The sequence below is a fragment of the Sphingomicrobium lutaoense genome (genome assembly GCF_014195685.1).
In the GTDB taxonomy this organism is placed as follows: Bacteria; Pseudomonadota; Alphaproteobacteria; order Sphingomonadales; family Sphingomonadaceae; genus Sphingomicrobium; species Sphingomicrobium lutaoense.
In genome coordinates this window covers 32,992-88,435 of sequence record NZ_JACICF010000001.1, presented here as the reverse complement: position 1 = coordinate 88,435, position 55,444 = coordinate 32,992, and the positions used below count along the sequence as shown (strand labels likewise).

The following is a 55,444-nucleotide window of genomic DNA, read 5'->3' as shown; positions in this document are numbered from 1 at the left end:
TCATGTCCCATTCGCCGGTCATCATGTGCAGGCCGTGGATCCCGCTGCTGGCATCGACCATATTGTCGGCCTTGAGGAAATAGTCGCGGATGATTTCCTCGGCCCGCTGCCCGGTACCGGGCTTGAGCTTGATATATTCGACCATCGCCCAGCCATGGCTGTCGATCCGCTCCGGCTGGACGGCCTGCTGGCCCTGCGCGGCGATCGGAAGGGCGGGAACGCACAAGGCCGCGCAAGCGGCCGCGAGAACATAGGCTTTCATCATGCTTCTCCCCGTTTCGACGGGGCGATCATTAGCATTTTTCCGCGCTTTCCGGGAGTCAGCGCGCCTGCGAATCTTCCGGCATCGGCAAGCCTTCCGGATGGGCATGCCGGATTTCCTCGATACGGAGCCTGGTCAGCCTTTCAAGGCACATGCCGGTGACCATCGATTCCGCCGAGCCGCCTTCCCAGATACTTGCTTCCAGCCCGCATTGGGCATCGCGATAAGCGAGCCAGGCCCGCTGCGCAGGCCGCATCCGGTCGCGCCAATCGTCTCCCAAGGCACTCCACAAGCGATTGAGTTCGGCATCGGCGGCCTGGTAATCATGCCAGGCGCACCAGTTGAGCTCCGCTTGCGAAAAAGCCCCGGTGTCGCTGCAATCGGGTTCATCGCCCGACTGTGCCAGCAACAAGAGGAGCGGCAGGATCACTCTGCGGCCTCATCCCTCGAGGGCTTGTTGTGACCGAGCAATCGCAGCACTTCATCCGCCGCATCGGCAAGATTGGTGCCCGGCCCGAAGATCGCCTGAACACCGCGCTCGCGAAGGAATGCATAGTCCTGCGGCGGGATGACCCCGCCCGCGATCACCTTGATGTCGCTGCGGCCCATGTCCTTCAGATGGCCGATCAGCTCGGGGATGAGCGTCTTGTGCCCTGCCGCCAGGGACGATGCCCCGACCACGTCCACGCCTTCGTCGACCGCCATCTTCGCGGCTTCCTCGGGCGTCTGGAACAGCGGTCCGGCGACGATGTCGAAGCCAAGGTCGCCAAAGGCCGAACTCACGAGATTGGCGCCCCGGTCATGCCCGTCCTGGCCCATTTTGGCGACCAGCATTCTGGGCGCGCGCCCGAGCCGCTCGGTGACTTTCTGCGTGCCGTCGCGCGCGGCTTCCCAGGCTTCGTCGGCGCGCTGGCCATAGATGCCCGAGACCGGCTGCGGCACGGTATCATAGCGCCCGAACGCCCGTTCGAGCGCGTAGGAAATCTCGCCCAGCGTCGCCCGCGCCCGCGCGGCGCGTACCGACAGGCGCAGGAGATTTTCCTTGCCCCGCGCGCCCTCTTCCAGCGCCGCCAGCGCGGCCTTGACCTCGGCATCGTCGCGCGCGGCCTTGACCCGTTCGATGCGCGCGATCTGGGCGCTGCGCACCTTGGCATTGTCGACTTCGAGAATGTCGATCTCCGGCTCGTCCTTGAGGCGATACTTGTTCACCCCGACGATGACGGTTTCGCCGGTGTCGACCTTGGCCGCGCGCTCGGCGGCCGCTTCCTCGATCCGGCGCTTCGGCAGCCCTTCGGCCACCGCCTTGGTCATCCCGCCAAGCTTTTCCACCTCGTCGATCAGTTCGCGCCCGCGCTCAACCAGTTCGTTGGTAAGCGCCTCGACATAATAGGAGCCGCCCAGAGGGTCGGCGACCGCGGTGATCCCGCTTTCCTCGGCGAGGATAAGCTGGGTGTTGCGGGCGATCCGAGCCGAAAAATCGGTCGGCAGCGCGATTGCCTCGTCGAAGCTGTTGGTGTGCAGCGACTGGGTCCCGCCCAGTGTCGCGGCCATCGCCTCGATCGTGGTGCGCACGATATTGTTATAGGGATCCTGCTCGGTCAGCGAGACCCCCGAGGTCTGGCAATGGGTACGCAGCAGCTTCGATTTTTCCGACTTGGCGCCCAACTTGTCCATCAGTTCGGCCCACAGCGTGCGCGCGGCGCGCAGCTTGGCGATTTCCATGAAGAAATTCATGCCGATGCCGAAGAAGAAGCTGAGGCGCGGAGCGAATTTGTCGAGTTCCATGCCCGCCGCCATCGCGGTGCGCGCATATTCGACGCCGTCGGCCAGCGTATAGGCCAGTTCCTGCACCGCCGTCGCCCCGGCTTCGTGCATATGATAGCCGCTGATGGAAATGCTGTTGAAGCGCGGCATTTCCTCCGAAGTATAGGCGATGATGTCGGACACGATCCGCATCGATGGCGCGGGCGGATAGATATAGGTGTTCCGCACCATGAATTCCTTGAGGATGTCGTTCTGGATCGTGCCGGTCAGCTGAGCATGATCGACGCCCTGTTCCTCGGCGGCGACGATGTAGAAGGCCATCACCGGAAGCACCGCGCCATTCATCGTCATCGACACGCTCATCTGGTCGAGCGGGATGCCGTCGAACAAGAGCTTCATGTCCTCGACGGTATCGATTGCGACACCGGCCTTGCCGACATCGCCCGCGACCCGTTCATGGTCGCTGTCATAGCCGCGGTGAGTTGCCAAATCGAAGGCGACCGAAAGGCCCTTCTGACCCGCCTCGAGATTGCGGCGGTAGAAAGCGTTCGATTCCTCGGCAGTCGAAAACCCCGCATATTGACGAATGGTCCAGGGCCGGCCTGCATACATGGTTGCATAGGGCCCACGCGTATAGGGCGGGAGGCCGGGATAGCCGGGGTCGCGGCCCTCGACATCCTCGGGACCATAGACATTCTTTAGGCTGATATGTTCGGGCGTGGTGACGCGAAGATCGCGTCCCTTCGCTTCCTTTTCGGCCTTCGATTCCCAGTCGGAACGGCTTGCTTTGTCTGTCATGGCGCCTCCCTAGCGGGAACGCATGACAGGAGCAATCAGCCCATGAGTCTGAGATCAAGGAGCATGTCGAAACCCGCCACGAGAAGAAGCAGCAGCACCGCGAGATTGACGAGTAGGAGCGCGTTGAATTTCGTTTCGCCCATCTCGGCGCGTGTGGTCCGCTTGCGCCACAGAGGGATTTCCCCCGTGCGCCGCGCCTCGCGCACTCGCACTCCGACCAGCACGGCCAGCACCAGCGCGACGATGCCGACAAAGATTTCCTCGGGGCGACCCGATCCCAGTTCGTTCATGCAATTTGTCTTGGCCGGAAGCGCAGCGTCCAGCAAGTGCCCTCATCCCCGCTCTTGCAGTCGAGGCGGCCGTGCAATTGTCGCGCGAACACGCCCGACAGCCGCCTCCCCGATCCCTGCCGCGCATCCTCGGGGATGCCCGAGCCATCATCAAGCACGTCGATGCGCACCCCTCCGTCCTTCACCTGCATCGTCACGCGGATGCATCCCCCGTCCCGGTCACGGAAGGCGTGCTTGAGCGAATTGGTCATCAGCTCGTTGATCAGGATGGCGACCGGCACCGCTTCGCGCATATGGAGGCGCAAGGGATCTAGCGAAGTTTCGATCCGGACATGCTCGGGCGCGAGCGACTTGTCGATCTGGCGGCAGAGGCTGACGATCAGTTCGTCGGCGTCGAGCCAATCCACCTCGCCGCTCTGATCGAGCAAATCATGTACCGAGGCGATCGCGATGATGCGCTCGCGCACCGAAGTCAGCGCGTCGATCACCTCGGGACTGTCATCGGTTCCGCGAAGCTGGACCATCGAGACGAGGAGCGCGAGATTGTTCTTCACTCGGTGCACCAGTTCGGACCGCATATGCTGTTCGCGATCAAGGGCTTCCTGCAGCTGGATTTGCAAGCGCGAGCGCCGTTCCGCCTCCTCGTTGAGTTCATCGACCAATTGCTTGAGGCGTGAAAAACCCTGGTCGCGCCGCTGGTCTCCGACCAGCAGGAGATGGACCTCGTCGGTCAGGATGTCGCGAAGGCCGCGTCCGCGCATCTTGAGCGTCCGGCCATTGGCGAGCCAAAGATTGATCGGAACGAAGACACTGCCTCCGATTGCCCGCGTCATCAGGGCGCTAGCTCTTTGCGTATCGGCAAAGTCGCCAAGCGGCCTCCCCGGCTCTCCGCCGCCGAGGGTCTTGCGCGCCGCCACGTTGAGATCGACGATGGTCGCGTCCTCGGAAAGCAGGACGACTTCATGATCGAGCGCCTGTATCAACCGGTCCGAAATCGTCCGGCCAGGCGCGACAGGGCCCATCAGGCTGCCGGGCCCTTCACGCGGAAGAATTCGTGGCCCTCGATGTCCTCCGTGGGCTCGGGCCGCAGATGCACGACGACATGGCAGCCGGGCGCTCCCATCGCGATCGTCTCCTGGATATCGACCTTCGAATAGCCGGCCTGGTTGGCCGAAATGCGTCCGAAGACATTGTTGGTCATCTGGCAGAGCGATGGCCGCCCCTTCACCAGGTCACCGAACGGACATTTCCGGTTGCCGAGGACGATCTTGTCGTCATCGACCGATTCGATGAAGAATTCGCCCCCGATGCGTCGCTTGAGATCGACCAGCACCTCGGCCACTTCCTGCGGCGTCAGCTTGTCGCGCCCCAGTGCCTCGCAATATTTTTCCTCGATCCAGTTGCCGATCTCGCTACCCACGATCGACACATAGCCTTCGGCCTCCTCGGGACCGACGGTTTCCTCGAGCGATCCGGCGAGCGTGCGGATGATCGACCGAAAGAACAGATCTCTTTCGAGCGGAAGCTGCAGCTCTTCCATCGCCATCATCATCCCCTTTCCCCGGCGAGTCGGGAAACCGACATGGTGCGCCGCTTTGCGCGCGACGGCAAGGGATCAGGGTTAACGCAAAATCAATGGGCCTGTCTGGGGCTCTCCATGATCTCGGTCAGCACCCCTTCCATGTCCTTGGGATGGAGAAAGAAAATGGGCGTGCCATGCGCCCCGATCCGCGTCGGTCCGAGGATGCGCTTGCCCTTGCCTTCAAAATAGGCGCGAGCCTCGTCGATGTCGGGCACTTCGAAGCACAGATGATGCTGCCCGCCGAGCGGGTTCTTGGCGAGGAAATTGGTCAGCGGCGAATCCTCGCCCAGCGGCTCGATCAGCTCGATCTGGCTGTTGGGCGTGTCGACAAAGCAGACCTTCACCTTTTGCTCGGGCAGGTCGAAAGGCTCGCGGATCACCTCCGCCCGCATCGTCTCGCGATAATGGGCGATTGAGCTTTCGATCGACGGCGTCGCAACGCCGACATGGTTGAGCCTACCGAGTTTCATCGCGCTCTCCGTCAATTTCCGATGCCCCGCCCGGGTTGTTCCGGTGTCGCCGTGGCAGACTTACAGGGGAATATTGTCGTGCTTCTTCCACGGGTTTTCGAGCTGCTTGTCGCGCAGCTTGCGTAGGCCGAGCGCGACCCGCTTGCGCGTCGAGTGGGGCATGATCACTTCGTCGATGAAGCCCTTCGACGCCGCCACGAAGGGATTGGCGAAGCGGTCTTCATATTCCCGGGTCTTGGCCGCGATCTTTTCGGGATCGTCGGCATCCTTGCGGAAGATGATCTCAACCGCGCCTTTGGCGCCCATCACCGCGATTTCGGCAGTCGGCCAGGCATAGTTCAAGTCACCGCGAAGATGCTTGGACGCCATCACGTCATAGGCGCCGCCATAGGCCTTGCGGGTGATCACCGTGATCTTGGGCACCGTCGCCTCCGCATAAGCGAACAACAGCTTCGCGCCATGCTTGATGATGCCATTATGCTCCTGCCCGACGCCCGGCAGGAAGCCCGGCACATCGACGAAGGTCAGAATCGGAATTTCGAAGGCATCGCAGAAGCGAACGAAACGCGCCGCCTTCTTCGAGGAATTGATGTCGAGAACGCCTGCCAGCACCATCGGCTGGTTCGCGACCACGCCGACCGTCTTGCCTTCGATGCGGCAGAAACCCACGATGATGTTCGCGGCATGCTTGGGCTGCAGTTCGAAGAAACGTCCCTCGTCGGCCACCTTCCGGATGACTTCGTGCATGTCATAGGGCTGGTTGGCATTGGGCGGAATGACGCTGTCGAGACTGTCTTCCAGACGATCCCACGGGTCGTCGGTCGGCACTTCGGGAACTTCGTGCCGGTTCGACGAAGGCAGGTAGGAAAAGAATTCGCGGGTCGCGAGCAGCGCATCGATGTCATTTTCGAATGCCGCGTCGGCAACGCCCGATTTCTGGGTATGCGTGATCGCTCCGCCCAGTTCCTCCTGCGTCACTTCCTCGTTGGTCACCGTCTTCACCACGTCGGGGCCGGTGACGAACATGTAGCTCGTATCCTCGACCATGAAGATGAAGTCGGTCATCGCGGGCGAATAGACCGCGCCGCCCGCGCACGGACCCATGATGAGGCTGAGCTGCGGCACGACGCCCGAAGCGAGCACATTGCGCTGGAAAACCTCGGCATAGCCGCCGAGGCTGGCCACGCCTTCCTGGATGCGCGCGCCACCCGAATCATTGAGGCCGATCACGGGCGCACCGACCTTCATCGCCGCGTCCATGATCTTGCAGATCTTCTCGGCATGCCGTTCGGACAATGAACCGCCGAAGACGGTGAAGTCCTGCGCGAAGACATAGGTGAGGCGACCATTGATCGTGCCCGAGCCGGTCACCACGCCGTCGCCCGGCACCTTGTTGTCGGCCATGCCGAAGTCGGTGCAATTATGCTCGACGAACATGTCGAGTTCTTCGAAGCTGCCCTCGTCGAGGAGCACCGTCAGCCGTTCGCGCGCGGTCAGGCGACCTTTCTTGTGCTGGGCGTCGATCCTCTTTTGACCGCCACCCATGCGCGCCTGTTCGCGTTTGGCTTCAAGCTCGTCGATCGTCTTCTGCATGAACCTCTCCTGTTGGACCGGCGCGGTGGCACATGAAAAGGCTGGGCGTCAATCGCTCAGCGCCCCGTCGAGGTCGAGCTTGCGCTGGTAGATGTCGAGCTCGTCCCCGGTCAGTTTCACGACATGGATGACATTGGTCGAACCCGACGTGCCGAAGGGAACGCCCGCCATGATCACCAGCCGGTCGTCCTTGCCCGCGATATGGTGACGAAGCGCCATGCGCCGCGCCTTGCCCACCATTTCCTCGAAGTTGGTGACATCGCGCGTATGCACCGCATGGCTGCCCCAGAGAATGCCGAGGCGGCGCGCCACCTGGCGGCTCGCGGTCATCACCAGCGTGGTCACCGGCGGGCGTTCGCGAACGATCCGCCGCGCGGTTGAACCCGACGAGGTGTAGCAGCACATCGCCGTCGCGCTGATTGTTCGCGCGATGCCACGCGCGCTTTCGGCCAGCGCATCGGCGGTCGTCGCCTCGGGGCTGGTTTCGGTGAAATGGACCCGGTCGCCAAAACGCTCGTCCTCCTCGACCGCCCGGCCGATACGGTCCATCATCTTGACCGCCTTCACCGGATATTTGCCCGCCGCGCTTTCTGCCGACAGCATCACCGCGTCGGCGCCGTCATAGATGGCGTCGGCGACATCGTTCACTTCCGCGCGCGTGGGCGTGGGCGAATTGATCATCGATTCGAGCATCTGCGTCGCGACGACCACGGGCTTGCCATAATGGCGCGCGGTAGCGACGATCCGGTTCTGCACCGGCGGCACCTTCTCGGGCGGCAGTTCGACGCCCAGATCGCCGCGGGCGACCATCACCGCATCGGCGAGCGTCAGGATATCCTCGAGACATTCGACCGCCTGCGGCTTTTCGATCTTGGCCATGATACCCGCGCGATCGCCGATCAGTTCGCGCGCCTCTGCGACATCCTCGGGCCGCTGCACAAAGGACAAGGCGATCCAGTCGGCGCCCTGTTCAAGCGCGAATTCGAGGTCGCTGCGATCCTTTTCGGTGAGCGCGGGAATGGGGATGAGAACGTCCGGCACGTTAACGCCCTTGCGGTCGCGGATCGTCCCCGACACCTCGACCTCGGTGACGATCGCATCGGCGCCCGCTTCGAGCACGCGCAGGCGCATTTTGCCATCGTCGATGAGCAGGCGGCTGCCTTCGCGGATCGCGTCGAACAGTTCGGGATGAGGCAGCTGGACCCGTTCGCTGTTGCCTGGCGCATCGCTGCGATCGAGCGTGAAGCGGTCGCCTTTCTTCAGCTTCGCCTTGCCCTCGGCAAAGGTGCCGACGCGCAACTTCGGCCCCTGGAGATCGAAGAGAATGGTGGTCGGCCGACCCAGCACGTCCTCAAGCCCGCGGATATGCTGGACGAGCGCTGCCTTGTCGGCCTGCTCGCCATGGCTCATGTTGATGCGGAAGGCATCGGCGCCCGCGCGCATCAGCTTCTCGATCATCTCGGGCGTGTCCGACGCCGGTCCCAGCGTCGCGAGGATTTTCACTTTGCGGCCGCGCGGTTTGAGCGTCCTTGCCATCATCTCATTCCTTCATCGGGTCGCGCCCGCCATAACGCCCCTGAATATCATCGCAAGCGGGTTGAGCCTCGCGCATCGCTCGCTTAAGCCCGCCGGCACCCAATTCACGACCCAGGAAGATTCGGAGACATTTATGAGCGACGGTTCCATCGCGGCTGACCAGCTACGCCTTCTCATCGAGCGCATCGAGCGGCTCGAGGAAGAGAAGAAGGGCATCGCCGACGATATCAAGGACGTCTATGCAGAGGCCAAGGCCAATGGCTATGACACCAAGATCATGCGCAAGATCATTTCGCTGCGGAAGATGGAAAGCCATGAACTGCAGGAACAGGACGCGCTGATCGAGACCTACCGCGCCGCGCTCGGAATGGCCTGAGCCACATCATACGAAAAAGGGAGCCGCCGATGATCGTCACCACCACCCCTTCGGTCGAAGGCCATAAGATCGTCGACTATCTGGGCATCGCCACCGGCGAGGTCATCGTCGGCGCCAACATGTTCCGCGACATCTTCGCTTCGATCACCGATCTCGTCGGCGGGCGCTCGGGCTCCTACGAGCGCGTGCTCGAACGGGCCCGCCGCGAAGCGATCACCGAGATGGTCGAGAAAGCGCGTGCATTGGGCGGCGATGCGATCGTCGGCTGCGACCTCGATTATGAAGTGCTCGGCAAGGCCGGTTCGATGCTGATGATCTCGATCACCGGCACCGCGGTCAAACTGGCCTAAACAAATCCGTTTTCTGCCTGTATTGGGCAGCGGGAAAGAACCACACACATTCGGGATGACCCATGGCAGGCCATAGTAAATTCGCCAACATCAAGCATCGCAAGGGCGCGCAGGACAAGAAGCGCTCGGCGCTCTTTTCCAAGCTTTCGCGCGAAATCACCGTCGCGGCCAAGATGGGCCTGCCCGACCCCGACATGAATCCGCGCCTGCGGCTCGCGGTCAACACCGCGCTCAAGCAGTCGATGCCCAAGGACAATATCAAGAAGGCGATCGACAAGGCGAGCGCGTCCGAGGGCGAGGATTATGAAGAAATCCGCTACGAGGGCTATGGCCCCAACGGCGTAGCGCTGATCATCGAGGCGCTGTCCGACAATCGCAACCGCACCGCGACCAGCGTGCGCACCATCCTGTCGAAGAATGGCGGCAACCTGGGATCCAGCGGCGCCGTCGCGCACAGCTTCGATCGCCTCGGTCTCATCGAATATAAGGCCGACGGCCTCAGCGAGGAAAAGGTCCTCGAAGCCGCGATGGAAGCGGGCGCCGACGATATCCAGTCGGACGAGGAAACGCACAGCATCTGGACCGAGGCCGACCAGCTTCACGAAGTCGCAAGTGCGCTCGAAAAGACGCTCGGCGAACCCGAGACCGCCAAGCTGGCCTGGCGCCCGCACATGGAAACCGAAGTCGAGGGCAAGGATGCCGACCAGCTCGTGCGCCTGATCGAAGCCCTGGAAGATGATGACGATGTCCAGACCGTCTGGGGCAATTACACTTTCTCGGACGCCGAACTGGAACGCCTTGGCCAGGCCGACTAGGCGATGAAAATTCTCGGCCTCGATCCGGGCCTCGGCACCACCGGCTGGGGCCTGATCGAGGCGGAGGGCAACCGCATCCGCCATCTCGCCAATGGCCAGATCAAGTCGGATGCGAAAGAACCGCTTCCCGCGCGACTGTCGCATCTCGCCAGCCAGCTCGATGCCATTATCGCCGACGAAGCTCCCGACGCCGCGGCGGCCGAGGAGATTTTCGTCAACAAGAATGCCCAATCGACGCTGAAGCTCGCGCAGGCGCGCGGCGCACTCATCCTCTCGGTGGCACGCGCGGGCATCGCGCTCGGCGAATATGCCCCACGCCTCGTCAAGAAAGCGGTGGTGGGCGTCGGCAATGCCGACAAGGCGCAGATCCACGCGATGATCAAGGTACTGCTTCCCGGAGCGACCGTCGCCGGACCCGACGCCGCCGACGCGCTGGCGGTGGCGATCACCCATGCGCATCATCTCGCCGCGGGAAAGAGCGGCTTGCGCTGATGGCCCGCTCCGCTAGCGTGGACCGATGATCGCGCGCCTTACCGGAAAGCTTGCCGAAACCGGCACCGACACCTGTGTCCTCGATGTGCAAGGCGTGGGCTATCTCGTCCATGTCTCCAGCCGCACGCTCGAAGCGATCGGCGATGTGGGCGGCCATGTCATGCTGCTGACAGAGATGCAGGTCCGTGAAGACGCGATGACGCTCTACGGCTTCGCGACCGCCGCCGAGCGGGAGAATTTCGGCCATCTCACCAGCGTCCAGGGCGTCGGCGGCCGGGTCGCGCTTGCCATCCAGTCGGTGCTCACGCCGCAGGAACTTGCTGCTGCGGTCGCCAATGGCGACAAGGCGATGGTCGCAAGAGCCAATGGCGTCGGTCCCAAGCTCGCCCAGCGCATCGTCAACGAACTGGCGGGCAAATTGGGCGCGCCTGATCTCGCCGGGGCCAGCCCGGGCGCCATGCCTAGGGGCAGCATCGCCAACGACGCCCTGTCGGCGCTGGCGGGTCTCGGGTTCAAGCCCGCCGAAGCCTCGAAAGCCGTCGCCGCCGCGCAGGACGAATTGGGCAAGGACGCGACCCTTGACGCAATGGTCCGCATGGCGCTCAAGAAAGCCGCGAAATGAGTGCTACCGACCCCGACCGCCTGACCACGCCCGAACGCCGCTCCGAAGATGCCGACGCGGCGCTTCGTCCCAAGTCGCTCGACGAATTCATCGGACAGCAGGGCGCACGCGAAAATCTGCGCATTTTCGTCAATGCCGCCAAGAGCCGCGGCGAAGCGCTCGACCATGTCCTTTTCTTCGGCCCGCCGGGCCTCGGCAAGACGACGCTGGCGGGGATCCTTGCAAAGGAAATGGGCGTCGGCTTCCGCGCGACCTCGGGACCGGTCATCGCCAAGTCGGGCGACCTTGCCGCGCTGCTCACCAATCTCGAAGATGGCGATGTCCTCTTCATCGACGAAATCCACCGCCTCAATCCTGCGGTCGAGGAAGTCCTCTATCCCGCGATGGAGGACCGCGCGCTCGACATCATGATCGGCGAGGGACCAAGCGCCCGTTCGGTCCGCATCGACCTGCCGCAGTTCACGCTCGTCGGCGCGACCACGCGGCAGGGCCTTCTCACCACGCCGCTCCGCGACCGCTTCGGCATCCCGGTGCGGCTCAACTTCTATACCGTCGAGGAATTGACCGAGGTGGTGCGCCGCGCCGCTCGCCTGCTCGATGCCCCTGTGGCCGAGGATGGCGCCACCGAGATCGCGCGCCGCAGTCGCGGCACTCCGCGTATCGCTGGCCGCCTCTTGCGCCGCGTGCGCGATTTCGCCCATGCCGCGGGCGCCGAAAGCGTCGATGCGAAGACCGCCGATGCCGCCCTCAGGCGCCTCGAGATCGACGAACTCGGGCTCGACGCGATGGATCGGCGCTACCTCATGATGATCGCCGATCTCTATGGCGGCGGGCCGGTCGGCGTGGAGACGCTGGCCGCCGGTCTGTCTGAACCGCGCGACACGATCGAGGACGTGATCGAGCCTTATCTCATTCAGCTGGGACTCATTGCCCGCACGGCAAGAGGGCGTTGTCTCAATGGCAAGGGATGGACCCATCTCGGTCTCAACCCGCCCCAGGGAGCGCAGGACAATTTGTTCGATGGAGGACAGAAGTGAGGCGTGCCGTTCCCATTCTCTCGCTGCTTATGTCGGCGATCGCCGCCACGCCTGCCGCCGCCCAACCTGCCGCTCCCGACTATGCCTCCCCTTCGAGCTGGCTATGCCTGCCGGGGCGCAATGATATCTGTTCGATGCCGATCGCGGTCACACCGCTTGGCCCCGATGGTTTTGGCGAACAGAAAGTCGCCGCCGCCGCGCGCAATCCGGCGGTCGACTGTTTCTACGTCTATCCCACGATCAGCCGTGATCCCGGCCTCAATAGCGATCTCGTCACCAGCAGCAGCGAAGAGGATTTCGTCACACAATCGCAGTTCACGCGTCTGTCGGGGGTCTGCCGTCCCTTCGTTCCCATCTATCGCCAGATGACGATGGCGGCGATCGCGGTCGCCTCGACCGGGGGCGATGTCACCGAAGCCGGCATGATCGCCTATCGCGACGTGAAGGCAGCCTGGCAGGACTATCTCGCCAATCGCAACCAAGGCCGTCCGTTCGTCCTCATCGGGCACAGCCAGGGCGCGATCATGCTCCAGCGCCTGCTCGCCGAGGAAATCGAGAATAGCGACGCGCACGACCTCATGGTCCGCGCCATCCTGCCCGGCTGGAATACGCTCGTCCCCGAAGGGAAGACGGTCGGCGGCACCTTCCGCAAGACCCCGCTCTGCACCCGCGACGAACAGGCGGGCTGCGTAATGAGCTGGGTCACCTACGAAGCGGGCAAGGCACCGCCGCCTGGCGCGATGTTCGGCTACAGCCCCGAACCTGGCATGACCGTGGCCTGCACCAATCCGGCGCGGGCAGGTTCGAAGGACTGGGAAAAGCTCGACGGATTCTGGTTCGCGCGCTCCTCCTATCCGGTGCCCGGCGGCCCCGTGCGCTGGTCGGCGACCGGCGCCCCGCCGACCGCCTACATAAGCACCCCCGCATTATTGGAGGGCCGCTGCGTCAACGGCGGACCGCGCGGCTACTTCGAGGTGCGCAGCGCCGCGGGGACAGGCGACGTCCGGACCCGCAGGGTCGGCGGCGAAGTCGGGCAGTTCGGCATCTTCCTTGCAGGATGGGGCAAGCATCTGGCCGACATGTCGATCGCGCAGGACAATGTCATCGCCACCATTTCGCGCCTTGGGCGCCGGTCGCGCCTCGAGCCCGTTTCACCGACCGAGTGATCGCGACGCTTGGCGCGCAAGAGGCGGCTCGCTAAGGCGGGCGCCATGACAGGCGAGACATTGGACAGGCCCTATCGCGGCGATTTTCTGGGCAATACGCACCATTTCGCCCTGACGGTCTATTATGAGGACACCGACCTTTCGGGCATCGTCTATCATGCCAACTATCTGCGCTTTTTCGAACGCGCCCGCTCCGACATGCTGCGCAGCCTCGGCATCGACCAGCGCGCGGCATTCGAGCAGGGTCTGGGCACATATGCCGTGACCGAGATGCAGATCCGCTGGAAGCGTCCTGCCAAACTCGATGACGAGCTTGTTATCCTGAGTAAAGTCACGAAAATTCGCGCCGCGAGCTGTTTCATTCATCAACGGGTAATGCGAGGGCGTGAAATCTTGGCCGATGCGACGGTGACCGCAGCATTGCTGTCGCCCGAAGGACGGCCGGTCCGCCAGCCGGCGGAATGGATCGACAAATTTTCGGCCAAGCTGGCCAAAGGGGAAGAATGACGGATTTGACAGCTTCGGGCGACTTGATGAGCCCCCTCAACCTGTTCCTGCAGGCCGACCTTGTGGTCAAGCTGGTCATGCTGGGCCTGCTCGCGGCCTCGATATGGACCTGGGCGATCATTTTCACCCATAGCGCGCGGCTTGCCCGGGTGCGGCGGCGCACCAAGAAATATGTCAGTGATTTCTGGAACGCCAAGGACATCGACGACTTCCACGAGCGCCGGGGCCGGGAGAAGATTCCCCCCGCGATCATCCTGACGGCTTCGCTCGACGAATGGCGTCGCTCGACCCGCGGCACCGTGACCGACCGTGCGGCAGTGCGCGAACGCATCGCGATCGCCGCCGACGGCGCCATCGCGGGCGAACTCGACCGCCTTTCGGACCGTCTCAACATTCTCGCCACCGTGGGTTCGGTCGCCCCCTTCGTCGGTCTGTTCGGCACCGTCTGGGGCATCATGCGCTCCTTCACCGCGATCGCCGGGGCCAACAATACCTCGCTGGCGGTAGTGGCACCGGGGATCGCCGAAGCCCTGTTCGCCACGGCGATCGGTCTGTTCGCCGCCATCCCGGCCGTCATCGCCTATAACCGTCTTACGCACCGGCTCGACCTTTATGAAGCCGAATTGGGCCGCTTTGCCGACCGCTTCCAGGCCACACTGAGCCGGGAACTGGACAAGGGCTGATGGGCGCTTCGGTCTCCGCATCCGCACGCAGCGGGCGTGGCCGACGCAAGCGGCGCGCCCCGATGGCGGAAATCAACGTCACGCCGCTCGTCGACGTGATGCTGGTGCTGCTCATCATCTTCATGGTCACCGCTCCCCTCCTCGTCGCCGGGGTTGCCGTGGACCTGCCCGAAAGCCGCGCCGAAACGCTCGACCAAGACATGGAGCCGGTGCAATTGTCGATCGACCGTGACGGCAGCCTCACCATCGACGACACGCCCGTGGCCGAAAGCGATCTGCCCAGCCGCCTTGCCGCAATCGCCGCTCAGCCCGCTCCTCCCGAAGGACGGCGCATCTACCTGCGCGCCGACCGTAGCCTCGATTATGGCCGGGTGATGCGCGTGATGGGCGAACTCAATCGCGCCGGCCTCAATCGCGTCGCCTTGGTTTCGGTGGGAGAACAGGCACGGTGAAGCTCGACCGCGCGGAATGGACTGGCACGGGCCTCTCGATCGGCTTCCATGTGGCGCTGATCGCGGCCCTGTCGCTTAGCCTTGCCAAGGTCGCCCTTCCGCCCGAGCCGCCCGCCATCGTCGTCGATTTTGTCGACGAGGTCGGCCTCACTGCCGCCGCCCCCGTGCAGGAAAGCGCGCCCGCCGCGCAGGCCGTCTCGCCCGAACCCGAATTAGCCCCCGCTCCCGAGGTCGAGGAATTGCCTCCCCCGCCGCCTCGGGTCGAACCCACTCCTGCGCCGCGGCCGCGCGCCGCCGAGCCGCCGCCGCGTCCCAGCCCGCCTCGCGCCCGTTCCGAGACGCCGCGTCAGGAACGGCCCCGGCCCCGCCAGTCGCGTCTCGGTGATGATTTCCTCGAAGGCGTCGCCGAAGGAAATAGCCGCACCGGCAGCGCCGAGACCGGCCAGGCCGCCGCGCCGGTCATCGATGCCGCCGCCATGGCCTCGATCCAGCAGGCGATCCGCCGCCAGGTCCAGCCTTGCGCGGACCGGCAGATCGACCCGGGCCCTGGCGCCAACCAGATCCGCGTGACGCTCAATCTGCGCCTCGCGCCCGACGGGCGACTTTCGCGTCCGCCGCGCGTTGTGCGAACGCAGGGCGTCAATGCCGATAATGAACGTTACGAGGAGCGCGTGAAGGACCTCGCGATCAACACCTATGTCGATTGCTCGCCGCTTCGCGGCCTGCCGCCCGAGCTGTACAGCACGGCCCAAGGCGGCTGGTCGAACATCAACATGACCTACCGCCTGCCTTGAGGAGAGCCCCACCCATGTCCAAGCTCATCGCCGCCTTCCTCGCCATCGTGCTCTGGCCCGCCGCCGCCTTCGCGCAGGATAGCGATGCACCTCCGCTCGAGGTCGATGTCATCGGCGGCCAACAGGGCAATCAGCCCGTCGCGGTGCCGACCATGGCGGTGCCTCGCCCGCAGGAAACCAGCGCGGGCAACACCGTCGCGCTTTCGCGTTCGATTTCCGAGGTCATCGCTTCCGATCTTCGCTTGACCGGCGTTCTTACTCCCATCGGTCCCGTGGGCCTTCGCGGCCTCGACTTCGACGAAGTCACCGATCCCACGTTCGACGACTGGCGGCGAGCCGGGGCCTCCGCGCTCGTCTCGGGCTTTGTCGAATCGCGCGGCGGCGACCGGATCACGGTGGGCTGCTATCTGTTCGACACGGTGACGCGCCGCGAACTTGCGCGCGAAGGCTTTTCCGTCGCCGCACAGGATTGGCGCCGCGCCGCGCACAAATGCGCTGACGTCGTTTACACCCGTCTTACCGGCGAAGGCGCCTTCCTCGACACCCGCATCGTCTATGTCGCCGAAACCGGCCCCAAGAATGCGCGGGTGAAGCGCATCGCCATCATGGATTCGGACGGTTCGAACCATCGCTATCTCACCGATGGCGCCGATACCGTTGTCACTCCGCGCTTCTCGCCCGACGGCTCGCAGCTCGTCTATATGAGCTACAAGGGCCGCCGCGCCCGTGCCCGCGTGCTCGATCTTGCGACCGGCCAGGACCGGTTGCTGGTGCCGGGCACCGCGTTCACTTTCGCGCCGCGCTTTTCGCCCGACGGCCGCTTCATCGTCTTCTCGATGGGCACCTTCGGCAATAGCGACATCTACATCGTCCCCGCTCGCGGAGGGGAACCCCGCCGTCTGACCACGGCGCCGGGCGTCGATACCTCGCCGAGCTTCTCGCCCGACGGTCGCCAGATCGTCTTCGAGAGCGATCGTTCGGGCTCGCAGCAGCTTTACGTGATGAATAGCGATGGCAGCGGCGAGCGGCGCATCAGCTTCGGCGGCGGCAGCTATGCCTCCCCGGTCTGGAGTCCGCGCGGCGATCTCATCGCCTTCACCCGTATCGGCGGCGGCGCCTTCCGTATCGGAGTGATGAGCGCGTCGGGACGGGGCGAGCGGCTGCTCACCAACAGCTGGCAGGACGAGGGTCCGAGCTGGGCCCCCAATGGGCAGTTCGTGATGTTTCACCGCACGCGCCGCGGTAGCGGTGAAGCCAGTCTTTATGCCGTCCCCGTCGGGGGCGGGAGTGCGCGTCTGTTGCCGACCCCGCTGGGTGGATCCGATCCCAGCTGGTCACCGTTGAAGGATTAATCGGTTTCTTAGGGAGAATGAATATGCGTCATATTGCGATTGCCGGTATCGGCGCGCTGGCTCTCACGCTCGGCGCTTGTGCCAATAAGGACAAGGCGGTCGATACGGCCACCAGCGATGTCCCGGCGACGGCGCCCACGGGGGATGCCGATGACGAAGTCGATCTGGTCGAACTGCCTGGCGCTCAGGCCGATCTGATTGCGAATGCGGGTTCGGACACGGTCTATTTCGCGACCGACGAAAGCCTGCTCGATGGCCCGGCCAAGGCCACGCTCGCAGCCCAGGCGCGCTGGATGCTCGCCAACCCGACGGTGCGCGCCTCGATCGAAGGTCATGCCGACGAACGGGGCACCCGCGAATATAACCTCGCTCTGGGTGAACGGCGCGCCAATGCCGCCAAGCAGTATCTGATGAGCCAGGGTGTTCCGGAAAGCCGTCTGACCACGCTGAGCTGGGGCAAGGAGCGCCCGGTCGCGGTGGGCTCGGATGAAAGCGCCTGGGCGCAGAACCGTCGTGCCGTGACGGTCGTCGTTCGCTAAGGAATGAATGAAAGGCGGTGCGGGGCCACCATGCGCCCCGCCCGTCGATCCTCGGCGAAGGAATCAGGCTGCGCGACCCTGGTGCATCGTGCCGCTGGCAGCGAGCCATGCCCGCGCCTGGCGCTGGGCCTCGGAAATTTCGCGCGCCGTCATCTCGACGCTGATTTCGGCGCGGCAGTGCTGCGAACGGGTGTCACCGTTCAGCGCGGCGAGATTGAACCATTTGTGCGCCTCGACCAGGTCGACTTCCGCGCCGCCACGACCCGTCGAATAGGTCACGCCCAATTCGAACAATGCATCGATGTCGCCCCGCTCGGCGTCGGCCAGCCGGGCCTCGATCATGAACTGCGCATTTTTTTGACTGATCGCCATTTTTCTTCCCCCTTGAAATCCGTTGAACCCAGATTTCGCGGCGAGGTCCGAACAAATGGTTAACGCAAATTATCCATGATCCGGATGGCGTGTCCTAAATGACACGCAAATTGTCGATGAGGCGGATTTTTCCGAGGAAAGCCGCCGCGATCAGCCTACTTCCCCCGCGTCGTTTCTCCAGCGGTTCCAGCGTGGCTTCATCGACATAGGCCAAATAGTCTATCGGCCCGAAACCCGCTTCGCTCACCTTCGCCTTGGCCTCGGCAAGGACTTTGGCGGGCGTTTCGCCGTCGCGAATGCGCTCGGCGGCCTCTTCGAGACTACGCGCTAGCGCCGGAGCCGACTTCCGCTCTTCGGCACCGAGAAGTGCGTTGCGAGATGACAGTGCCAGCCCGTCTGCGGCGCGGATCGTGGAATGGCCGACTATCTCGACCGGCAAGCCGAGGTCGGTCACCATCCGGCGGATGATCGCCAGTTGCTGGAAATCCTTTTCGCCGAAAATCGCCATGTCGGGCCGTGCGGCGATCAACAGTTTGGCGACCACCGTGGTCACGCCGTCGAAATGGCCGGGACGGTGCGCGCCTTCCCACCGCTCGGTGAGGCACGACACACTCACACTGGTTGAGAAACCTTCGGGGTAGAGATCGTCGGCGGAAGGGATCCACAGCAGGTCACAGCCCGCCGCATAGAGGTTTTCGGCATCGCTTTCCTCCTGCCGGGGATAGCGGTCGAGATCATCCTTGTCGTTGAACTGGAGTGGATTGACGAAGATCGACGCCATCACTCGGCCTGCTTTCTCGCGTCCCGCCTCGACCAAAGCGAGGTGGCCATCGTGCAAGGCGCCCATGGTCGGCACCATCGCCAGCCGGCCTCCGGCCTTGAGGGCATCGACTGCGCCGCCCAAGCCCTTCAATCCACGAATGATTTGCACGGGGGTGCGCCCTCCGATAGAGATTTGAGAAGGACGAGTTATACCGGGGGGCAGTGAAAGGCCATGGGCCAGCCGCATTTCATCATCTTCGCCAATGAAAAGGGCGGGACGGGCAAGTCGACCACTGCGGTCCATACCGCGATCGCGCTGGCCGCATCGGGCTATCGCGTGGCCGCGCTCGACCTTGACGAACGGCAGCGCACGATGACGCGCTATCTCGAAAATCGCACCGCGACCATGAACCGGCTTGACGTCGACCTGCCGCACGCCAGCTATGCCGTGCTCGAGGGCCGCACCGTCGAGGAGTTCGAGGCCGCGGTCCAGCAGCTTGCCGCCAACGCCGATGTGGTGATCATCGACACGCCCGGCCGCGACGACGACATCGCCAAGGCCGCGATCCTCAAGGCCGATACGCTGGTCACGCCGATGAACGACAGTTTCGTCGATCTCGATCTCATCGGCCAGGTGGACCCCGACACCTACAAGATTGCACGCCCCAGCTTCTATGCCGAACTGATCTGGAACAGCCGGCAACGGCGCGCCCAGGCCACCGGCAAAAGCGTCGATTGGGTGGTGCTGCGCAACCGCCTCCAACATATCGACAGCCACAATCTGCGGCGCGTCGGCGCGGCGCTCAACGAGCTCGCGCGCCGCGTCGGCTACCGGGTGATTCCGGGCCTTTCCGAACGCGTGATCTTCCGCGAACTCTTTCCCAAGGGCCTCACATTGCTCGATCTCGAACAGATGGGGGAAGTGCAGATCGCCCATGTTACCGCTCGGCAGGAATTGCGCGAAATGATTTCGGGGCTCGACATTCCGGGCCTCGCGGAACGGTCTCCGCTGGTGGCCTGACGGGCATGGCGCACCGTTTCGCTCCGGCGATCCTTCGTCAATATGACATTCGCGGGGTCGTCGGCGACACGCTGGGCAGCGAGGATGCCTATGCGCTGGGACGGTCCTTCGCCTCCATGGCCCGCCAGCGAGGAGCCAGGCGGATCGCTGTCGGGCGCGACGGGCGCGATCATTCCCCGATGCTCGAAAAGGCGCTCGTGCGCGGCCTCGTCGAAGGTGGGATGCATGTCATCCGGATCGGCCTCGGTCCCTCGCCGATGCTCTATTACGCCGCCGCCACGCTCGATGTAGACGGCGGGATCCATGTCACCGGAAGCCATAACCCCGCCAGCTACAACGGCTTCAAGATGCTGCTCGGCGGTGCATCGGTGCATGGCGAGGATATCGTGCATCTCGGCCGCATCGCCACCCAAGGCGACTGGCCCGAGGGCGCCGGGAGTGTCGATGACGCCGATGTCCGCACGGCCTATGCCGATCGCCTGGTCGAGGATTTCCGCGGAGGTGCTTTCCGCATCGGCTGGGATGCCGGCAACGGCGCGGCAGGCCCCGCGATCGAGGAACTGACCCGACGCCTGCCGGGCGAGCATCACCTTCTCTATACAGAGGTCGATGGCAGCTTTCCCAACCACCATCCCGATCCGACCGTCCCCGCCAATCTCAAGGCGCTCCAAGAGCTCGCGCGCGACAAGCAGCTCGATTTCGGCGTGGCCTTCGACGGTGACGGCGACCGGATCGGCGCGGTGGACGGCAAGGGTCGGATCCTCTGGGGCGACCAGATCCTGATGCTGCTTGCCGAACCGGTGCTCAAGGAATTGCCGGGCGCGACGATCATCGCCGACGTCAAGGCCAGCCGCACTCTTTTCGACTATGTCGCCGCGCTCGGCGGACAGCCCTTGATGTGGAAAACGGGGCACAGCCTCATCAAGGCCAAGATGGCCGAAACCGGCGCTCCGCTCGCGGGCGAAATGAGCGGCCACATCTTCTTCGGGCACCGTTGGTACGGGTTCGACGATGCACTCTACGCCGCGGTACGCCTGATCGAGGCGGTGCATCAAAGCGGCCAAAGCCTGGCCGAACTTCGCGACGCCATGCCGCGCGCCGTGGCCACGCCCGAAATGCGCTTCGCGGTCGGCGACCAGGACAAGTTCGCGGTGATCGAGAGGCTGCTGGCCAACCTGCGCGCCGAAGGAGTCGATATCGACGATACCGATGGTGCGCGCGTCACCAATGGCGATGGCTGGTGGCTTCTCCGCGCCTCCAATACCGAGGACGTGCTCGCCGCACGCGCCGAAGCGCAGGACGAAGGCGCGCTCGCCCGCCTCGTCGCCCAGATCGACGAAGAACTGGGCAAGCTCGGGATCACCCGAAGCTAGACTCTAATCGTCCTCGTCCTCGCGCCCCACGAGGTGCAGCGCGCGGCTCTTGATCTGGTTGAGCATGCACCAGCGCATCAGCGCGTCCTCGCGCCCATGGGTGATCCACACTTCCTCGGGCGCCACCTCGCGGATCGTCTCGGTCAATTCGTCCCAATCGGCATGGTCCGAGATCATCAGCGGCAGCTCGACATTGCGCTGGCGCGCGCGCTGGCGGATCCGCATCCAGCCGGATGCCATCGCGGTGATCGGATCGGGCAAGCGGCGCGACCAGCGGTCGTTGAGCGCGCCCGGCGGACAGATCACGATATGCCCGCGCATCTCGTCCTTGCTTGCCTCCGCCACCGACCGAAGCGGCCCCAGCGACACGCCCAGTTCCTCGTAGAGATGGCACAACCGCTCCATCGCGCCATGGTAGAAGATCATCTGGTCATGCCCGCGCAGCCGCAGTTCCTTCACGACCCGCTGCGCCTTGCCCAGCGCATAGGCCCCGACCAGCACGCAACGGTCGGGCTCGTCATGCAGCCGCTTTAGCAGTCTGTCGATCTCGGCCTCGGTGGGCGGGTGGCGGAACACCGGAAGCCCGAAGGTCGCCTCCGAAATGAAGATGTCGCATGGGGTGACGACGAAAGGCGCACAGGTCGGGTCGGGCCGGCGCTTGTAATCGCCCGACACCACCACCCGTTCACCCTGATATTCGAGAAGGATCTGCGCCGATCCCAGCACATGGCCCGCCGGAATGAAGCTTACATCGACTTCGCCGATGCGCATCACTTCGCCGGTCTCGACCGGCCGCTCGGTCTGCTGGCCGTAGCGCACGCCCATGATCGCCAGCGTTTCGGGCGTCGCCCACACCTCGCCATGCCCGCCCCGGGCATGATCGGCATGGCCGTGCGTCACCAGCGCCTTCGCCTTGGCTTCGGAGGGATCCACCCACGCATCGGCCGGCTTGACGTAGATGCCTTCGGGAAAAGGCTCGATCCATGAACCCAAGCGGGGCATTACCGCATTATAGTGTGTGAGAGGCCGGCAAGTTCCCGGCATGACCGACAAATGTAAGGAGAAGTTTCATGCCCAACGCACTTGCCACCATCGCCATCGTCGGCGTCATTGCGCTCCTTGTCGTTTACCTGTTCGTGATCCGAAAGAACAAGGAAAGCGACATCCCGGTCGAGCGGACCGAGCGCGCCACGCATGAGCTTTACGAAGAGGAGCATGAGGCCGCCGAAAAGCGTGAGGACGAGGCCTGAGCCCGTCCCTACCTCCCGTCATTGAAAACTGGTTCGCGGGGCGCGGCTGGCGCCTGCGCGAACACCAGCTTGCCATGGTCGATGCCGCCCGAAAGGGCGAGGACGTGCTGCTCGTCGCCGCGACCGGCGCGGGCAAGACGCTCGCGGGCTTCCTTCCCTCGATCATCGACCTCATCGACAGTCCCTTGGAAGGGCTGCACACCCTCTACATCTCGCCGCTCAAGGCGCTGGCGGTCGATGTCCAGCGCAATCTCCTCACTCCGATCGAGGAAATGGACCTGCCGATCCGGGTCGAGACGCGATCGGGCGACACGCCCTCCAACCGCAAGCAGCGCCAGCGCAGCCGCCCGCCGCAGATGCTGCTCACCACCCCCGAAAGTCTCAGCCTTCTTCTCTCCTACCCCGAGGCGCAGACGATGTTCGCGGGCCTCAAGACGATCATCGTCGATGAGATTCACGCCTTCGCCAAGGAAAAGCGCGGCGACCTTCTCAGCCTTGCCCTCTCGCGGCTCCAGCGGCTCGCGCCCGAAGTCCGGCGGATCGGGCTTTCGGCGACCATTTCCGATCCCGACGCCTATCGCGGCTGGCTCTCGACCGACGGCGACATCGATAGCGTGGCGCTTGTGCGGGGCGAGCCCGGCGCGACTCCCGAACTCTCGATCCTCACGCCACAGGATCGCGTCCCCTGGGCGGGCCATTCGGGTCGCTATGCCGCCCGGCAAGTGATGGACCTCATCGAGGCGCACGATGCCTCGATCATCTTCTGCAACACCCGCTCCTTGTGCGAGCTCATCTTCCAGGATCTCTGGTCGGTGAACGACAGGCAACTGCCCATCGGCGTCCACCACGGCAGCCTTTCGATCGAGGCGCGGCGAAAAGTCGAGGCGGCGATGGCCGAAGGACGGCTGCGCGCGCTCGTCGCCACCGCCAGTCTCGACATGGGCCTTGACTGGGGCAATGTCGATCTGGTCGCCCAGATGGGCAGTCCCAAAGGCTCGTCGCGCTTCCTGCAGAGAGTGGGCCGCGCCAACCACCGTCTCGACGAAGCCAGCAAGGGCATGATCGTCCCGGGCAACCGCTTCGAATATCTCGAAGCACGCGCCTGCCTCGACGCGATCGCCGACGACGAACTTGATCCCGAGATTTTCCGCCCAGGCGCGCTCGATGTGCTTGCCCAACATGTCATGGGCGTCGCTTGCGCAGGCCCGTTCGACGAGGCCGAACTGCTCGCCGAGATCCGCACCGCCGCGCCTTATGCCTCGCTCGACAAGGAGACCTGGCGCAAGGTTCTCGAACTCAACGCAACCGGCGGATATGCGCTCAAGGCCTATGATAAATATCGGCGGCTGGTCGAAACCGGTCCCGGCAAGTGGCGCATTTCAACGCCAAAGGTCGCGGCCCGGCACCGCCTCAATGCCGGGGTGATCGTCGACAATGTCATGATGGACCTGCGCTTCCGCAACGGGCGCCACATCGGACGGGTCGAGGAAAGCTTCGGCTCGACGCTCAGCATCGGCGATGCCTTTTTCTTCTCGGGCATGAGCCTCGAGGTCGAGGGCTTCAAGGACAGCGACATCCTCGTCCGCGCCTCGCGAAAGGAAGGCCGCATCGTCAGCTACGGCGGCCAACGGATGAGCATGTCCACCCATCTTGCCCGGCGGGTGCGGCAATTTCTCGCCGACCCGACGCAATGGCGCCGCTTTCCCGACGATGTGCGCGAATGGCTCGATGTCCAGTCGCGCCGCTCGCTCCTGCCCGAACCGCACGAACTCCTCGTGGAAACCTTCCCCCACGAAGGCCATCATTACATGTGCATCTACAGCTTCGAGGGCTGGAACGCGCACCAGTCGCTCGGCATGCTGGTGACCAAGCGGATGGACGAAGCGGGCCTGAAGCCGATGAGCTGGGTGGCCAACGACTATGCGCTCGCGATCAGCTCGATCGAGCCGGTGGCCGACCCTCGGCCGCTTTTCTCACCCGACATTCTCGAGGAAGAGTTTCGCGAATGGGTCGAGGAATCGCACTTGCTGCGCCGCGCCTTCCGGGAAGTCGCGGTCATCGGGGGTCTCGTTGAACGGCAGCATCCGGGCCAGCGCAAGACCGGTAAGCAGGTCAGCTTTTCGACTGACCTCATCTATGACGTCCTGAAGAAATATGAGCCCTCACATCTTCTCCTACGCGCCGCTTGGGACGATGCACGGGCGCGGATGACCGAATTGGGCCGGCTCGTCCGGCTGGTGGACAGGGCCGCCGAGACCATGATTCATGTCGCGGCCGAGCGGGTGACACCGATGGCGGTTCCGCTGATGGTCAATATCGGGCGCGAACAGGCTCCCGGCGGCTCGGCCGACGAAGCGCTGCTGGTCGCCGCCGAAGAGGATCTGGTCGCACAGGCGATGCGCCTCGACTGATTTTCCACCACTGTTGCATGCTTGTCGGCTAGGCAGGCTTTTGTGATGCGTACCCTTTCCCTACTCCTGATCGCCCCTTTCCTGTCCGGCTGCGTCGTCGGGCAGGTCGTCGACACCGCCGTCGATGTCGTGACCCTTCCCGTCGATATTGCGGGCGAGGTAGTCGATATCGCCACCACCAGCCAGGCCGAGGCCGACCAGAAGCGGGGGAGAAAGCTGCGCAAGGCCGAGGAACGCCACGGCAAGGAACTGCGCAAGTGGGAAAAGACCTGCAGGAAAGCGCGAAAGCGCGACCGCGAATGCGAGCCGCGCCCCGTCTTCCAGCCGCCCGCCTGATTCCCTACCGGACTCGACTCGGCTTCCGCCCACGTCCACAAGCGCGCGATGCGCTATTTCTGCGACACCGAATATGACGGCTTCGGCGGCGCCCTTTTAAGCCTCGCACTCGTTCCCGACGACGGGGACGAGGAATTCTACGCCATTCTCCAGGTGGATCCGATCACCGACCCTTGGGTCGAGCGGCATGTCATTCCCTACCTCTCGCACGTGCCCGAAGGCCTCAAGCATGAACCGATGCGCCGCGAGGATGCCGCCCATGCGCTCGCCGCTTATCTGGCGCACGATCCCGAACCCCATGTCTGCGCCGACTGGCCCGAGGATCTGGCGCAACTTTCGATGTTGCTCGTCACCGGGCCGGGCCGGATGGTCAGCGTCCCGCCCCTCACCCTCGAACTGATGAACCTGTCGGGATTTTCGACCGCCGCGAACAGCGAAGTGCCGCACAACGCGCTCTACGATGCGCGGGCGCTGCGCGATCATGTCATAAATCATTTGGAATGAAGGGCCTGGCCTGTTTATGGAAAGGACATGGTTCCCCTTTCGTTCGCAGGTCACGATTTTCTCGTCTTGAGAAGCGGTGCATTGTTCTGGCCCGACGCCGGCGCATTGCTCATTGCCGACCTGCATCTCGAAAAGGCGAGCTGGTTCGCTCGCTTCGGCCAGATGCTCCCTCCCTATGACAGCCATGCCACTCTCGCGCTCGTCGAGGAGGATATCGCTGCCAGCCGCGCATCGTCGGTCTACTGCCTCGGCGACAGCTTCCACGACCGTTTCGGCTGCGACCGCCTGCCCGACCGGCCGCGTGCCACCCTCACTCGGCTAACGGGAGAGGTGGATTGGGTATGGATTACCGGCAACCATGATGCGGGGATGATCGACCATTGCGGTGGCCGCGTGGTCGAGGAAGCGCTGCTCGTAGGCATCGTCCTTCGCCACGAGGCAATGCCCGGCGAACCGCGCCCCGAGATGTCGGGGCATTTCCATCCCAAGCTGCGGGTCAAGGCGCGGGGGCGCAGGGTCTCGCGTCGCTGCTTCGTCGCGACCGACACCAAGCTCATATTGCCGGCCTATGGCGCGTTGACGGGCGGGCTCGATGCGAACCATCCCGCCATCCTGGCAGCGGTCGGCAGCGAGGCCTCGGCGCTGGTCGCGATCTCGGACCGGCTTCTGCGTTTTCCGATCGCCGCCTAGGCGAGCTGGGCGGGCATCAGGCCGCGCGCGGCATTGCCGACATGAAAGCCGCCCGACAGATCCTCGCGCCGCACGTCGCCTTCGACCGCGCGTCCGCTCGCCAACAGTTCGGCGCGCAGGATGCCCGGCAACAGCCCCCGCTTGAGCGGCGGCGTCACGAGATGTCCGTCCTTCTCGACGAACAGGTTGGTCCAGCTTCCCTCGGTCAGATAACCTTCCTCGTCCTCGAACAACACTTCGGGCGTTCCCGCATCCTTCCGCGCGCTGTCGAGAAAATGGCGGTCGCTGGTCTTGAAACGCAGGCGGAAATCGTCCGCGCGCACCGATCGCGGCGCGATCGTCACGGCAAGCGGCTGTGATGAGGGCGGGTCGAACGGACGAAGTTCGATCGCCATCGCCCCCGAGGGGCTGAGCATCAAGCGCACCAGCCGCGCATCGGGCTTGCCGAAGGTCGCGGCCTGCAACTCGTTCCGCGCTTCGTGGCGGTCGAAGGCAAAGCCCAGCGCCGCGGCACTTTTCATCATCCGTTCGAGATGGGCTTCCAGCCCGGCGATCCCGTCGCTGGGATCGTAACGCATCGTTTCAATCAGGTCGAAGTCACGCGATACAGCCGTCACAAACTCACCCTTCAAGCGGCACTCGGCCCACTCATCCTCCGGTTCGGAGTCGACCACAAGCCCCGACCCCAATCCAAGCCGCGCCTGTGGCGCATCGGGCACGATCTCGATTGTTCTTATGAGCACGTTGAAGGAGGCATCACCCGGTTTGCCATCGCTCGACGGAGGCTCGATCCAGCCCATCGAGCCGGTATAGGCGCCGCGCGGTTCAGGCTCGAGTTCGCGCAATTTCTCCATCGCGGCGATCTTGGGCGCGCCGGTAACCGAGCCGCAGGGGAAGATCGTCTCGATGATGTCGACCGCATCGAGCCCGCTCCGCAGGGTCGCGTTCACGTCGCTGACCATCTGGTGCAGCGTGGGATAATGTTCGATCGCGAAGAGGCGGGGAACCGACACGCTGCCCGTTTCGGCGACCCGCGCCAGATCGTTGCGCAAAAGATCGACGATCATCAGATTCTCGGCGCGCTGCTTTTCGTCGGCCACCAGCATCTCGACCTGCATCCGGTCGGCTTCGGGGCTCTGGTGACGCGGCGCGGTTCCCTTCATCGGCCGCGCATGGATGCGTCCCGATTTCAGGGTGAAGAATTGCTCGGGCGACAGCGACACCAGCGCGCCATCCTCATGCACCAACACTCCGCCCCACGCCGCCGCCGCGCCTTTTCGCAGGCGCACATAGAGCGCCAGCGGATCGCCGCCCGTCAGCACGTCGTTCCCGAAAGTGAGATTGGCCTGGTAATGCTCGCCCGCGAGAAGCTGCGAGCGGACGGTGCGCACCGCTGCCTGATAGTCGACCTTCGTGACCCGCGGCTCGGGAGGAAGCAGCGATGCCGAACCCGCTCCGGAAAGCAGCCGGTCGCGCTCGGCGGGCCCGATCATCTCGGGCGCGTCGAAAATTCCGAAACAGACCAGCGGTCCGGCGCCCTTGCGGGCCAGTCGGGCCAGCTTCTCGTCGAGCGCATATCCCGCTTCATAAGCAAGATAACCTGCCGCATGGCCGCCGTCCTTCAAGGCTTCGCGAAGCCGGGCGAGCGCAGGGCGCACTTCATCCATATGGTCCGCGCGGATGACCGTGCGCGGCGCGCGGTAAAGGCGGAAGGGCCCCTTGGCGCCGGGCCGTGCATCGTCGAACAGGATCAGCATCCCCGCCGCTATTGCCGACCCGCGCCCTTCGCGGCAAGTTTTCGACGAGCGGCTGGCCGCACCCTTGCCACCGCTCCCCTGCTTTGCTTGGCTTGGCCCCGCAAAACAGGGAGAGATTGAATGAGGACCGCGATGAATGCGGCGCTGGGCGCGCTGCTCCTGACCGTATCGAGCCAGGCGCTTGCCGAAGTGCCCAAGCCCGCCGCCCTGACCGCCAGCAACATTCCGCCGGTCCCCGATGCGCTCGCCGCCAAGACCCGGCCCTATCTCGAATATCGCACCGCGGGCTTCGGCGGGTGGGACGCGAGCGACCGATCGATGCTCATTTCCACCCGCTTCGGCAATGTCAGCCAGCTGCACCGCGTGGCCATGCCGATGGGCGCCCGCCAGCAGCTCACCTTCGAGGCCGAACCTGTGGGCGGAAGCGTCTCGCCCACCGGCGACACCATCGTCATCTCCAAGGACGAAGGCGGCAGCGAATTCGCCCAGCTCTATCGCTGGGACGACGGACAGCTTGAACTGCTCACCGATGGCGAAAGCCGCAACGGCCTCGGCGGCTGGAGCGAGGATGGCGAACTTATCGCTTTTTCCTCGACCAAGCGCACGGGCAAGCTTGGCGACATCTACGTCATGAACCCGCGCGACCCGTCGAGTGCGCGCATGGTCTATGAAGCGCCGGGCGTCGGCTGGTTTCCGGGCGGCTTCAGCCGCGACAAGTCCAAGCTGCTGATCATCCGCTACATCTCGATCACCAACATGGACCTTTACTCGCTCGACCTCGCGTCGGGCGAACTCGTCCCGCTGCGCGACCCTGCGCCCGACGAAGCCTTCGGCGGCTTCGAGGAAGCGCCCGATGGCACCCTCTGGGTCACTGCCGACGTGGGCTCGGACATCAAGCGCGTCGGCACGCTCGACCGCAATGACGGCACATTCACCCCCAAGGGCGATTTCGGCGGCTGGGAAATCACCTCCATCGCGCTCGACGAGGAAGGCGACACGCTCGCCGTCGTCACCAACGAGAAAGGCTCGAGCCAGCTCTGGTTCTACGACATTGCGACCGGCGAGGAGCGGCGCGTCGACACGCTTCCGCCGGGCCTCATCAGCAGCCTCGAATTCGCCCCCTGGGGTCCCCTGGGCTTCACCTTCACCTCGGCGCGCAGCCCCTCGGATGCCTATTCGATTGACCCCGACAGCTTCGAGGTGACCCGCTGGACCAAGAGCGAGACCGGCGGCCTCGATCCCGAGCTCAACGTCGAGCCCGAACTCATCGAAACGGCAAGCTTCGACGGAGAAGCGGTGACCGGCTATCTCTACCGTCCCGATCCCGCCAAATTCCCTGGCGCCCGCCCGCTCATCATGAGCATCCATGGCGGCCCCGAGAGCCAGTTCCGCCCGGGCTTCCGCGGGTCGAGCAACTATTATCTTAACGAATTGGGGATCGCGCTCTTCTATCCCAATGTCCGTGGTTCCTCGGGCTTCGGCAAGCGCTTCGTCGCGCTCGATAACGGCCCCTTCCTCCGCGAAAATAGCGTCAAGGACATCGGCGCCTTTCTCGACACGCTGGGGGCCGACCCGGCGATCGATGCCGAACGCATCGGCGTCACCGGCGGCAGCTATGGCGGCTACATGTGCTACGCCAGCGCGATCCGCTACAAGGACCAGGTCGATGGCGCTCTGTGCAATGTCGCCATATCCAATTTCGTCACCTTCCTCGAAAATACGCAGGACTATCGCCGCGACCTGCGCCGGGCCGAATATGGCGACGAGCGCGATCCCGAACAGCGTGCCAAGCTCGAGGAAATCTCGCCGCTCAACCGAATCGGTGAGATCGACGATCCCCTGTTCGTCATCCAGGGCGCGAATGATCCGCGCGTGCCCCAGTCGGAGGCCGACCAGCTGGTCGAGCGCGTCCGCGCGAACGGGCAGGAAGTCTGGTATCTCGTCGGCGAGAATGAAGGCCATGGCTTCCGAAAGAAGGAAAACCGCGACTATCAGTTCTGGACGAGCCTGATGTTCTGGGAAAAGGTGCTGCTCGCCGAATAGGAGCCTGTCGAATGCTTGATTTCATCATCGCGGCCAGTCTTGCCGCACAGTCCCCGCTTGCCCCCGAGACCGCGGCCCGGATCGACCGGCTGCTCGCGGAGACGCCGCTTGTCGACGGCCATAACGACCTGCCCTGGGCGGTTCGCGGAAAACGCGAATTTTCGGTCGACGAGCTCGATGCCGAGCCCGACCTCATGACCGACATGCAGCGCTTGAAGGCCGGCGGCGTCGGCGCGCAGCTCTGGTCGGTCTATATCCCGGCGAGCGTGACCGGCGATGCCGCGGTCCGCACCACGCTCGAACAGATCGACATCGCCGACCGGCTGGTCGCGACCTATCCCGACACGCTGGCCTGGGCACGCACGGCCGACGAGATCGAGGCGGTCCATGCCTCGGGGCGGATCGCCTCGCTGGTCGGGATCGAAGGGGGCCACCAGATCGGCGGCAATCTCGCCGCGCTCCGCCAGTTCCGCAAATTGGGCGCGATCTACATGACGCTGACGCACAGCCGCACCACCGGCTGGGCCGATAGCGCCACCGACGATCCAAAACATGGCGGCCTCTCGGACTTCGGAAAGACCGTCATCGGGGAGATGAACCGCATCGGCATGCTCGTCGACCTGAGCCATGTCAGCGAAGCCGCGATGCATGACGCCCTCGACACCAGCCGCGCTCCGGTCATCTTCAGCCATTCCTCGGCGCGCGGCGTGGGGGCTCACCCGCGAAACGTTCCGGACAGCGTGCTCGAACGGCTTGCCGACAATGGCGGCGTGGTGATGGTCACCTTCGTCCCCAGCTTCATCGAGGATGCGGTCTGGCACTGGAACGCCGCGAAGGACGCCGAGGAAGCGCGCCTCGCTTCGCTTCACACCGGCGATCCCGACGCCAGGGCCAAGGGACTCGAAGCCTGGGAAGCCGCCCATCCACGCCCCGAGACATCGGTCGCCCGCGTCGCCGACCATATCGACCATATCGCGCGCGTCGCGGGTCATGACCATGTCGGCATTGGCGGCGATTTCGACGGGATCAGCCAGACCATCCCCCATCTCGATTCGGTCGATGATTATCCCAATCTCTTCGCCGAACTCATGGCCAGGGGCTGGAGTGACGCCCAGCTGAAGGGGCTGGCAGGCGACAATTTCCTGCGCGCGCTCCGCGCTGCCGAAAAGGTCGCGGCCGACATGGCCGACCTGCCGCCCGCGCTTGGCAATCCGGACATGGACGACTAACTCCGCCCCCATGACCGACAATCCGCCCCTGAAGGCCGCCATCATCCCGGTGACGCCGCTCCAGCAGAATTGCACGCTCCTTTGGTGCACCCGTACCAACAAGGCGGCGCTGTGCGACCCGGGCGGCGATCTCGACAAGCTCAAGGCCGCGATCGAGCAGACCGGGGTGAAGATGGAGAAGATCATCCTCACCCACGGCCATATCGACCATTGCGGCTCGGCAGGGATCCTCGCCGAGGAATTGGGCCTTCCCATCGAGGGGCCGCATGAAGACGACCGCTTCTGGATCGCCCGCCTCGAGGATGATGGCCGCAAATACGGTGTGACCGGCAAGCCTTTCGAAAGCGACCGCTGGCTCGTCGATGGCGACGAGGTGATCGTCGGCGAACTTACCTTCAAGGTGCGCCACTGCCCGGGCCACACGCCGGGCCATGTCGTGTTCCACCACCCCGAATCGAAGCTGGCGCTGGTCGGCGACGTCCTGTTCAAGGGATCGATCGGGCGCACCGACTTTCCGATGGGCAATCACCAGGACCTTCTCGATTCCATCGTCGAGCGACTGTGGCCGATGGGCGATGACACCGCTTTCGTGCCCGGACATGGGCCGATGTCCACCTTCGGGCAGGAACGGGCAAGCAATCCCTTTGTGGCAGACCAGGTCCTCGCCCGCGCCTGAACGCTTGCAAGGCCACGCTTTTTCGCTATAGAGCGCGGGCATAGCGACAATCCGGCGCCGCCCTCGGGGTTTTCCCGACGGCAATGGGCGCGGACGGTCGCAAATTTTTTTGGTTCACTACAGCTAAGGTGCCGTCATGGCCGTCCCTAAGAGAAAAACCACGCCTTCCAAGCGCAACATGCGCCGTAGCCACCACGCGCTCAGCCCCGCGGCATTCCAGGAATGCCCGAACTGCGGCGAACTGAAGCGTCCGCACAACATGTGCGATGCCTGTGGCCACTATAACGGCCGCGAAATTATCGCTCCGGAAGACTAAGCGGGCTGCGGGGTCCTCAGGTGACTGCCAACCCCCGCATTGCGATCGACGCCATGGGTGGTGATGACGGTCCGGCGATCAAGATCGCCGGGGCCGCGATCGCGCGTGCCAAGGACCCCAGCCTCCATTTCGACTTCTACGGCGACGAAGCCGAGATCGCGCCCGAGATCACTCGGCATCCCGCCCTCAAGGGCGCCTCGATCTTCCACACCGCCGACGCCATCGAGGCGAGCGAGAAGCCCAGCCAGGCGATCCGCCGCGCCAAGGCGACCTCGATGGGCATGGCGATCAATGCCGTGAAGGATGGACGCGCCCATGCGGCCCTTTCGGGCGGCAACACCGGCGCGCTGATGGCGATTTCCAAGCTAGCGCTACGGACCATGCCCGGCATCGACCGCCCCGCGCTCGCGGCGCTTCTGCCGACGCTCGGCGAAACCGATCTTGTCATGCTCGACCTCGGCGCCAATACCGAGTGCGATGCCCAGAACCTCGTGCAGTTCGCGGTGATGGGCTCGGCCTATGCCCGCACCGTGCTCGAGATCGAACGCCCGCGGGTAAAGCTGCTCAACATCGGCACCGAGGAACTCAAGGGCACGGGCGAACTCAAGGAAGCCGCCAGCCTGCTGCGCGAAGCCGACTATTTGCCGATGCGCTTCGATGGCTTCACCGAAGGCGACAAATTGTCGCGCGGCGATGTCGACGTGGTCGTCACTGACGGCTTTTCGGGCAATATCGCGCTCAAGACCGCCGAAGGCACCGCGCGCTTTGTGACTGACCTCCTGCGCCGCGCCTTTACCTCCTCGATCCGCTCGAAGGCAGGTTTTGCACTGTCCAAGCCCGCGCTGCACTTGCTGAAGGTGCATCTCGACCCCAATAATCATAATGGTGCGGTGTTCCTCGGCCTCAACGGGCTGGTGGTGAAATCGCATGGCGGGGCCAATGCCAAGGGCGTGGCCAACGCGATCGGAGTGGCCGCATCGATGGTTCGTAACGACATTACGCGCAAGATTTCCGAAGATCTGGACAATTTCCGCGCGCACACCTTCCCCGGGGACGAACGTTGACCCGTTCGGTCATTCTCGGTTCGGGAAGCGCGCTGCCCGAACGCTGCGTCTCCAATGCCGAACTGGCAAAGACCGTCGACACGTCCGACGAATGGATCGTCGAGCGCACGGGCATCCGCCAGCGTTATATCGCGGGCGAGGATGAGACCACCTCGACGCTGGCGACCGACGCGGCGCGTCGCGCGCTCGAGGCCGCGGGCATAGAGGCAGGCAGCATTGATCTCATCGTGCTTGCCACCGCGACGCCCGACCAGACCTTCCCCGCCACTGCGACTCGCGTGCAGGACAATCTGGGCATCGTCGACTGCATCGCCTTCGATGTCGCGGCGGTCTGCACCGGTTTTCTCTATGCGCTCACCGTCGCCGACGCGATGCTGCGCGCAGGCAATGCCAGGCGCGCACTGGTCATCGGCGCCGAGACCTTCAGCCGCATTCTCGACTGGGACGACCGCGCGACCTGCGTGCTGTTCGGCGACGGCGCGGGCGCGCTGGTGCTCGAGGCCAGCGAAGAGGCCGAGGGCATCATCTCGACCAAGCTGCATGCCGCGGGCCAACATAATGAACTCCTCTATGTCGACGGCGGACCCTCGACCACGCAGACCGTGGGCCACCTGCGGATGCGCGGGCGCGAAGTCTTCCGCCACGCGGTGGTCAATCTTGCCGACGTGCTCAACGAGACGCTCGGCGCGGCGGGATTGAGTATCGAGCAAGTCGACTGGGTGGTGCCGCACCAGGCCAATGCCCGCATTCTCGATGCTACCGCGCGCAAACTTGGCCTTCCGGCCGAAAAGGTCGTGATGACCGTCGACAAGCATGCCAACACCTCGGCTGCCTCGGTGCCGCTCGCCTTCGACGAAGCAGTACGCGACGGCCGCATCCAGCGCGGCGATCTCGTCGTGATGGAAGCGATGGGCGGCGGGCTGACCTGGGGGGCGGCTGCCCTTCGCTATTGAAACAAAGGGAATTTTGGGCGAGAGTCGCGCTCGTCGGCGCTCGACCGACCAGTAAAGTTAACCGCGGTCCCGTGAACGGACCGACCAAAGGGGCGGGAGAATTTGGATATGGCCGATGCGGGGATTGCCGTTTCGCAAAAGGAAGAAGCAGGGACCTTGACCCGCGCTGATCTTGCCGATGTCGTTCACGCCAAGCTCGGTTTGAGCCGCGCCGAAAGCGCGACGCTCGTCGAACGCATCCTCTTTCACATGTGCCATTCGCTCTCCGAAGGCGAAAATGTGAAGATTTCGGGCTTCGGCAGCTTCATCCTACGCGACAAGGGCGAACGGATCGGGCGCAATCCCAAGACCGGCGTCGAAGTGCCCATTGCGCCGCGCCGCGTCATGACCTTCCGCGCCAGCCAGATCATGCGCGACAAGATCGCGGGTTGATGGACAAGGAGCCGGGCGCCTTTCTGACGATCGGCGAACTCGCCGACGAGCTGGGGGTCGCCCAGCACATCCTGCGCTATTGGGAAACCAAGTTCCCGCAGCTCAAACCGCTCAAGCGGGCGGGCAACCGCCGCTACTATCGCCCCGCCGATGTCGCGATCGCCAAACGGATCCGGCAGCTCCTCAACGAGGAAGGCTATACGGTGAAGGGCGCGCAGAAGGCGCTGCGCGAAGATCGCGGTGACACTTCCGCCGAACAATCCGCCGAACCGCCCTCTCCTGCTCAGCCGCTCGCCACGCCGGCGGTGCCGCTCGAACGGTTGCGGACGCTGCGTGACCGGTTGCAGGCCGCGCTCGACGGCTAGAGATCGCGCGGGCGGGTGAACTGGAGCAGCCGCCCCCTCGATTCGCCGAGCCGGTCCCAATCTCCTTCGAATGAAATATGCGCCAGTGCGGCGGTCGGATATTTGGCGGCGAGGACTGTCGCCGAAGGATCGTCGCGGGTGAGCGACATAGCGAGCCAGTGAAGGCCGGGGTTGTGACCGGCGATCATCGCGCGAGGAGTGCCGGGAGCAATTTCGCGGAGGATGGTGACGAGGTCGGCGGTTGCTGCACCGTATAGCTGGCGCAAGTAGCGGGGCGGGGGAATTTCGCAGTTTTCCGCCACTCCTTCCAGGGTTTCGACGACTCGGCGGGCAGGGCTGGCGAGGATGAGATCGGGGGCGCCGATCTGGGCGATGACCTTTCCCATGCGCGGGGCATCGCGGCGGCCGCGCTTGTTCAGGGGGCGGTCGAAATCGGAGAGGCTGTCATCGCCCCAGTCGGACTTGGCATGACGCAGGATCAGGAGTTCAGGCATGGCGCATCTTCCTTCTCGCGCGTGGCGGCGAGACCGTCGCGGACGCGGGCGACCGCTTCGTCGAGCGGCAGGCGATGCACCGCCACGCCTTCGGGAAAGGCCGTGAGCAGGCGCGAAGGCGTCGCCGCCGACAGGAGCACGAAAAAGCCCCGGTCGCCTTCCCTTCTTACCAGCCGGCCATAGGCCTGCGCCAGCCGCGCCTTGACCACCTTGTCGTCATAGGCGCTGCCGCCGCCGACGAGGCGACGCGCGCCGTGAAGCACGGTGGGACGCGCCCAGGGCACCCGTTCCATCACCACCATCCGCAGGCTGTCGCCGGGCACGTCGACCCCGTCGCGTAGCGCATCGGTGCCGAGCAAGCTGGCGCGCGGATCGTCGCGAAAGATATCGACGAGCGTGCCGGTGTCGATCGGATCGACATGCTGGGCATAAAGCGGCAGCCCCGCGCGGGCCAGCCGGTCGGCGATGCGGGCATGGACCGCGCGCAGCCGCTTGATCGCGGTGAACAGGCCCAGGGTGCCCCCGCCCGCCGCCTCGATCAGCCGGGCATAGGCGCCCGCGAGCTGGGGAATGTCGCCGCGCCCCAGGTCGTTGACGATCAGCACCTCGGTCGAGGCGGCATAGTCGAAGGGACTCTGCGCCTCGAAGGTCCGGGCGGGACGGGAAAGATGGAGCGCGCCGCTGCGCGCCGAAGCGCTGTCCCAGTCGCCCCCGTTGCGCAGCGTCGCCGAGGTAACGAGCACGCCATGGGCGGGTTCGAGCACCGCCTTGGCGAGCGGACGGGTGGGATCGAGCCAGTGGCGGTGAAGCCCGATGTCATATTCGCGCCCCTCGACCCGGGCGATCGCCAGCCAGTCGACGAAATCGGGATCGACCGGACCCCCGATGCGCGCGAGCATCGCCATCCATGCGCCAAGCGTTTCGCGCCGCCAGCCCAGCGAGTGGATCGAGCCTTCGACTCGCGCCCGCGCCTGCGCGTCGAGCCAGTCGGGCGCGTCCTCGAGCAGGGCTTCGAGCCGCCGCGAGAGAATCGCGAGCGGTTTGGCGATCGCTTCCATGGCTTCGAGCGCTTCGGCGGCGGCATCGACCAGCGCGCCGTCGGGTTCGGCCAGTTCGGTTTCGATGCCATAGCCCGCGTCCTGCGCGCTGGCGCGGGCATAGGTGGTAGAGCGCACCGCGGCGAGGAGCCTTTCCAGAGGTCCCCAGGGATCGCCTTCGGCGATGCGGGCCAGCCAGCCGTCGCCGTTCAACTGGCGCGCCGCCTCGACCGCCGCGCCCAATGCCGCGCCGCCTTCCTCGTCATAGGAAGCCACATCCATCAGCCGCGCCTCGAGCCCGCGCTGCCGCCCGCGCGACTTGCCTTCGGGGCCGATGATCCAGCGCCGCAGTTCGATCGCTTCGCGCCCGGTCAATGCCGCGGCAAAAGTCGAATCGGCGGCATCGAAGAGATGATGGCCTTCGTCGAAAAGGATGCGCGTGGGAGCGCCCGGCTTCTGGCGAGCGGCATTGACCATCACCAGCGCATGGTTGGCGATCACCAGATCGGCTTCGCGCCCCGCCCGTTCGGCCTTTTCGATGAAGCAGCGGCGGAAATGGGGACAGCCCGCATAGATGCATTCGCCGCGCCGGTCAGTGAGCGCGGTCGCGCCCGCGCGGCGGAACAGGCTGGTGAGCCAGCCCGGCAGGTCGCCCCCGACCATGTCGCCATCCTTGCTATAGGCCGCCCAGCGTCCGACCAGCTGGGCGAGGATCGCGGCGCGGCCCCCGAAGCCGCCCTGCATCGCGTCCTCGAGATTGAGAAGGCAGAGATAATTTTCGCGCCCCTTGCGCACCACGATGCGGCGCTCGCGCTCCGCCCGGTCGGGAAAGAGCCTCTTTCCCTCGGCATCGAGCTGGCGCTGGAGCGCCTTGGTATAGGTCGAGATCCAGGCAGTGCCGCCCGACCGGTCGGCCCAGAGCGCGGCGGGCGCGAGATAGGCGAGCGTCTTGCCGATCCCCGTTCCGGCGTCGGCAAGCAGCATATGGGGTTGGCCCGGCTCTTCGCGCGGAGCGAAGATGCCCGCGACCGCGCCTGCCATGTCCTGCTGCCCCTGCCGCGTCTCGGCGCCTTCGCCGACCAGCCGAGCGAGCTTTTCGCGCGCGTCGGCATCGCTCACCGTGGCGTGGCGCGGCGGGACGGGGTCGGCATTTTCCTCCCATTCGGAAAGGCGGCTGAAGAGCGCGCGTTCGGCCTCGGCCGGGGTCTTGAGCCGCGCCGCGACGAGCGGCGCCCAGGGCCAGCCATGGCGTTGCAGCGTCCGCGCGGTGGTCCAGGCGCCTTCGCGTTCGGGCCAGTCCTCCTCCTCCATGCGCGACAGGAGGCGCGACGCGATGACACGCAGGAGCGGCGCGGCGCCCGCGTCATCTTCGGGCGGTTCGAGCCCGGCGGCGCGCGCCATCCCCGCGACGGTGGGCACCGCGAAGCGCGCGGGATGGAGGAAAGCGAAGAGTTCGAGAAGATCGAGGCCCGAGATCTCGGGCGCGCCCAGCCGTTCGCCGATCAGCGGGGCGTTGAGGAGGATGTGCGGGGTATCGGCGAGAAGCGAAATCGCCTCGCCGCGTCCCAGCGCGCGCACTTCGCCATCGGGCGCGGCGCGCCAGATGCCGGCATGAGTCGCATGAAGGGCAGGAAGGGCAGGAAGCGAGGCCACCTCCCCTTAGTGAAACGAGCGGAACGAAAGGGCAACGGGGCAGTTGCCCGGTTCGTCCTATTCCTCGCGGACCGTGGTGGTCGTGGTGGTGCGCGTTTCCTCGCCCGCGGGGGGTTCGCGCCGCTTGGTATTGGTGATGGTCGACATCAGTCCGAAACCGACGAGGATGGCAGCACCGATGCCGATCCAGACGGGGGGAACGCCGAGCATCATCGCGCCATAGGCAAGGCCCGCGATCACGATGAGGAAACCGATGAAATAAAGACCCGATGAAGACATGATACTCTCTCCTTTTGAGGTCTTTACGCACCGACAACGATCGGGTTCCACGCCTGCTTCGCCTTGCCTTGCGGCGGGACAGTCCGTAGCAGCCGGAACCATGACCGAAATGACCGAATCCGTGCTGCAGGAAGCAGCCCGCACCTCCAAGGCCTGGCCCTATGAGGAAGCGCGCCGCATCCTCAAACGCCATCCCGAGGGCAAGGACGGTCCGGTCATCTTCGAAACCGGATATGGCCCCTCGGGCCTGCCGCATATCGGCACGTTCACCGAAGTGTTGCGCACCACCATGGTGCGCCGCGCCTATGAGGAGCTGATCGGCGCGCGTCCCGAGGACGGCAGGACCCGCCTCATCGCCTTTTCGGACGATATGGACGGGCTGCGCAAGGTGCCCGACAATGTACCGCAGCGCGAGATGCTGGAAGAGCATCTGGGGCGCCCGTTGAGCCGCATCCCCGATCCCTTCGACGGCGAGCGGCACAAAAGCTTTGCCCATCACAACAATGCGATGCTGCGCCGCTTTCTCGACCAATATGGCTTCGACTATGAATTCGTCTCGGCGGCCGAGCGCTACAATTCGGGCGGGTTCGACGAAGCGCTGCGCACCGTGCTGCGCCGCAACCAGGACATTCTCGACATCATGCTGCCGACGCTGCGCGAGGAGCGGCGAGCGACCTATTCGCCGATCCTGCCGATTTCGCCGACGAGCGGGCGGGTGTTGCAGGTGCCGGTCGAAGTGATCGATGCCGAAGCGGGCATGATCGCCTTTACCGACGAGGATGGCAGCCGCGTCGAACAGTCGGCGCTGGGCGGCATGGCCAAGTGCCAGTGGAAGGTCGACTGGGCGATGCGCTGGGTCGCGCTCGACGTCGATTATGAAATGTATGGCAAGGATCTGACCGACAGCGGTGTGCAGTCGGGCCGGATCGCGCGCGTCCTGGGCGGAAAGAAACCCGAGGGCCTCATCTACGAGATGTTCCTCGATGAAAAAGGCGAGAAGATTTCCAAATCGAAGGGCAATGGCCTGTCGATGGAGGAATGGCTGACCTATGGCAGCCGCGAGAGCCTTGCCTTCTATCTTTATCGCGAGCCCAAGAAAGCGAAGAATCTCCACCTCGGGCTCGTTCCGCGCGCGGTTGATGAATATTGGCAGTTCCGCGGCAATTATGGCGACCAGCCGATCGACAAGAGGCTGGGCAATCCGGTGCATCACATCCATGGCGGCGACGTACCCGAAAAGGGCCTTCCGCTGACCTACGGGCTGCTGCTCAACCTCGTCAGCCTGCCGGGCGTTCAGGACAAGCAATTGGCTTGGAAATTCGTGCAGCGTTACGCGCCTGGCGCGAGCCCCGAGAGCGATCCCGAACTGGACGAGCTGATTGGCCTCGCGGTCAATTATGCGCGCGATTTCGTGGTGCCGGGTCTCAAGCGGCGCGCTCCTGAAGGACATGAGGTCGAAGCACTGAGAGCGCTCGACGAAGCGCTTGCCAAGGTGCCCGAGGATGCAGCGGGCGAGGATATCCAGAACGTCGTCTTCGAAGTGGGCAAGGCCTATCCCTTCGACAGCCTGCGTGACTGGTTCAAGGCGCTTTACGAGACGCTCCTGGGATCCGAGCAGGGTCCGCGCATGGGCAGCTTCATCGCGCTTTATGGCGTGGACAATATGCGCCGGCTGATCGCCGAGGCGTTGGAGATGGCAAATTAGGTGACGGCGGCGGATCCCGTGCTAGGCTGAGCGCCTTGCGTATCAAGGGGGATGCCATGCCGAAGACCACGCGCCGTTCCGTCGACCAGCTTGCCCTCGACCTGCTGGGCAAGAGTATCGACCAGGTCAATCGCGCCGAAGCGCGCGTTCTCGACCTCGTCCATTTCCGCCGCCTGACCAGCCGCGATGCCAATGCGCTCGCTGCCGAGGAAGCCTCCTTCGGGGACCGGCTGGCCGACAAGGTCGCCTCGATCGGGGGAAGCTGGGGCTTCATCATCTTCTTCGCGGTCGTGCTGGCGAGCTGGATGCTCCTCAATTCCGGGGTGCCCGCGGTGCTCGACGTGCGCTTCGACCCCTATCCCTTCATTTTCCTCAACCTTGTCCTGTCGACGCTGGCGGCGGTGCAGGCGCCGATCATCATGATGAGCCAGAACCGATCGTCCGAGAAGGACCGGATCGCGGCAAAGCTCGATTATGAGGTCAATCTTCGCAACGAGCTGGAGATCATGCGGCTTCACGAGAAGCTCGATGCGCTGACGGCGGCGCTGGACGCGAAGTCCGACGCCGCCGCCAAGGATCAGAATTAGCCGCTCGGGCTAACAACAAAGGCTAATTCTGAACCGGATCGGTGGGCTGTTTGCCGCCCTGATTCTCGCCGCCGGGGCCGGCGTTGGGGGGCTGCTGGCCCTTTTCCTTCATCCCGATCGGATTGGCTTCGTCGCCTTTCTGGCTGTCGGGCTTGTTGGTCTGGTCCTCGGGGCCGGTCGAGGCGATCGAGGGGCCGCCATTCTTGCCTTGGGCGGGGTTGCTGTTGACGTCAGCCATGGGCGCTCTCCTTTGAATTGGGGTTCAAGGAAAGAGCGTGCGGGGGCGGCGAAACGTTCCGCTATACGCCGCCCGCAGCAATCCAGTCGTCGATCTTGCGCTCGAGAACGGGGAGCGGGAGGGCGCCCGTCATCAGCACCTGGTCGTGGAAGGCGCGGATGTCGAAATCCTCGCCCAGCGCGGCCTTGGCCTTGTCGCGCAGCGCCTGGATCTTGAGCGCGCCGACCTTGTAGGCGAGCGCCTGGCCCGGGATGGCGATGTAGCGCTCGACTTCGGCGGTGGCATCGGTGCGGCCCATCGAACTGTTGTCCATCATGTAGCGGATCGCTTGGTCGCGGCTCCATCCCTTGGCGTGGATGCCGGTGTCGACCACCAGCCGCATCGCGCGGAGCATCTCGTCGTCGAGCGTGCCCTGGCGCTGGTAGGGGTCGTCGAACAGGCCCATGTCGTAGCCGAGCGTCTCGGCATAGAGCGCCCAGCCTTCGACATAGGCGGTGTTGCCGCCGAAGCGCATGAAGGCGGGGAGATCTTCATTCTCGGCGGCGAGGCTGATCTGGAAGTGGTGGCCGGGGGCGCCTTCGTGGAGATAGAGGGTGGTCATGCCGGGCGTGGTGCGGCTCGGCAGGTCGTAGGCGTTGAAGTAGAAGATGCCGGGGCGCGAGCCGTCGGGGGTGCCCTGCTGGTAGGAACCGCCGGCGGAGAATTTCTCGCGGAAGGGCTCGTAGGGGCGGATCTCGAGCGGGGTTTCGGGGAGCGTGCCGAAATAGTCGCCGATATGGGCGTCGACCTTCTTGCCGATGTCATAATAGCGCTGGGTGAGCCATTCGCGGCTTTGGGGCTTGAAGCGCTGGTCGGTGCGCAGATGGTCGAAGAATTGCTCGAGTGTGCCGGTGAAGCCGACCTGGGCTTTTACCTTTTCCATGTCGGCGCGGATACGGGCGACTTCGGAGAGGCCGAGGTCGTGGAGACTGTCGGCCGAGAGGGGGAGCGTGGTGCTGGTCTCGATCAGGCGATCGTAGAGGCGGGCGCCGCCTTTCATCTGTGACAGGCCGACGCTGTCGCGGGCGCGGGGGTGATATTCGTCGCGCAGGAAATTGCGCATGCGGGTGAAGGCGGGGTAGAGCGAGCCTGTGATCACCTCTTCATATTTGGCGCGGAGGCGTTCCTTTTGCGCGGGGGTGAAGCTGTCGGGCATCTTTTCCACCGGGCCGTAGAAAGGGCTTTTGGTGGGAGGAATTGCCAGCTGGGTGTCGAACTGTTCGATGACATTGCTGATGGTGAGGCGGGTTTCGAGGACGCCGCTGTCGAGCCCTTCGCGGAAGCGGGCGATGGCGCGGTCCATGAGCGCCGCGAACTGGCGGTGGCGCTTCAGATTGTTTTCATAGTCGGCGAGCGTCTTGAAGGGTGCCGCGCCCTGCCCCGAGGCGAAGGTGGGATAGAAGGTGTGGAAGCCCGAGAAATGGTTGATCGGGCGGACATTGGTGAGCGCTAGCATTTCCGCGCTGCTGTCGATCAATGCCTGGCGCTGGTTATGTTCGAACACGTCATAGGCGATGCGGTCGGTCGCCGAGAGACTGGCGCGCGGGATCGCCTGGAGCTGGCGAAGATTGCGTTCGGCGCTGGCACGGGCCTCGCGGTCGAAGGCGTCGGTGAAATAGTCGCCGACCAGGTCGGCATAGCGGGTGTCGCCGCGCAGGAGAGCGAACAGCGGGTTACGGCGCAATTCGTCTTCGTCGGCGGCCTCGAACAGCGCGAAGAGCGCGTCATGCGCCTCGGCTTGGGTCATCGCCGGAGCCGCAGCACGGGGCGAGGCGGCAGCGGGCGGCGCGCGATCGGCGGGGGTGCAGGCCGAGAGAATGGCAAGGAGGCTGGCGCCGGCGATCAGGCGAATTGGCTGGTTCATCGAGGAAGTTTCCCGTGCAGCAGAATGTCAAGTTAACGCCCGCTTTAGGATGCGTCTGCGCTGCGAAACAGCGACAATCGCCCGGCTACGGAAATTTTCTGCGAACGGCCCGCATGAAAAAGGGGCGCGGCACCGCTGCCACGCCCCTCAATCGTTCGATGCTCCGGACCTACCAGAAGAAGTCGTAGATCACGTCGACGACCGTCCCGGTGTAGATGTTCACCAACAGGGCATCGTCATAATAGCGAACCCAGCGATAGGGGCCGTAGGCCGGCGGCAGGCGATAATGCCAGGGATCGTTGATCCAGTAGCGCTGGCCATAATAGCTCGGCCACATGCGATAGCCGACGTCGAAGCGACGGTAGCTGTAGCCGAAGGGATCATAATAGATGCCGATCCGGAAGGCCGAGCGGTTGCGGTCGCGATAGCGGCGCCAGTCGTAGCGCCGGTCGTTGCGCCAATGACGCTGCCAGTGGCGATAGTGGCCGTCGCGATAGTCGCGTCCGTCCCGATAGCCGTGACGATAGCTGTGGCGCTGCATGTCGCGGTGCGCCCGTTCATGGTCGCGCCGTGCCTCACGATGGCGGGCGTCATGCTGCTCGTTGCGGATCCGCTCGTAGATTGCGCCGCCCCGGTCGCCGCGTTCGCGGCGGATCCGCTCGTCGCGATGTTCGCGGCGATGCTCGGTGCGGGCGTCGCGATGGTTGCGGCGATGTTCGATCCCGTCCTCGCGATGTTCGCGCCGATGTTCGATGCGCTGTTCGCGCCGGTCGCGGCGACGGTCGGCGCGATCCTCGTGGCGGTCACGGCGGCGATCGGCCCGATCCTCGCTGCGGTCGCGGCGCTGTTCGATGCGGTTGCGAACGATCGATGCCCGTTCGGCGCGCTGGGCACGCTCGGCCCGTTCGGCACGCTGCTGGCGCCGTTCGGAGCGGGCCTCGCTGCGCTGTTCGTGGCGGACTTCCTTGGCGCGCCGTTCGAGCGCACGTTCGGCTCGCTGGGCGCGCTTGTTGCGGGCATCGCGACGATTGTCGTCGCGGTCGGGGTCGGCACGTTCGCCGACGGTCATTTCCATTCCGGCAAGGTCGCCGGCTGCGGCGGCGGGCGCGGCTAATGCCATGGCCAGCGCCAGGGTGATCGCGCTTCTCATCCGCACGTCTCCTCGTTTAAACTACGCACTCGTTTCGGCGATTAGTGGCACAGGCAAGATGAGCCGAAGCTGAACCTATTCTGACACTTCGGGCGGAGCGGGAGCGGGCGTAGGCGCATCTTCGCTGGCCTGCACAAGGCGGGCCGCGCGCATCCCGGCGCGGACGAAGCCCGCCCGTCCGCCGCAGGGGCAAAGGTTGGGAAGCGCCTGGAAATCGGCGGGCTCGGGACGGCCGTTGGTGGCGAGCAGCGCCGCGATCGCCATGATGAAACCCGGTTCGCACGATCCGCACAGGCTGACATCCTCCTCGACCCAGGCGCGCTGTACCGGGTGGCGCCCGCCCGCCGAAAGCCCTTCGATCGTGGTGACCGAAGCGCCTTCGAGTTCGCGCAGCCGCAGCCGGCAGCTGCGCACTGCCTGGCCATCGACAATCACCGTGCAGGCATGGCAGCCGCCATGATCGCAGCCATATTTGGTTCCCGTGAGATTGGCGGCATCGCGCAGCGCGAAGAGAAGCGGCGTTTCGGGGTCGAGATGGAAACGGACCGGATCGCCGTTCAGGAGGATGCTGCTCATGCGCGGCACGCTAGTCGGCGAGGGGGGACTTGCAAAGCCGCCACGGCGCGGCATCATGCCCGCCATGAGTGCCATCGAGACAAGCGCCGGAACCATCGGCCTGTTGCATCACGCGCCCGAAACCCCGCGCGGGCTGCCGATCCTGTTCCTGCACGGCGTGGGCTCCGACAAGAGCGTCTGGGCGCCCCAGCTCGACCATTTCGGCCAATATCGACGCGCGCTGGCCGCCGACTATCCCGGCTATGGCGACAGCGCGCCTGCCGACCATGCCACACGCGACGATTATGCCCGCGCGATGATCGCCCTGCTCGATACGTGCGAAATCGGAAAGGCGCATGTCTGCGGCCTGTCGCTGGGCGGGGTGGTGGCGATCGCGATGGCGGCGCTGGCGCCCGAGCGGATTGCCAGCCTCGTCCTTGCCGACAGTTTCGCGCTGCATCCCGACGGGCAAGGCATCCATGACCGTTCGGTCGAGGCGAGCGCCCGCATGGGGATGCGTGCGCTGGCCGAAGCACGGGTGGACATGCTGCTCGGCGCATCGCCGCCCGCCGGATTGCGCGAGGAAGTGATCGCCACGATGGCGCGCATCCCGCAGCATAGTTACGAGCAGGGCGCGCGCGCCGTCTGGCTGGCCGACCAGCGCGAGCGGGCCAGGCATATCGACCTGCCCACGCTGGTGCTGTGCGGCGACGAGGACCAGGTCACGCCGCCTGCCCTGTCCGAAGAGTTGGCGAAATTGGTGAAGGGCGCGCAAACCCGGCTTGTCAAAGGCGCGGGCCACCTGGCCAATGCCGAGCGTCCGGACGCGTTCAACCAGATGGTGGAGGAGCATCTTCGCGCCGTCGAATAGGCGATGGTTACGACGGCTTTAACCCTGACTTTGAACCCTATTTTCGTCCTGTCCTGCCAGATGAAGGGGCATGTTCAGGACGCCCCCTGCCCTTCGCATGCGCACCGCGCTTTGTGCCGCGCTTTGTGCCGCGCTTCTTGCCTCGCCCTTCCTGGCGGCGAGTGCCGAAGCGAGCGAAGCGCTCCAGCCCCATGCACCCGCTCCTCGGCTGGCTGCCTATGAGGCCGGCATGGGCAGCGCCAAGGCCAGCGCCATTCTCGGTGGGCAGCAAAGCAGCCTTTCGGCAATCCTGTCGACGCAAGGGGCAGCCGCCGCACCGGTCGTTCCTGCGGCACTCGACCCGCGCTCGCCGCTCGCCCCGCGACCCGCCTTCGCCCATGCCAGCCGCCCCGACATTTTCGGCACCGTCGCCCTGAGCGTCGGCCGAACGCCCTTCGACCGGCGCTGGAACCATGTCGCGTCGGCATCGCCCGGTGCGAGTGCCGAGCGATTTGCGCGCGACCTCGCCTATGCGAGCGAGCGCGAGGCGATCGATCGCATCAACCGCTATGTCAACGCGCGGGTCGCCTATGTCGAGGACCGCGACCGCTTCGGGGTTGCCGACCGCTGGGTCCGCGCCGCCGATACGCTGGCCGCGGGGCAAGGCGATTGCGAGGATTATGCGATTGCCAAGATGGCGATGCTGCGCGCCGCCGGTTTCGACGCCGACGATCTCTATCTCGTCATCGCCAAGGACCTGGTGCGCCGCAACGACCATGCGGTGCTGGTCGTGCGCAGCGAGGGCCGTTTCCTCATGCTCGACAATTATCATGACCAGCTGGTCGATGCGTCCGCGATGCGCGACCTGCGACCCGTCCTTACTTATTCGGCGGGGCAAAGCTGGACCCATGGCTATGAGCGTGCCGCGCCTTATCCAGAAGTTCGCATGGCCGCCGCGCCGCAGACCGGCAACGAACTCGCCATCGCGCCGCAGCCGGTGAGCCTGTCGAGCGCGGCACTGCCCATTCCGGCAGCGAGCCTCCTCTTGCGCTGATCAGCGTTCGGTGAGCGCCTCGCCGGTCGCCTTGCGGATCGGTTTCATCAGATAGGCAAGCACGCTCTTGCGCCCGGTGATGATCTGGGTGTCGGTCATCATGCCCGGAGTGATCGGCAGCTTGCGCCCCCCCGCTTCGAGATAGGCGCGGTCGGTCTCGACGATGACGTTGAAATAGGCCTCGCGTTCGACCTCGTCATAGAGGCTGTCGGCGCTGACCTGCACCACCTGCCCTTCGAGCCCGCCATAGGTCGAGAAATCATAGGCGGTGACGGTGACCAGCGCCTTGTCGCCCACCGCGACGAAAGCGATGTCGGCGGGCTTCACCCGTGTCTCGACGAGCAGCTTGTCGCCGACGGGGACGACCTCCATCACCTTTTCGCCCGCCTGGACGAAGCCCCCGATGGTCGTGACCTGCACATCGTTGACGATGCCGTCGACGGGCGAGCGCAGTTCGGTGCGCGAGACGCGACCCTCGGCGCCGCGCAACGACTGCTGGTTGACCGCGATGCGCTCGGCCACGCGGCTGCGCTCGTCGAGTGCTTCCTGGCGGAAGGTGGCGCGCGCCTCGGCGGCCTGCGCGGCAGCTTCGTTGACGGCCGCAAGCGCGCGGCCCCGCTGCTCGCGCGCGGCGGCGATGCGGCCCTGGAGATCGATCACTTCGCGGCGGGCATCATCAAGTTCGGTCTGGGGCACGATGTTGCGGCCTGCCAAGGGTTCGAGCCGCGAGACATTCTGCTGCGCGAGGCGGAGCGAGCTTGAAAGGCTGTCGATGGTAGCATTGGCCTCGGCGGCATCGCGGCGCGACTGTTCGGCCTGCGCGTTCAAGGCGGCGACCCGGCTGCTGAGTGCCGAGCGGCGGGCCGCGCTCACGGCCTGTTCGTCGCTGCAGCCCGCGCCCTGGCATTCGAGCGCGCTGCCGGTGCCCTCGGCGCGGAGCCGCGCCTCGCGGGCCTGGAGCGCGGAGGTCTCGGCCTCAATCTGTCCGAGTTCGGAAGCCGACTGGGTATCGTCGAGCCGGGCGAGCACCTCGCCTGCCTTCACGGCCTCGCCCGAGCGCTTGAGGATCTCGGTCACCACCGCGGGTTCGGAGGCCTGGATGAGCTGGATGCGGCCCGAGGGGATGACCTGCCCCTGCCCGCGCGTCACTTCGTCCACCTGTGCGATGAGCGCCCAGACGATGAAGGCCGCGAAAGTGGCGGCGATGATGAGGATGGTGCGCTGGGCGCTGCCCATCGGCTGGCGGCGCTGGTCGGCGCGGTCCTTGATGAAGGAAAAAGCGTTCATCGGGCACCCTGGCTGATGGTTGCGGCGGGGCGATCCGCCGGAGATTGGGAAGGCGCGGCCTGGAGGCGGGCGATGGCCTGCGCGGCGTGGCCACTGTCCTCGGGAGCGGGAATGTCGAGCGTCCAGCCCTTCGAGGTGTCGAGAAGGCCGCCGACGTCATTGTCGGCACGGGCGATGCGCGGGCCTTCGGGGACGGGTGCGGGCGAGGCTTCGTTTTCCTCGGGGCGGGTCATTCGCTTGCCGAGATAGTGGACGGGGCGGAGCGCGTCGGCGCCGAGCGGCTCGCCATGATAGCCCTGCACGAAAGCCGGACGGCGGCCCCAATTGCCGGGCCAGCGATAGAAGATGTGTGTGCCGATCTTCTCGACCTTGGCGAGCATCGGTGCCCAGCGCGGCGCGACATAGTCGGCGTGATAATGGGTCGCGGTGCCAACCGAGGGCTCGACCCGGCCATCGAGGGCTTCGCGGGCGATGCGGCGTGCTTCGGCCCAGGCGGCGGCGGCGGGGCGGCGGTCGAGCGAGCCGTCGCAGGTGAAGCTGAACTGGCAGACGGGCTTTTTCGCGCCTTCATAGACCACGCCGCAGACCGATGCGGCGAAGGCGGGGTGGCGGACGCGGTTGAGCACTACCTGCGCGACCGCGCGGCGGCCTACGACGGGTTCGAAGCCCGCTTCATAATAGATGGCCTGGGTGAGGCAGAGATGGGCGCGGGCATCATCGAGGCCGCCGCGCGGAGCGAAGGGTCGAGCGGTGTCGAGGCCGCCGCGCGAGAAGGGCATGGCGGCGTTGATCATCTCGGCGCTTTGCCCGACCGCGCGATAGTCGGCGAGCGCATTGCCTTCGGTGGCCGAGACGAGCGCCTGTGCCTCGGCAGGGGCGAGGAGCGCGGTGGCCGAATTGGGCGCGGCGGCTTCGTCGGGCTGGCCGGTGGAGATGGCGATGAGCAGCGCGGCGGCGCAGAGGGCGGCGACCTCCACGCGCGCGGGGCGCAGCGAGGCGAGGCGGCGGATCATTGGTCGGAGGCCTTTTTGGAGGCATTGCCCATGCGCGCGAGGATCTCGTCGCGCGGGCCGTCGGCGATGATCCGGCCCTTTTCGATCACCAGCAGCCGGTCGACCAGCCGCAGCATGTTGTGGCGGTGAGTGGCGACCATAAGGGTCTGCTTCGGCGCCAGCGCATCCTTCAGCCGGTCGATGAAATAGAGCTCGGTCTGGGTGTCCATGTTGCCCGTGGGTTCATCGAGGAAGAGAAGCTTCGATGGACGGACGAGAGCGCGGGCGAGGACGAGAAGCGTGCGTTGCCCGCCCGACAGCTTTCCGCCGCGTTCGCCGACATTCATGTCGAACCCCGAAGCGCCCTTGGAAAGGAAGATGTCGGCGCCCGACCTGCGGACCGCGTCGATGAGTTCCTCGTCACTAGCGCGGGCGGCGCCGAGCATCAGGTTATCGCGTACTGTCCCTGAGAAGAGATCGGCGTCCTGGCCGACGAAACGGAAGGCCTCGCGCAGTTGGTGGGGATGATATTGGCGGCTGTCGAGGCCGTCCACGCTCATCACTCCTTCGCTGGGCGCGTAAAGACCGCAGACGAGGCGACCGAGCGTCGATTTGCCCGATGCGACGCGGCCGATGATGCCGATCTTCTCGCCCGGTTCGATCGAAAAATTCAATGCCGCGAGGCTGTCGGTCGGCGCCTCGGGATAGCGGAAGGCGACATCTTCCATGCGGATCCGGCCTTCGCGGATCTCGGGGACGATCGAGCGCGAGACCATCGTGCGTTCGTCGGGCGCTTCCATCATCTGCTGGATCGAAGCGAGAGTCGCCATCGCTTGTTTGCCCCGCGTCATCAAGAAAGCGAACTGGCCGACCGGCGACATGGCGCGGCCCGCGATCATCACGATGGCGATGATGCCGCCCATGGTGATGTCGCCCGAGTTGAAGAGATAGAAGCCGCCGATGATCAGCCCCACGCTCATCGCCTGCTGGGCGATCGAAGCGAGATTGACCGCGATCGCGGTGAGACGGCGCATCTTTTCCTGGGTCGCCGCCGACATGGCCGCGAAACGGCGCCAACGGCCGAGCATCTGGCCTTCGGCGCGCGCCGATTTCAGGGTTTCGACGCCCGAGATGCTTTCGACCAGGACGCTATGCTGGAGCGAACTGTCGGCCTGCGCGTCGAGCGCGATCCGGCCCATCGCCTTCTGGACGCCATAGCCGACGATCAGCATCAGCGTGATGCCCACGAGCGGAACCACGACCAGCCATCCCGCGAGCAAGGCGATGAAGCCGATGAAAATTGCCATGAAGGCAATGTCGACGAGCAGCACGACGCTGGTCGAAGCGAAGAAGTCGCGCACCTGTTCATATTCGGAAACGCGCCGCGCGAAGGCGCCGGTCGAGCCCTGCCGTTCGGCCATCGGCAGGTTCATCACCTTCTCGAAGATCTTCTGCGAATAGCGCGCATCGAGGCGGCGACCGATTTCATCGACCAGCTGGCTGCGCGCGAGCCGGAGCACATAATCGAAGCCGAGCGCGAGAATGACACCGAGCGCGAGCACCCAGAGCGAGGAGACCGCATTGTTGGGGATCACCCGGTCATAGACATTCATGGTGAAGAGCGGCACCGCAAGCGCGAGCAGGTTGATCACCAGCGCCGCGATAATCACCGGCGTGAAGTCGCGCCGCGCCTTCCATACCTCGGACCAGAACCAGTGCTGCCGTTTCGCCTTGTCCCAGGGGCGTTCGCCTTCGCGTTCGCGGGTGGGATCGGGTTCGACGATCACCGCCTGTCCCGCATAAGCCGCCTCGATGCGATCGAGATCGACCCACATCTCCTCCTCGATGCCCGGCGCCTCGATACGTGCCTGGCCGTCGCGCAGTTCGAGAAGCAGGATGGCGTTGCCGCCTTCCATGTCGAGGATCGCCGGAAGCTGGCTTTCCTTCCAGCCCCGCAGCCGGCGCGAAACAGGGAAGCCGCGCATCCCGACCTGGTCGAGCGCCGGTTCGACCTGATGGAAGGGGAGATAACCCTTTTCGTTAACCGCCAGCCCGGCACGCAAAAGGACCGGCGACGAAGGCCGGTCCTGCATGCGGGCCACCCGGCCCAGACAATCGAGGACGGGATCGATCCCTTTCGCTGAAGCGCTATCCAGCCAATTCTCGACGATCAATTCCCGTCCCCATCTTCATCAATCGTCCGAAGCCGGCGGGCCGACGACCAGCGGCTTCACGATCGTGTTTTCGTCATAGTCCCCGGGATAGACCGGCAGGACCGAATATTCGTCGCGCTCCCCGCTCCAGGCCTCGCTGGCCATGTCGAGACCCATCGCCTCGAGGAGGTTGTTGGTCGCGGCGAGCACGCGATACTGGGCATAAAGCTGCGCCAGGGTCGCGACCTGGAGCTGCGCCTGTACGTTGGCGCGCGTATTCTGCGCGTCGAGCACGTCGAGCAGCGAGCGGCGACCCACGTTGAACTGTTCCCGGTAGGACAGGAGCAGATCGTCCGACACGCGGTTCTGCTGCGTCAGCGCATCGACGAGGCGGCCCTGGTTCTGGAGCCGGCTCCACGCCTGGCGCACGGTCTCGACGGCCTTGCGCTGCTGTTCGAACAGGAGCGCATGCTGCTGGTTTGCGCGGGCCTGTTGTTCACGCACATTGGCCGAGTTGGCCATTCCATCGAACAGCGTCCAGCGCATCACGCCGCGCGCCATCAGATCGGTGGTGTCGCCTTCGAACCCGTCGATATCGGTGCCGACGCGGGCGCGGCCTTCGAGCGAGAAACGCGGCCCCATTTCGGCCTTGGCCTTCATGATGAGTTCGCGCGCGGCGGCGAGATCGGCGGCGCTTTCCTGCACCAGCGGATTGTGGTTGCGCGCCATCTGTTCGGCGACATAGAGCGATTCGGGCATCGCACCCGACAGGTCGGGCGGCATGGTGACATCGCCGATCGGCATACCGGTGAGCCGTTCGAATTCGATCGCGGCATAATCCAGCTCTTCCTGCGCCTCGACCACGCGCGCTTGCGCGGCGGCAAGCCGTTCCTCGGCCTGCTGCTGGTCGGCGATCGAGATCGAGCCCTGCTGCACGCCCTGGCGAAGATCGCCGGCAAGCCGCTGGTGGAAGGCGGCATTGTCCATTTCGATCGCCACGAGGCGCTGCTGAAGCAGATAGTCGATATAGGCGCGGCTGGTGTTGAGCGCGATGAATTCGCTGCGTTCCTCGATCCGCGCGGCGGCGGCATCGGTGCGCGCGGCCTGGTAGCGGATTTCATGTTCGCGCGCGCCATTGTCCATCAGGAGCTGCTCGACCATCGCCTGCGCCTCGAGAGGGTAGAGCGTGTCGCTGGCGATGTTGAGCGCCCGGCGGCTGGGGTTCTTCAGTTCGCGCACCCCGCCCGACAGTTCGACCGACAGCCGCGGATAATAGAGCCCCTCGGCCTGGCGCCGTTCCCAGCGGGTCGCCGCCTTGTTCTGCACCGCCTGGTGGATTTCGGGATTGGTCTGCAAGGCCTGCTGGATCGCGGTCTTGAGATCCACCGCCTCAGCCGGCGATGCGGCCAGGCCGGCCATCAGCACCGCTCCGGGAACGATCATCGTCCAGTGCTTTTTCATGTCATGCCCCTCTTCTGGTTACCTGAACCGAGGACCCCGAAGGGCCTCATCCTTCGATCATCCGTTCGCTGCCGGGGTGATCGCATCGTGATGAAGCACCATCGCTTCCATCACCATGATGTCGGGCGCGCTTTGCGTAAAGCCGCCAAACAGGCCGCTGTCCCACAGCGGAACATCGGGAATCATCGCCATTTCGCTGACGACGCTGCCGCCGCCGCCGAGCATCGCGAGGACGCCGTCGATGGGATTGGCATCGCCGCCCGCCAGCGCTTCGGCGATGGTCTTGTCCACCGCTTCGGCGGGCATTTCGGCGAGCGCGGCCGATTCCTTGGCCATGATCGCCAGCGCCTGTGCGCCCGGCATCACCACGTCGCTCGCCATCATTGCCATCGGCGCAGGCGCATCGCCCAGGCCGCCCGCAGGCAATGCGTCGATCGCGGGCGCGGCCATCACCGGTGCCACGTCGCTGCCCTGTAGATCGCCATGGTCGATCGCTTCGCGGCCCACGATCGCGGGGCTGGCCGACGGAGCGGCCATCACGCCGCCGCCGAGAGAGGGCATGTCGAGCATGAAGCCATGCCCGTCCGCGCCGATCGTCGTGGCAAAATCGGACTGCGGCATCGCGAAGCTGATTGTGCCCTGTTCAAAGTCGGCAAGCCCGGTCTTCATCACCGTGTGGACGTTGGCATATTCGGTGCCGTAGGCGACGGCGATCGCCGCGCCCAGCATCAGCGAATGGCTAAAGCTCTGCTGCTGGAAGTGAGTATTGTCATTACCGGCAATGAGCATGCTGCTCTGCGGCTCGCCAATCGCTTCCTTCGCTGAACTGGCCAGCGACAACGTGTTGCTGGCCGAATCCGAGAAGGTCACCGTGAACTGGTTTGCGGTGACCGTATCCCCGTCGGCATCGTGCAACACTGCGTCGAAAGTCAGCACCGCCTCCTGCGGGGTCGACTGCGTTGAGATGAAGCCGATGTCCGAAATCTTGAACCCGGTATCGTCGGTGTCGGATTGGATCGTCGAAGTGTCGAGCGTACCCGGCGTTACGGTATCGCTACCGCCATCCTGTATGAGATTGCCGTTACCGTCATACAGATTCACCGCACCGTTCAAGTTGACTGTCGGACCGGTAAGACTGCCGTTTTCGGCGGCAACCTGCGCCCCAATGATAACCCAATCGCCGCTCGCGATCTGTGCATCGGTCAGATAGTCGTTCGGCTCGATCACAATCAGCGCATCGTTGTTGTCAAGCGTGACCGAACTGAACTGGCCGAGATTATCCCCCTGCTTGAGCATGTCACTATTCTGGACCGAGATCGCGATAGTGGTTTCCGTCATGGTGCTCGTATTGAGCAACTTGAGGATCACGATCGCGTCTTCATTATTGCCAATACCGTCCAATTTGAAGAAGATGGTCGATACACCCACAATTTCGGCAGGATTACCGCCATTGCCAGGCTCGAAACCGAACGGATTCGAGCTGTAGAAGGTCATATCGAGTACTTCGCCCTTGCCGACCGTATCTCCCGCGACGCCATTTGCATCGTTCGATACGGAAACCCAGCTATCGTTCTGGGTCATAACTTCGCCCGGATCGAACACATTATTTCCACCGGTGAAATTCAGGCTGTTGTTGCCCGGAGCCTTCGACGAGTCGAACTGCACGTAGAAACCATCATCGGCACCCGGTGCCGATTCGGCGCGCACGGTCGTCACGGCTATCGTGGGCTGGGTGTTGTCGGTTGTCGACGTATTCAGCTGGTAACCCGTGAATGCCGAGCCCTGCGAGGTTGTCTCGATCGAGAAACTCTCGATCGGATCGACCGACACGGTGTAGGTTCCGTTTACCTTGTCGAATACTATCGAGCCGTTGGCCGTCGCGTCTCCCGGCGTAATCGGGCCGTCGTCATAGGTGAAACTAAAGCTGAAGGTCGCCGAATTGGCATCCTCGCTCTGCAACACGGGCTGCGAAACAGACAAAGCGTTCGCGCCGCCGACCGTGACGCCTAACGTAAGGGAAACGAAATCACTGCTAGATGTGTAATCGTTGATGTCGGCACCAATCGAATAGGCAAAATCTCCGGTCGCATCTAGCTGCGTGTCTCCAGCTTCCAGTTCCAACGTGTCTTCAGCATCGGTTACATTGGTGATAACCGGCTCGTCATCGGAGACGAACAGGCTGACCGTACCACTGGCGCTGTCGCCGTCATGGTCGGACGCGATGACATCCACGTCACCCAGGTCGAACGTGTCGTCCTGCGTGAACAGCGGGTGGTCGTTATACTCATCGTTGAGCGTCGCCGTGACGGTCACGTCGCCCGAAGCACCCGCGGCAATCGAGGCCGGTGCCGACAGGGTCAGCGTGACCACCAGGCGGCCACCATCGCTACCCGTGATCGTCGTGTCGTTGACGCGCACCCAGGTCAGGCTGCTGTCCAGACCCGACAGGTCCATCGAGAAGGCGAAGCTGGTCAGCGCATCGGAGCCAGCGGTGAAGCTGAGCATGCCGTCATCGACCTCGGCGGCCGACCCCGGATTGTTGCCGTCATCGTCGAGCGCTTCGTCATCGACCGTCAGCGACAGCGTGTCCCCGCCCGTCGGCCCAGCGCCATCGGTAATGGCAACCGTATGCGGATCGCTGGCGACGTCATTATCTTCGTCCGTCGCGGTGACGGCGAAGCTGATTGACTGCGCAAGGTCGTTGTCGAGGTTGTCATTGGCGACAAACTCCCACGTCCCGTCACTCTTAACGGTCAGCGTACCCTTGCCGGTGTCAATGGCTGCATCGATGGCGTAAGTGGCGCCACCAAATTCCACCACCACCGAACCCGGCTGATCAGCGCCCATGCTAACGCTCCAGGTGCCCGATGCCGTCTGGCCTTCGACCACCGTTACATCACCGGCGACCTCAGACGTCGGCTCGTCATCGGAGACGAACAGGCTGACCGTACCACTGGCGCTGTCGCCGTCATGGTCGGACGCGATGACATCCACGTCACCCAGGTCGAACGT

The 55,444-nt window shown here is 64.8% G+C and carries 57 protein-coding genes (1 of these 57 cut by a window edge); 32 read left to right on the top strand and 25 right to left on the bottom strand.

The genetic code is table 11. The annotated features are described in order from the left end of the window. The 9 genes from FHS50_RS00415 to pyk form a co-directional block, all read right to left on the bottom strand. On the bottom strand, nucleotides 1-265 hold the 5' portion of the coding sequence (locus tag FHS50_RS00415) for a hypothetical protein (protein WP_183932389.1). 194 nt of this gene lie to the left of the window's left edge; only the first 265 of its 459 coding nucleotides appear in the window; the start codon lies at nucleotides 263-265; the stop codon falls past the left edge of the window. A 55-nt stretch (nucleotides 266-320) separates the two neighbouring features. Further along, entirely contained in the window at nucleotides 321-692 is a 372-nt protein-coding gene (locus tag FHS50_RS00410; protein WP_183932388.1) for a lysozyme inhibitor LprI family protein, read from the bottom strand. Continuing rightward, the gene (scpA, locus tag FHS50_RS00405) at nucleotides 689-2,824 is read right to left on the bottom strand and encodes a methylmalonyl-CoA mutase (protein ID WP_183932387.1); all 2,136 of its coding nucleotides are present in this window, start codon (nucleotides 2,822-2,824) and stop codon (nucleotides 689-691) included. The genes FHS50_RS00410 and scpA overlap by 4 nt, the downstream gene beginning before the upstream one ends. A 35-nt stretch (nucleotides 2,825-2,859) precedes the next feature. Beyond that, nucleotides 2,860-3,114, bottom strand: a complete 255-nt coding sequence (locus tag FHS50_RS00400; RefSeq protein WP_183932386.1) for a hypothetical protein — start codon at nucleotides 3,112-3,114, stop codon at nucleotides 2,860-2,862. Further along, entirely contained in the window at nucleotides 3,111-4,136 is a 1,026-nt protein-coding gene (locus tag FHS50_RS00395) for a sensor histidine kinase (RefSeq protein WP_183932385.1), read from the bottom strand. Before FHS50_RS00395 ends, FHS50_RS00400 begins: the two co-directional genes overlap by 4 nt. After that, on the bottom strand, nucleotides 4,136-4,666 hold the full coding sequence (locus FHS50_RS00390) for a methanogen output domain 1-containing protein (RefSeq protein WP_183932384.1): 531 nt from the start codon (nucleotides 4,664-4,666) through the stop codon (nucleotides 4,136-4,138). Before FHS50_RS00390 ends, FHS50_RS00395 begins: the two co-directional genes overlap by 1 nt. A gap of 80 nt (nucleotides 4,667-4,746) precedes the next feature. Then, nucleotides 4,747-5,166: a methylmalonyl-CoA epimerase gene (gene mce, locus FHS50_RS00385; protein ID WP_183932383.1), complete on the bottom strand. Its 420-nt coding sequence runs from the start codon at nucleotides 5,164-5,166 to the stop codon at nucleotides 4,747-4,749. A 60-nt stretch (nucleotides 5,167-5,226) separates the two neighbouring features. Beyond that, on the bottom strand, nucleotides 5,227-6,759 hold the full coding sequence (locus FHS50_RS00380; RefSeq protein ID WP_183932382.1) for an acyl-CoA carboxylase subunit beta: 1,533 nt from the start codon (nucleotides 6,757-6,759) through the stop codon (nucleotides 5,227-5,229). Nucleotides 6,760-6,807: 48 nt separating this feature from the next. Further along, nucleotides 6,808-8,295: a pyruvate kinase gene (gene pyk, locus FHS50_RS00375; protein WP_183933820.1), complete on the bottom strand. Its 1,488-nt coding sequence runs from the start codon at nucleotides 8,293-8,295 to the stop codon at nucleotides 6,808-6,810. Between the two features lie 133 nt (nucleotides 8,296-8,428). On the opposite strand from pyk, the gene FHS50_RS00370 reads away from it, so the two are divergent. From FHS50_RS00370 to pal, 13 genes are all read left to right on the top strand, one after another. After that, nucleotides 8,429-8,671, top strand: coding sequence for a DUF2312 domain-containing protein (locus FHS50_RS00370; protein ID WP_183932381.1), 243 nt, complete (start codon nucleotides 8,429-8,431; stop codon nucleotides 8,669-8,671). A 29-nt stretch (nucleotides 8,672-8,700) separates the two neighbouring features. Beyond that, on the top strand, nucleotides 8,701-9,021 hold the full coding sequence (locus tag FHS50_RS00365; RefSeq protein WP_183932380.1) for a heavy metal-binding domain-containing protein: 321 nt from the start codon (nucleotides 8,701-8,703) through the stop codon (nucleotides 9,019-9,021). Nucleotides 9,022-9,083: 62 nt separating this feature from the next. Continuing rightward, nucleotides 9,084-9,836, top strand: a complete 753-nt coding sequence (locus FHS50_RS00360) for a YebC/PmpR family DNA-binding transcriptional regulator (protein ID WP_183932379.1) — start codon at nucleotides 9,084-9,086, stop codon at nucleotides 9,834-9,836. A 3-nt stretch (nucleotides 9,837-9,839) separates the two neighbouring features. Then, nucleotides 9,840-10,328 carry a crossover junction endodeoxyribonuclease RuvC gene (gene ruvC, locus FHS50_RS00355; protein ID WP_183932378.1) on the top strand — a complete coding sequence of 163 codons (489 nt, stop codon included), beginning with the start codon at nucleotides 9,840-9,842 and terminating at the stop codon, nucleotides 10,326-10,328. Between the two features lie 25 nt (nucleotides 10,329-10,353). Further along, nucleotides 10,354-10,950: a Holliday junction branch migration protein RuvA gene (gene ruvA / locus FHS50_RS00350; RefSeq protein ID WP_183932377.1), complete on the top strand. Its 597-nt coding sequence runs from the start codon at nucleotides 10,354-10,356 to the stop codon at nucleotides 10,948-10,950. Continuing rightward, entirely contained in the window at nucleotides 10,947-11,987 is a 1,041-nt protein-coding gene (gene ruvB / locus FHS50_RS00345) for a Holliday junction branch migration DNA helicase RuvB (RefSeq protein ID WP_183932376.1), read from the top strand. Before ruvA ends, ruvB begins: the two co-directional genes overlap by 4 nt. Continuing rightward, nucleotides 11,984-13,153 carry a DUF3089 domain-containing protein gene (locus FHS50_RS00340; protein ID WP_183932375.1) on the top strand — a complete coding sequence of 390 codons (1,170 nt, stop codon included), beginning with the start codon at nucleotides 11,984-11,986 and terminating at the stop codon, nucleotides 13,151-13,153. The genes ruvB and FHS50_RS00340 overlap by 4 nt, the downstream gene beginning before the upstream one ends. A 45-nt stretch (nucleotides 13,154-13,198) precedes the next feature. Continuing rightward, the gene (locus tag FHS50_RS00335) at nucleotides 13,199-13,660 is read left to right on the top strand and encodes a YbgC/FadM family acyl-CoA thioesterase (protein ID WP_183932374.1); all 462 of its coding nucleotides are present in this window, start codon (nucleotides 13,199-13,201) and stop codon (nucleotides 13,658-13,660) included. Continuing rightward, nucleotides 13,657-14,343 carry a protein TolQ gene (tolQ, locus tag FHS50_RS00330; RefSeq protein ID WP_183932373.1) on the top strand — a complete coding sequence of 229 codons (687 nt, stop codon included), beginning with the start codon at nucleotides 13,657-13,659 and terminating at the stop codon, nucleotides 14,341-14,343. Before FHS50_RS00335 ends, tolQ begins: the two co-directional genes overlap by 4 nt. Then, on the top strand, nucleotides 14,343-14,795 hold the full coding sequence (tolR, locus tag FHS50_RS00325; RefSeq protein WP_183932372.1) for a protein TolR: 453 nt from the start codon (nucleotides 14,343-14,345) through the stop codon (nucleotides 14,793-14,795). Before tolQ ends, tolR begins: the two co-directional genes overlap by 1 nt. Next, on the top strand, nucleotides 14,792-15,589 hold the full coding sequence (locus FHS50_RS00320; protein WP_183932371.1) for a hypothetical protein: 798 nt from the start codon (nucleotides 14,792-14,794) through the stop codon (nucleotides 15,587-15,589). Before tolR ends, FHS50_RS00320 begins: the two co-directional genes overlap by 4 nt. Before the next feature lie 14 nt (nucleotides 15,590-15,603). After that, complete coding sequence (gene tolB / locus FHS50_RS00315; protein ID WP_183932370.1) at nucleotides 15,604-16,941, top strand: Tol-Pal system beta propeller repeat protein TolB; 1,338 nt, start codon at nucleotides 15,604-15,606, stop codon at nucleotides 16,939-16,941. 23 nt (nucleotides 16,942-16,964) lie between these two features. Then, nucleotides 16,965-17,480: a peptidoglycan-associated lipoprotein Pal gene (pal, locus tag FHS50_RS00310; protein ID WP_183932369.1), complete on the top strand. Its 516-nt coding sequence runs from the start codon at nucleotides 16,965-16,967 to the stop codon at nucleotides 17,478-17,480. A gap of 63 nt (nucleotides 17,481-17,543) precedes the next feature. On the opposite strand, the gene FHS50_RS00305 is transcribed toward pal, so the two are convergent. Both FHS50_RS00305 and panC read right to left on the bottom strand, forming a co-directional pair. Further along, a complete protein-coding gene (locus FHS50_RS00305) occupies nucleotides 17,544-17,852 on the bottom strand; it encodes a sel1 repeat family protein (protein WP_183932368.1) in 309 nt (102 codons plus the stop codon). A gap of 94 nt (nucleotides 17,853-17,946) precedes the next feature. Beyond that, complete coding sequence (panC, locus tag FHS50_RS00300; RefSeq protein ID WP_183932367.1) at nucleotides 17,947-18,783, bottom strand: pantoate--beta-alanine ligase; 837 nt, start codon at nucleotides 18,781-18,783, stop codon at nucleotides 17,947-17,949. 63 nt (nucleotides 18,784-18,846) lie between these two features. Between panC and FHS50_RS00295 the strand changes: the two genes are divergently transcribed. Both FHS50_RS00295 and pgmG read left to right on the top strand, forming a co-directional pair. After that, a complete protein-coding gene (locus FHS50_RS00295) occupies nucleotides 18,847-19,635 on the top strand; it encodes a division plane positioning ATPase MipZ (protein ID WP_183932366.1) in 789 nt (262 codons plus the stop codon). 5 nt (nucleotides 19,636-19,640) lie between these two features. Further along, complete coding sequence (gene pgmG / locus FHS50_RS00290; RefSeq protein WP_183932365.1) at nucleotides 19,641-21,008, top strand: phosphoglucomutase/phosphomannomutase PgmG; 1,368 nt, start codon at nucleotides 19,641-19,643, stop codon at nucleotides 21,006-21,008. Nucleotides 21,009-21,011: 3 nt separating this feature from the next. Here the strand turns inward: pgmG and FHS50_RS00285 are convergent, their stop codons facing one another. Then, nucleotides 21,012-22,010 carry a ligase-associated DNA damage response exonuclease gene (locus tag FHS50_RS00285; RefSeq protein ID WP_183932364.1) on the bottom strand — a complete coding sequence of 333 codons (999 nt, stop codon included), beginning with the start codon at nucleotides 22,008-22,010 and terminating at the stop codon, nucleotides 21,012-21,014. 68 nt (nucleotides 22,011-22,078) lie between these two features. Here FHS50_RS00285 and FHS50_RS00280 point away from each other — a divergent pair, with 68 nt between their 5' ends. From FHS50_RS00280 to pdeM, 5 genes are read left to right on the top strand one after another with little or no spacing between them, the layout of a single operon-like run. Beyond that, complete coding sequence (locus FHS50_RS00280) at nucleotides 22,079-22,258, top strand: hypothetical protein (protein WP_183932363.1); 180 nt, start codon at nucleotides 22,079-22,081, stop codon at nucleotides 22,256-22,258. After that, on the top strand, nucleotides 22,255-24,669 hold the full coding sequence (locus FHS50_RS00275) for a ligase-associated DNA damage response DEXH box helicase (protein WP_183933819.1): 2,415 nt from the start codon (nucleotides 22,255-22,257) through the stop codon (nucleotides 24,667-24,669). Before FHS50_RS00280 ends, FHS50_RS00275 begins: the two co-directional genes overlap by 4 nt. 45 nt (nucleotides 24,670-24,714) lie before the next feature. Then, nucleotides 24,715-25,005, top strand: a complete 291-nt coding sequence (locus FHS50_RS00270; RefSeq protein ID WP_183932362.1) for a hypothetical protein — start codon at nucleotides 24,715-24,717, stop codon at nucleotides 25,003-25,005. Between the two features lie 48 nt (nucleotides 25,006-25,053). Next, nucleotides 25,054-25,509 carry a hypothetical protein gene (locus tag FHS50_RS00265; protein WP_183932361.1) on the top strand — a complete coding sequence of 152 codons (456 nt, stop codon included), beginning with the start codon at nucleotides 25,054-25,056 and terminating at the stop codon, nucleotides 25,507-25,509. Between the two features lie 27 nt (nucleotides 25,510-25,536). Beyond that, nucleotides 25,537-26,199 carry a ligase-associated DNA damage response endonuclease PdeM gene (gene pdeM / locus FHS50_RS00260; protein ID WP_183932360.1) on the top strand — a complete coding sequence of 221 codons (663 nt, stop codon included), beginning with the start codon at nucleotides 25,537-25,539 and terminating at the stop codon, nucleotides 26,197-26,199. Here pdeM and pabB read toward each other — a convergent pair. Next, a complete protein-coding gene (gene pabB, locus FHS50_RS00255) occupies nucleotides 26,196-27,956 on the bottom strand; it encodes an aminodeoxychorismate synthase component I (RefSeq protein ID WP_183932359.1) in 1,761 nt (586 codons plus the stop codon). The genes pdeM and pabB overlap by 4 nt on opposite strands. Before the next feature lie 120 nt (nucleotides 27,957-28,076). On the opposite strand from pabB, the gene FHS50_RS00250 reads away from it, so the two are divergent. From FHS50_RS00250 to FHS50_RS00215, 8 genes are all read left to right on the top strand, one after another. Continuing rightward, nucleotides 28,077-29,999, top strand: a complete 1,923-nt coding sequence (locus tag FHS50_RS00250) for a S9 family peptidase (RefSeq protein ID WP_183932358.1) — start codon at nucleotides 28,077-28,079, stop codon at nucleotides 29,997-29,999. Between the two features lie 11 nt (nucleotides 30,000-30,010). Then, nucleotides 30,011-31,228 (top strand): dipeptidase, encoded by a 1,218-nt coding sequence (locus FHS50_RS00245; protein ID WP_183932357.1) that lies wholly within the window; start codon nucleotides 30,011-30,013, stop codon nucleotides 31,226-31,228. Nucleotides 31,229-31,238: 10 nt separating this feature from the next. Then, entirely contained in the window at nucleotides 31,239-31,904 is a 666-nt protein-coding gene (locus FHS50_RS00240; RefSeq protein ID WP_281376300.1) for an MBL fold metallo-hydrolase, read from the top strand. Between the two features lie 136 nt (nucleotides 31,905-32,040). Then, nucleotides 32,041-32,220 (top strand): 50S ribosomal protein L32, encoded by a 180-nt coding sequence (rpmF, locus tag FHS50_RS00235; protein ID WP_183932356.1) that lies wholly within the window; start codon nucleotides 32,041-32,043, stop codon nucleotides 32,218-32,220. A gap of 20 nt (nucleotides 32,221-32,240) precedes the next feature. After that, a complete protein-coding gene (gene plsX / locus FHS50_RS00230; RefSeq protein ID WP_183932355.1) occupies nucleotides 32,241-33,284 on the top strand; it encodes a phosphate acyltransferase PlsX in 1,044 nt (347 codons plus the stop codon). Next, nucleotides 33,281-34,237 carry a beta-ketoacyl-ACP synthase III gene (locus FHS50_RS00225; RefSeq protein WP_183932354.1) on the top strand — a complete coding sequence of 319 codons (957 nt, stop codon included), beginning with the start codon at nucleotides 33,281-33,283 and terminating at the stop codon, nucleotides 34,235-34,237. The genes plsX and FHS50_RS00225 overlap by 4 nt, the downstream gene beginning before the upstream one ends. A gap of 108 nt (nucleotides 34,238-34,345) precedes the next feature. Continuing rightward, complete coding sequence (locus FHS50_RS00220; RefSeq protein ID WP_183933817.1) at nucleotides 34,346-34,669, top strand: integration host factor subunit alpha; 324 nt, start codon at nucleotides 34,346-34,348, stop codon at nucleotides 34,667-34,669. Further along, nucleotides 34,669-35,034: a MerR family transcriptional regulator gene (locus FHS50_RS00215; protein ID WP_183932353.1), complete on the top strand. Its 366-nt coding sequence runs from the start codon at nucleotides 34,669-34,671 to the stop codon at nucleotides 35,032-35,034. Before FHS50_RS00220 ends, FHS50_RS00215 begins: the two co-directional genes overlap by 1 nt. Here the strand turns inward: FHS50_RS00215 and FHS50_RS00210 are convergent. From FHS50_RS00210 to FHS50_RS00200, 3 genes are read right to left on the bottom strand one after another with little or no spacing between them, the layout of a single operon-like run. Next, nucleotides 35,031-35,528 carry a SixA phosphatase family protein gene (locus FHS50_RS00210; protein ID WP_183932352.1) on the bottom strand — a complete coding sequence of 166 codons (498 nt, stop codon included), beginning with the start codon at nucleotides 35,526-35,528 and terminating at the stop codon, nucleotides 35,031-35,033. The genes FHS50_RS00215 and FHS50_RS00210 overlap by 4 nt on opposite strands. Next, entirely contained in the window at nucleotides 35,513-38,218 is a 2,706-nt protein-coding gene (locus FHS50_RS00205; RefSeq protein WP_183932351.1) for an ATP-dependent DNA helicase, read from the bottom strand. The genes FHS50_RS00210 and FHS50_RS00205 overlap by 16 nt, the downstream gene beginning before the upstream one ends. A 57-nt stretch (nucleotides 38,219-38,275) precedes the next feature. Continuing rightward, entirely contained in the window at nucleotides 38,276-38,497 is a 222-nt protein-coding gene (locus tag FHS50_RS00200) for a hypothetical protein (RefSeq protein ID WP_183932350.1), read from the bottom strand. A 109-nt stretch (nucleotides 38,498-38,606) separates the two neighbouring features. Here FHS50_RS00200 and FHS50_RS00195 point away from each other — a divergent pair, with 109 nt between their 5' ends. Then, nucleotides 38,607-40,202: a lysine--tRNA ligase gene (locus tag FHS50_RS00195; protein WP_183933816.1), complete on the top strand. Its 1,596-nt coding sequence runs from the start codon at nucleotides 38,607-38,609 to the stop codon at nucleotides 40,200-40,202. Between the two features lie 56 nt (nucleotides 40,203-40,258). After that, nucleotides 40,259-40,789, top strand: coding sequence for a DUF1003 domain-containing protein (locus FHS50_RS00190; RefSeq protein ID WP_183932349.1), 531 nt, complete (start codon nucleotides 40,259-40,261; stop codon nucleotides 40,787-40,789). A gap of 22 nt (nucleotides 40,790-40,811) precedes the next feature. Here FHS50_RS00190 and FHS50_RS00185 read toward each other — a convergent pair whose 3' ends face one another. The 4 genes from FHS50_RS00185 to FHS50_RS00170 form a co-directional block, all read right to left on the bottom strand. Continuing rightward, nucleotides 40,812-41,027 (bottom strand): hypothetical protein, encoded by a 216-nt coding sequence (locus tag FHS50_RS00185; protein ID WP_183932348.1) that lies wholly within the window; start codon nucleotides 41,025-41,027, stop codon nucleotides 40,812-40,814. Between the two features lie 61 nt (nucleotides 41,028-41,088). Further along, nucleotides 41,089-42,930, bottom strand: a complete 1,842-nt coding sequence (locus FHS50_RS00180; protein WP_183932347.1) for a DUF885 domain-containing protein — start codon at nucleotides 42,928-42,930, stop codon at nucleotides 41,089-41,091. 169 nt (nucleotides 42,931-43,099) lie between these two features. Further along, nucleotides 43,100-44,080: an RcnB family protein gene (locus FHS50_RS00175; RefSeq protein ID WP_246332889.1), complete on the bottom strand. Its 981-nt coding sequence runs from the start codon at nucleotides 44,078-44,080 to the stop codon at nucleotides 43,100-43,102. A gap of 75 nt (nucleotides 44,081-44,155) precedes the next feature. Further along, nucleotides 44,156-44,656: a (2Fe-2S)-binding protein gene (locus FHS50_RS00170; RefSeq protein ID WP_183932346.1), complete on the bottom strand. Its 501-nt coding sequence runs from the start codon at nucleotides 44,654-44,656 to the stop codon at nucleotides 44,156-44,158. A 55-nt stretch (nucleotides 44,657-44,711) separates the two neighbouring features. On the opposite strand from FHS50_RS00170, the gene FHS50_RS00165 reads away from it, so the two are divergent. Together FHS50_RS00165 and FHS50_RS00160 are read left to right on the top strand one after the other, a co-directional pair. Then, nucleotides 44,712-45,506: an alpha/beta fold hydrolase gene (locus FHS50_RS00165; RefSeq protein ID WP_183932345.1), complete on the top strand. Its 795-nt coding sequence runs from the start codon at nucleotides 44,712-44,714 to the stop codon at nucleotides 45,504-45,506. Nucleotides 45,507-45,576: 70 nt separating this feature from the next. Continuing rightward, entirely contained in the window at nucleotides 45,577-46,539 is a 963-nt protein-coding gene (locus FHS50_RS00160) for a transglutaminase-like cysteine peptidase (RefSeq protein WP_183932344.1), read from the top strand. On the opposite strand, the gene FHS50_RS00155 is transcribed toward FHS50_RS00160, so the two are convergent. From FHS50_RS00155 to FHS50_RS00135, 5 genes are all read right to left on the bottom strand, one after another. Next, nucleotides 46,540-47,826, bottom strand: a complete 1,287-nt coding sequence (locus FHS50_RS00155) for an HlyD family type I secretion periplasmic adaptor subunit (RefSeq protein ID WP_246332888.1) — start codon at nucleotides 47,824-47,826, stop codon at nucleotides 46,540-46,542. It lies immediately after the preceding gene. Beyond that, on the bottom strand, nucleotides 47,823-48,839 hold the full coding sequence (locus FHS50_RS00150; RefSeq protein WP_183932343.1) for a cell wall hydrolase: 1,017 nt from the start codon (nucleotides 48,837-48,839) through the stop codon (nucleotides 47,823-47,825). Before FHS50_RS00150 ends, FHS50_RS00155 begins: the two co-directional genes overlap by 4 nt. After that, nucleotides 48,836-50,992 (bottom strand): type I secretion system permease/ATPase, encoded by a 2,157-nt coding sequence (locus FHS50_RS00145; RefSeq protein WP_265568830.1) that lies wholly within the window; start codon nucleotides 50,990-50,992, stop codon nucleotides 48,836-48,838. The genes FHS50_RS00150 and FHS50_RS00145 overlap by 4 nt, the downstream gene beginning before the upstream one ends. 18 nt (nucleotides 50,993-51,010) lie before the next feature. Next, nucleotides 51,011-52,432, bottom strand: a complete 1,422-nt coding sequence (locus FHS50_RS00140; protein WP_183932342.1) for a TolC family protein — start codon at nucleotides 52,430-52,432, stop codon at nucleotides 51,011-51,013. 57 nt (nucleotides 52,433-52,489) lie between these two features. Further along, nucleotides 52,490-55,444, bottom strand: a 2,955-nt coding sequence (locus FHS50_RS00135; RefSeq protein ID WP_221184809.1) for a hypothetical protein, incomplete at its 5' end; no start/stop codon positions are given.

What these genes read in the sequence shown, in the direction of transcription:
- scpA (WP_183932387.1), bottom strand. Translation starts at nt 2,824, where the DNA reads ATGACAGACAAAGCAAGCCGTTCCGACTGGGAATCGAAGGCCGAAAAG.
- FHS50_RS00400 (WP_183932386.1), bottom strand. Translation starts at nt 3,114, where the DNA reads ATGAACGAACTGGGATCGGGTCGCCCCGAGGAAATCTTTGTCGGCATC.
- FHS50_RS00395 (WP_183932385.1), bottom strand. Translation starts at nt 4,136, where the DNA reads ATGGGCCCTGTCGCGCCTGGCCGGACGATTTCGGACCGGTTGATACAG.
- FHS50_RS00390 (WP_183932384.1), bottom strand. Translation starts at nt 4,666, where the DNA reads ATGATGATGGCGATGGAAGAGCTGCAGCTTCCGCTCGAAAGAGATCTG.
- mce (WP_183932383.1), bottom strand. Translation starts at nt 5,166, where the DNA reads ATGAAACTCGGTAGGCTCAACCATGTCGGCGTTGCGACGCCGTCGATC.
- FHS50_RS00380 (WP_183932382.1), bottom strand. Translation starts at nt 6,759, where the DNA reads ATGCAGAAGACGATCGACGAGCTTGAAGCCAAACGCGAACAGGCGCGC.
- pyk (WP_183933820.1), bottom strand. Translation starts at nt 8,295, where the DNA reads ATGGCAAGGACGCTCAAACCGCGCGGCCGCAAAGTGAAAATCCTCGCG.
- FHS50_RS00370 (WP_183932381.1), top strand. Translation starts at nt 8,429, where the DNA reads ATGAGCGACGGTTCCATCGCGGCTGACCAGCTACGCCTTCTCATCGAG.
- FHS50_RS00365 (WP_183932380.1), top strand. Translation starts at nt 8,701, where the DNA reads ATGATCGTCACCACCACCCCTTCGGTCGAAGGCCATAAGATCGTCGAC.
- FHS50_RS00360 (WP_183932379.1), top strand. Translation starts at nt 9,084, where the DNA reads ATGGCAGGCCATAGTAAATTCGCCAACATCAAGCATCGCAAGGGCGCG.
- ruvC (WP_183932378.1), top strand. Translation starts at nt 9,840, where the DNA reads ATGAAAATTCTCGGCCTCGATCCGGGCCTCGGCACCACCGGCTGGGGC.
- ruvA (WP_183932377.1), top strand. Translation starts at nt 10,354, where the DNA reads ATGATCGCGCGCCTTACCGGAAAGCTTGCCGAAACCGGCACCGACACC.
- ruvB (WP_183932376.1), top strand. Translation starts at nt 10,947, where the DNA reads ATGAGTGCTACCGACCCCGACCGCCTGACCACGCCCGAACGCCGCTCC.
- FHS50_RS00335 (WP_183932374.1), top strand. Translation starts at nt 13,199, where the DNA reads ATGACAGGCGAGACATTGGACAGGCCCTATCGCGGCGATTTTCTGGGC.
- tolQ (WP_183932373.1), top strand. Translation starts at nt 13,657, where the DNA reads ATGACGGATTTGACAGCTTCGGGCGACTTGATGAGCCCCCTCAACCTG.
- tolR (WP_183932372.1), top strand. Translation starts at nt 14,343, where the DNA reads ATGGGCGCTTCGGTCTCCGCATCCGCACGCAGCGGGCGTGGCCGACGC.
- tolB (WP_183932370.1), top strand. Translation starts at nt 15,604, where the DNA reads ATGTCCAAGCTCATCGCCGCCTTCCTCGCCATCGTGCTCTGGCCCGCC.
- pal (WP_183932369.1), top strand. Translation starts at nt 16,965, where the DNA reads ATGCGTCATATTGCGATTGCCGGTATCGGCGCGCTGGCTCTCACGCTC.
- FHS50_RS00305 (WP_183932368.1), bottom strand. Translation starts at nt 17,852, where the DNA reads ATGGCGATCAGTCAAAAAAATGCGCAGTTCATGATCGAGGCCCGGCTG.
- FHS50_RS00295 (WP_183932366.1), top strand. Translation starts at nt 18,847, where the DNA reads ATGGGCCAGCCGCATTTCATCATCTTCGCCAATGAAAAGGGCGGGACG.
- pgmG (WP_183932365.1), top strand. Translation starts at nt 19,641, where the DNA reads ATGGCGCACCGTTTCGCTCCGGCGATCCTTCGTCAATATGACATTCGC.
- FHS50_RS00285 (WP_183932364.1), bottom strand. Translation starts at nt 22,010, where the DNA reads ATGCCCCGCTTGGGTTCATGGATCGAGCCTTTTCCCGAAGGCATCTAC.
- FHS50_RS00280 (WP_183932363.1), top strand. Translation starts at nt 22,079, where the DNA reads ATGCCCAACGCACTTGCCACCATCGCCATCGTCGGCGTCATTGCGCTC.
- FHS50_RS00270 (WP_183932362.1), top strand. Translation starts at nt 24,715, where the DNA reads ATGCGTACCCTTTCCCTACTCCTGATCGCCCCTTTCCTGTCCGGCTGC.
- FHS50_RS00265 (WP_183932361.1), top strand. Translation starts at nt 25,054, where the DNA reads ATGCGCTATTTCTGCGACACCGAATATGACGGCTTCGGCGGCGCCCTT.
- pdeM (WP_183932360.1), top strand. Translation starts at nt 25,537, where the DNA reads ATGGTTCCCCTTTCGTTCGCAGGTCACGATTTTCTCGTCTTGAGAAGC.
- pabB (WP_183932359.1), bottom strand. Translation starts at nt 27,956, where the DNA reads ATGCTGATCCTGTTCGACGATGCACGGCCCGGCGCCAAGGGGCCCTTC.
- FHS50_RS00250 (WP_183932358.1), top strand. Translation starts at nt 28,077, where the DNA reads ATGAGGACCGCGATGAATGCGGCGCTGGGCGCGCTGCTCCTGACCGTA.
- FHS50_RS00245 (WP_183932357.1), top strand. Translation starts at nt 30,011, where the DNA reads ATGCTTGATTTCATCATCGCGGCCAGTCTTGCCGCACAGTCCCCGCTT.
- FHS50_RS00240 (WP_281376300.1), top strand. Translation starts at nt 31,239, where the DNA reads ATGACCGACAATCCGCCCCTGAAGGCCGCCATCATCCCGGTGACGCCG.
- rpmF (WP_183932356.1), top strand. Translation starts at nt 32,041, where the DNA reads ATGGCCGTCCCTAAGAGAAAAACCACGCCTTCCAAGCGCAACATGCGC.
- FHS50_RS00220 (WP_183933817.1), top strand. Translation starts at nt 34,346, where the DNA reads ATGGCCGATGCGGGGATTGCCGTTTCGCAAAAGGAAGAAGCAGGGACC.
- FHS50_RS00215 (WP_183932353.1), top strand. Translation starts at nt 34,669, where the DNA reads ATGGACAAGGAGCCGGGCGCCTTTCTGACGATCGGCGAACTCGCCGAC.
- FHS50_RS00210 (WP_183932352.1), bottom strand. Translation starts at nt 35,528, where the DNA reads ATGCCTGAACTCCTGATCCTGCGTCATGCCAAGTCCGACTGGGGCGAT.
- FHS50_RS00200 (WP_183932350.1), bottom strand. Translation starts at nt 38,497, where the DNA reads ATGTCTTCATCGGGTCTTTATTTCATCGGTTTCCTCATCGTGATCGCG.
- FHS50_RS00195 (WP_183933816.1), top strand. Translation starts at nt 38,607, where the DNA reads ATGACCGAATCCGTGCTGCAGGAAGCAGCCCGCACCTCCAAGGCCTGG.
- FHS50_RS00190 (WP_183932349.1), top strand. Translation starts at nt 40,259, where the DNA reads ATGCCGAAGACCACGCGCCGTTCCGTCGACCAGCTTGCCCTCGACCTG.
- FHS50_RS00185 (WP_183932348.1), bottom strand. Translation starts at nt 41,027, where the DNA reads ATGGCTGACGTCAACAGCAACCCCGCCCAAGGCAAGAATGGCGGCCCC.
- FHS50_RS00180 (WP_183932347.1), bottom strand. Translation starts at nt 42,930, where the DNA reads ATGAACCAGCCAATTCGCCTGATCGCCGGCGCCAGCCTCCTTGCCATT.
- FHS50_RS00175 (WP_246332889.1), bottom strand. Translation starts at nt 44,080, where the DNA reads ATGAGAAGCGCGATCACCCTGGCGCTGGCCATGGCATTAGCCGCGCCC.
- FHS50_RS00170 (WP_183932346.1), bottom strand. Translation starts at nt 44,656, where the DNA reads ATGAGCAGCATCCTCCTGAACGGCGATCCGGTCCGTTTCCATCTCGAC.
- FHS50_RS00165 (WP_183932345.1), top strand. Translation starts at nt 44,712, where the DNA reads ATGCCCGCCATGAGTGCCATCGAGACAAGCGCCGGAACCATCGGCCTG.
- FHS50_RS00160 (WP_183932344.1), top strand. Translation starts at nt 45,577, where the DNA reads ATGTTCAGGACGCCCCCTGCCCTTCGCATGCGCACCGCGCTTTGTGCC.
- FHS50_RS00155 (WP_246332888.1), bottom strand. Translation starts at nt 47,826, where the DNA reads ATGAACGCTTTTTCCTTCATCAAGGACCGCGCCGACCAGCGCCGCCAG.
- FHS50_RS00150 (WP_183932343.1), bottom strand. Translation starts at nt 48,839, where the DNA reads ATGATCCGCCGCCTCGCCTCGCTGCGCCCCGCGCGCGTGGAGGTCGCC.
- FHS50_RS00140 (WP_183932342.1), bottom strand. Translation starts at nt 52,432, where the DNA reads ATGAAAAAGCACTGGACGATGATCGTTCCCGGAGCGGTGCTGATGGCC.